Genomic DNA, 55,113 nt, shown 5'->3' on the forward strand with positions numbered 1-55,113 from the left:
TCTCGAGGAGGCCAGGTCCGACATTGTCGACCGGCTTTCCAGCATGATCCGGGCGTCGCGCGTCAGCCGCCAGCAGAGGGTGCGCGGCCAGATGGAGGGGGATTTCCTCGATGTGGATGCGAGCATATCCGCGCAGATCGCAAGGCGGGCCGGCGACTTGCCGGACAACCGCGTTTATGGCCGCCACGAACGCCGCGCCCGGGACATGTCGGTGCTGCTTCTGATCGACTGTTCCCGATCCACGACCGACCGGCTTCCGGATGGATCGTCGACGGTGCTGGAGATGGAGCGCCTCTCCACGGCCTTCCTTGCGCGGGCGATGACCGGGCTTGACGATCCCTTCGCCATTGCCGGCTTCGCCTCCAACGGGCGTGAGGACGTGCGCTATATGCGGGTGAAGGATTTCGGGCAGCCTTTCGATCGGCCGGCGCTCGGCCGCCTTGCCGGCCTGACGGGGGATTTCTCCACCCGTCTGGGGGCGGTGCTGCGCCACGCGGGCCGCGATCTTGCCCGGCAGAGAAGCTATCGGCGGCTGCTTCTCGTGGTCACGGACGGAGAACCGTCCGACATCGACGTCGACGATCCCGCCCATCTCGCGGGCGATGCCCGCATGGCCGTTCGGGAACTGCGCCGGGAGGGGCTCGACGTCTTCTGCATCACCCTCGGCTCGAACAGCGCATCCAGCGCGCCGCAGATCTTCGGCCGGCGCCAGACACTGTGCCTCGATTCGGTCAACCGCCTGCCGACGGTCCTGCCCGGCATTTACCTTTCCCTGAAGTCCTGAGCCCTTTTGCCGAAGCAATAGCCCGGATTTTCCCGAAGTCTCCATGCATGAAGGCGGGGAGATCTGCCGTCGGCCCCTCAGAAGGGCCATAACTGCTCCCGGTCCTGCGCCGCGGGCCAGGGCAGCAGAGGATCCGGGTCGGGACAGGTGGGGAGCAGGCGGCTGATGAAGCCGATCAGTTGCGGGCCCTTGATCACGATGCGTCCGTCTTCGCCGGGAGGCGCCGTCAGCCGGAACGGGCCGAAGCGAACCATGCAGCCGGATGAAAGCCTTGCGCGGATGTCGGCCGCCGCCTGTTCCCTGCTGGTTGGCGAAGTCCCTGTCGTCGAAAGTGAAGTCCGACCAGCCTTCGCGCTCGAACCACTGCTCGTAGGGCGGATTGGACTGGACAAGCTGGAATTCCCCGCCCGTTTCCGGGTCGAGCGTCAGCGTGTACCGGCGGTAAAGCTGCGCGAGCTTTCGCCAGTATGTGGCGGGCTCCCGGCTTTCCAGTTCGGCTATGGTTGCGATGGCGTTGTCCACCTCGCTCTTGTGCCCCTTTTCCATCCAGTCCCGTTCGGCCGCATCGCGGGCGACGACAAGCCGATGCGGCACCTCCGCTCCGCCATTCGCATGGGTGGCCTCCGCCCCCTCATAGGCATCGAGCGCAGCCAGATAGGCAAGCTGATACTGCTGATAGAGACGATAGGTCTCCGTCGGCCCGCCATCGAGGTGAAAGAGCAGCATTTCGGCTGCGTCCAGTGCCTTGCGCTCATCCGGCGACAGCCGGATGAGCGGCGTCTGCTTGCCATCGAGAACGGCCTTGTACACGTCGCTGATCGTTGCAGCCCCCGGGACGACCGTCCAGCTGCAAAGCAGCGTTCTGTTGAGCGCATTGGAGACATAATACTGCGTCGTCCGATCCTTGGGATCGAGGCCGGGGCGGATGTCCTGGCCGGGCAGGCAGAGGGAAAGCAATGCTCCGGTATCGCTGCCAACGACCCCGCGAAGGGAAAGGGCCGTGGCAAGCTTGTTGTAGATCTGGAGGTAGCGTTGTGCGTCGATGTCGGCCGACGCGCGACGACCCGGTACCTGCGGGAAGGGCATCAACGCCTCCACCGGTGTCTCAGTTCGGCCAGGGCAGCGTGCTGTCGGGATCAGGGCATTTCGGCAGCACTTCGCAGATCATGGCGATGATCTGCACGTCCGGCGCCTCGATGCCGTCGGCGGCGATCGTACCGCGCACGCTCTCGGAATGCTCCTCCATCGCAAACTGGCCGGAAATGGAGAATGGGCCGATGCCGACCGAGGCATTCGCTCGTATCTCGAGATTCATCCTCTCGACGAGCGTATCCTCGAAGCGGCCGCGGATCCGCAGATTGCGGGACAGGATGACGGCGGTGGGGATGACGGTCATGGCCCCCTGCGGCGGCTCTGCATCCGCGATCGATCCGCCGGACGAAAACTCGGTGCCGTAGAGCGGCGATGACGGCGCCCAGCGCCAGGCACGGCTCCAGAACAGCAGCGGGTTCATCCAGCGCCGGTCGAGCGACACGCGCATCAGCTCGCAGGAGAAGTCGAGTTCCGTCTCGTCCATCTTCACATAAACGCTGTCCTTCTCGTAGCTGCCTTCGCCGGAAATCCGGAAGATGCCGTAGGACAGGTCGAGATTGCCGGAGACCCCGATGGCATCGGAGCGAGACTGGTTGTCCATGTCCTTCTGGGAAAAGGTAAAGCTTGTCCAGCCTGCGTCCTTGAACCAGTCCCGGTAAGCGGGCGAATAACCGACCAGCTGGAACTCGCTCGACTGGCTGTTCTCCTGCGTTCCCGCGGCATAGCGCTGCTGCAGCTTTCTCCAGAAGAGGGCAGGCTCCATCGCCTCGTATTCGGCGATCACCGCAACCGCCGCTTCCACCGCCTCGCGGTGGCCGCGCGCGATCCAGTCGCCCTCTGCCTTATCCAAGCGACGATAGAGGCTCGACGGGACCGGCTTGGAGCGGTCGTTCCGGTAGGTCGCCTTCGCCGAATCAAGAGCATCGAGCGCATCCAGATATTTCAGATAGTATTCTTCATAGACCTCGGCATAGGCGTCATAGGTCTGGAGGCTGTCATCCAGCTTTTTCTTTTCCTCCGGGCTCAGATGCACCACCGGCGGCTGCTTGTTGTCGAGGATGCTGCGGTAGTTGCTGGAAACCGTGCCGGCCGCCTGTTTGAACACCCAGCTGAACTGCGGAACGACATCCAGCAGCACGGAAAGAGCGTAGCGATCGTCGACATCCTCGTCGGGATTGAGCGAAGCCGGCACATACTGGCCGGGATTGTAGATGGCCAGAAGATATTCCGGGTTCTGGCCGGGATAGCCGAGAGATGACCTGAGGGGCGGTCGGATGTCGGACGGATCCCCCCTCCCGGTATCCGGAACAGCGTGGACATCGCTGCTGGGGATAGACGTCACTCCCAGCGCGAGAGCGATCTTCGAATACAGCTTTATGAACAGCTTTGCGTTGAAATCTTCGCTCTCAGGCATTGGAAAGTCCTTCCGCTTGCTCTGTTGGTAAAGAAAGCGCCCTCTCCGGAACCATGGCTCCGGAGACGCATGGTCTCGAGGCAGGTCCTGCCCTCAGTTGCTGCCGATGCTGACGATGGATTTCGGGCCCGACTTGCTTTCGATCCGGCCCCTGAGGTTGGCGACGTCGCGGCTCGTCGTGTCCCAGTCGGCATCGAACGTCCAGGTGTCGTCCTTGCATTCTGCATTCTTGGCCGGAACGGCCTGCAATCCGGCCGTGATCTTGCCGATCGCGACATCATCCCCGAAAATGACCCAGAACGAATTCATGTTCGCCCCCGAACGCAATTAAAACGATAAAATATCCATGTGGACAATTTATCCTAGAGTAGCACCCCCGGGAAAATTGTAAACATGTAATTTAGGACTGACTTTATGATTTTCCGCGCAGGGCGGATCCCGCTGACCCGAAACTCACTGCGTCCCGGCAGCAAAAGGCGGTCCGAAATGCACCGGCGGTCGGGTCAGTCCGCGGCCGCCAGCATGGGCCGGAAGAGGTCGATGCACCGGTCGACACGATGGCGGACCTCCTCGTCGGAAAGGTCCTGTGGTGCCTCCAGCCCCAGTGCGGCGCGGCGCAGGGGCTCGCCGATCAGCCAGGCGAGCATGGCGCGCGCCACCGGTTCCAGCCGGGCGGGATCCGTCCCTCTTTTCGCCCGCAGGCAGTCGATCAGCGACCGGACGCCCCGCTCGATCCCATTCTCGTTGTAGGGAAGGGCGAGTTCAGCCCGCGCGACAGGATCCTCCACGATGATCCTGAAGAGTGAAACGGCATCCCCGGACAAGGCAACCCGGTGGATCCGCGCCAGCAGAACCGGAAGAGCCTGTCCGTCCGGCCCGCTTTCGAGCGGCTGCGGCGCAAAGCTGTCTGTCCAGGAGGATACGATCAATCCCACGAGTTCGTCCCGGTTGGAGACGAAGGAATAGACGGTTTTCTTGGCCATGGCGCCTGCCTTGGCCACCGCATCGATGGAAAAGCGGGCGTAGCCGCCCTTCAGCAGCACGTCGGTGGCTGCCGCGATCAGGTGCTTTTTCTGCGCCACCCGGTCCTGTGCAGGCCGCCCGCGCTTCCGTTCTTCCAACCGGCCTCTCCTTGACACATCCGCCCCAGGCCATTAGCACATGCATTTAGGAAACGATAGTCGTTTCCTAAATAGCAAGGAGCAGAGAAGCATGGAAACCGATCTGGAACTGGCCCTGCCGGCCGCATTGCTGCACCCGCAGCCGATCCGGCTGGAGATGGGCATCGAGCGCCTTCCGTCCGGCACGCTGGTGGTTGCCTGCAGAACCCTGATGCCGGGATGCAGCGGCCTGATGTTCGACTGGTGGTTCAAATACTTCGAGAACGAGGAACACCTTCTCTGGTGGCATCCGAACGATCACAAGAGCCATTTCGGATGGGACGCGGTCTGGCAGAAGGGCCGGAACTATATCGGCGCGACCATCCGCGCCGCCGAATCCCTGGGGGATGTTCCGCCGGTATCGGCAACCATCCGCTTTCTGGACCCGCATGCCTGTTTCGGAGATGCGGCACTGGACGATGCCATGGCGCGTGGCGAGGTTTCCGCGGCAGTTTATGCGGGCATCGGTTTTGGCGATACCGTCACGCTCGATCCGGATGGCGTTCCGGTAACCGGCCGCATGATGCATGTAACACGCGACACGCCGGACGGAATGGTGCTCCGCAGCCGCTTTGCCCTCGGCCTTGACGCGGCACGGACGGGGCATGCGGTTTCCGATGAGATTGGCCTCGGCCTCATGAGGCACTGCCACCAGGAATTCAGCTACCTGGCAAGGGCGCTCCCCTCCCTCTACCATGGCGACCGTTCCAATCCCCGGCCACGCGATACCTGGTAGGAGGAAATCGCCGCGCCTGCATCTGCCCATGCATGCGCCTTCACGCTCGCAACGGCCCGGGGTCGCGATCAGCGGGCCCTGATGCGACCTTCAATGCCTTCGAGTATGATGCCGAGGCCGAAGCTGAAGCTGGCGTCAAAGTCCCATTCGGGCGGAGGATCGCGCCTGTCGACAGGCCCATGGCCCCGCCCGGAAATCCTTTCCCGCCTCACCTTTTCCGTGGGAGCCAGCGCCGGGGTCGGATGGGATTGGAAGGCCGCCTGGCTTAGCGTATACCCGGTCAGCAGGAAGAAGGTGCGAACACTGTCCAGTTCGCTCATCCCCTGCGCCTGCAGCGCCTTCTTCGTCACGTCCATGGGAGCGTAGGCAGCCTCCGGTACAACCCCGTCGAGCTTGAGGAGGTCAGGAAGGCCAGGGTGTCGCAGGCACAGATGGCGCAACGCGCCGAAGCAGTAGCGGAGCTGCTCGCGCCAGTCCCCATGTCCACCGTCGAACTGCGTGCTCCTGATCAGCCGCTCGCCAACCGCCGCTATGAGATCGCGCTTGCTGCTGAAGTGATTGTAGAGCGCCATGGGCGTGACCCCGACGGCATCGGCAAGGGCCCTGATGCTCAAAGCGCCCGCGCCGTCGCGGTCGATCAGTCCGATGGCGGCATCGACCAGATTGTCACGAGAGAGATCCGGGCGCCGCGGGTTGTTCCCGGTCGTTGTCGTACGATCCATGCCGGTCCTACCTGGTCACCGTGAAGGTCAGGGCGAGAAAGCTCAGCATTGCGAAACCGGCGCGGGCCACATGAGACCACTCCCACACATTCCGCATCTGCCGCCAATCCCCCTCCGGTGCCGAAAACAGCCCGAAAAACAGGGCGGATGCGCCACCGAGCTCGGTTTGCCCCAGCCAGGCCGCGTTGACCGGATGCGTCACGAGCCAGTAGGTCGCGTGGCATGCGAGGAGCAAACCCAAGGCAGCGGCGACCGGCCAGAAATGCGCGGGAGGCGCCAGATAGAGCAGGATGGCCAGGACGAGCATGCCGCCGACCTCTCCGACAAGCCCCCCGATGGTGAAGCCCGGGTAATAGATGGCCTGAACGGCGCGATAGCTCGGTTCGTCGAGGCGCAACTTGCCCGGAAACTCGAGCGCATGGGCGAGCGAGAGGCCAAAAGTGACCGCGAGAAGCAGCAGGGCGACCATGCATAGCAAATGGAACATGAGCGGCGCACTCCCGATATAGCTGTTATATATACAGTGTATATCTATTCGGCATTTCGCGCAACGCGAAAGCTTGCCGGTCCGGCAGGCTGCCGATCGGGTTCATCCGCAGGGTTCAGATATCTGTCTGCGAGGCCACCCCGTCCGATGCCGGCCTCTCCGCTTACGGCACCATCGCCCGCCGGACATCACGCCCCGGGGCGTTCAATCATCGTCCTGTTCCCGCTCCCTTTTCGGGGAATGGCCGAACCGCCTGCGGTAGCACTTGGAGAAATGCGAGGCCGAGACGAAACCGCAGGCCTTGCCGATATCGACGATCGGCAGATCGGATTTCTGCAGCAGCATCTGCGCCTCCTCCAGCCGAACATGGAGATAGAAGCGCGCCGGCGCCTGTTGCCCCTCGAGTTCGAAAAGCCTCTCGACCTGCCTGCGGGACATGCCCAGTTGCCGTACCAGCACCGTCAGCGGCAGGGGCTGCACGATATTGGCCTTCATGATGGAAATCGCCGCCGCCAGCCGGGGATTGCTGATCTTGATCGAGGAGGTGTCCGGCCTGCGCTGCCGGTGACGGGCGGGGCGCACCTGTTCCACCACATGATGATTGCAGAGCTGCGAGGCGATCTCCGCGCCGAGATCCTGCCGCACCAGGCTCATCGCCAGATCGAGCGTGGCGGTCTGGCCGGCGCAGGTCGTTATGCGGTCGCCGACATCATAAAGACGGCAATCCACCTCCACCCTGGGATAGCGGGCGTCGAATTCCGGCAGATACTGCCAGTGCGCGGCACAGCGCGCTCCATTCAGGAAGCCTGTTTCAGCCAGAAGCAGCGTGCCGCGGCCTGCACCGATGAGCCGCGCGCCGGCGCGGTAGACCTCCTGCAGGTAGCGCTTCACCTTGACCGTGAGGATCTGGCTTGCCGGACGGTCTGACGAAAGGAACAGGATATCCGTCCGCTCGAAGGGACGCAGGCCATGCAGTTCCAGCCCGATATCCGTGCCGCATTCGAGGCTGATGCCCGCATCCGATTCCACGTGGCGGTCCTGAACCGAGACGAAACGCCAGCGGTAGACCTGGCGCTGCGCGAGGCGGTTGGCGTGTTCGAAGGCCTCTATGGCGGCGGAGACGGAGAAAAGGCAGAAGCCGGGAATGAGAAGGAAGGTAACGGCAACACCGGCCTGACCGGCGAGAACGGGGGGTTCGGCCGGCCTGGGGGTGGCGCTCTTTTCCTCAAGGCACAACCCGGCTCCCCTGCCGCGGAATTCAGAATGGCTGATAGCTGCGACTGTCATGGCGGTCCTCATCCATCCGAAGCCCGCCGGCCCTGAGGCGCGGAAGGGCTCACACCAAATTCTCTCAGGCACCCCGGGCACCACGCATCGGACGCCTCACCGTCAACTGGCGGGTCCGGCGCGCAAATGCAGGAAGGGATCGGAAGGCCCGGTTCGGTTTCGCTCGGGTCGTCGAGGCGCTGCCCCCCTGCCGGGAAACGCAAGCTCAAGCCCGATCCACCGATCCCCGGCGCCCCGCCTTTCCTCAGCTTTGCGGCCGGGTCTTCTTCGGGTCGTAGTGGGAAAGCGGCACGATGCGTGCGGGAAGGCGCTTCTGCTGTCCATCGAGCTTGCCCACCTCCAGTGCCGTTCCCGTTTCCGCATGGGCGACATCGACACGGGCGAGTGCGATGTTCTTGCCGAGGAGGGGCGAGCGGACGGAGGAGGTCACTTCGCCCACCTGCGCCCGTCCCACATGGAGGCTGTCGCCATGGCCCACGTCGACGCTGGACTCGATCTCGAGGCCGACAAACCTGCGGACCGGGTGTTCCTTGCGGCGGATGAGGGCCTCCCGGCCGATGAAATCATCCGTCTTCGTCTTGAGCGGCACGGTGAAGCCGATGCCCGCCTCGAAGGGATCGGTCTGATCGGAAAAATCATAGCCGGCGAAGATCAGCCCAGCCTCGATGCGCACCATGTCCAGCGCCGCAAGCCCCATGGGCTTCAGCCCCAGATCGCCGCCATGGGTCCAGACCGCGTCATAGACGGCAGTGCCGTCCTTGGGATGGCAGAAGATTTCGAAGCCGAGTTCGCCCGTGTAGCCGGTACGCGACACCACGACCGGGGCCCCGTCGGGGCCGCCGATGCGGCCGATGGTGAAGCGGAACCAGCCCAGCTCGTCGATGGACGGCTGGTGCGGCGCGGTCCAGATCATCCGTCTCATGATCTCGCGCGAATTCGGCCCCTGGACCGCGAGATTGTGCAGCTGGTCGGTGGAGGAGCGGACCATCACGTTGAGGCCGAGCTTTTCCGCCTGCTCGCGCATCCAGATTCCGCCGTAATCGTCACCGCCGATCCAGCGGAACTGGTCGCGGCCGAGGCGGAACAGGGTCCCGTCGTCGATCATGCCGCCGTGCTCGTAGCACATGGCGGAATAGACCACCTGTCCCTGTGAAAGCTTCTTCACGTCGCGGGTCAGCACCCACTGCATCAGCGCTTCCGCATCGGGGCCGGTCACCTCCCACTTGCGCAGCGGCGAGAGATCGAGCACCACCGCCTTCTCGCGGCAGGCCCAGTATTCCTCGATCGCACCATGGGCCGAATAGACCTGCGGCAGCCAGTATCCCTTGTATTCCACATGGTGCCGGGTCTTTTCCGCGATACGCTCGTGGAAGGCGGTTTCCTTGGTCATTTTCGGCTCCGAGGCGGGCGTGGGGCGATAGGCGACCGAGCGGGAGAATTTCTCCTGCCCGGAATAGGTCCGGACATGGATATCGCTGAGATACCAGCCATTGGCCGGCGAGGTATCGTCAGGACAGGCCGAATTGACACAGACGATGTCCGTCAGCGCCCGGAAGAGAACGTAATCCCCGGGCCGGCTCCAGGGCTCGTCGCTGACAAGCACCCCATGGGCGTCGATATTGGTGTTGAAGAAGAGGTTGACCGCCATCCAGCCCGGCCGCGGATCGACCCCGTGGTCCTTGAGCGCCCGGTTGAAATTGTCGGAGCAGTTCGCATGGCCGGGATAGCCGATGTCGTCGTAGTATTTCGAGGCGCAGGCCATGGCGAAGGCATCGTGCCGCCCGACGGTATCCTGCACCACCTCCACGAGGGGCACCCAGTCCTGATCGTAATACTTGGAGTGGAGGCCGGGCATGGAATAGGCGTGGCCCATCAGGGTCCGGCTCGTGGTCACATCGAGCGCATGCTGAATGCCCTTGTCGAGCTTGCGCGCATCGAAGCACTGGAAATCGGTGCACTGGCGCCCGTCGACATCGATGATCTGGATATAGTCCCCGGCCTTCACGAAATAGCTTTCGGCGGTGGCGGACCGCACGCGAAGGTCGAGAACCGGATCGGCCAGCGGATCGGGAAGGTCGAACTGACCCACCAGGCGCGGCGAGGCGCGCTTCAGCAGCACGGTGACGGGTGTCGCCGTATCCTGCGCGTCCGGGGTCATCGGCAGGCCGGGCGCTGCCACCAGCAGCCAGCCATCGTCGAGCGCGGTGAATGCGGCGGAATCACCAGCCCGGGAATCGGCGCCGAACAGGTGGATTGCGCCTGCTTTCGCAAGATCGATGCCACGGATCTGGAGGCCACGGCGAAGACGGCCGAGCCCCTCGCCCGCCGTTTCCCCGGCCGCCAGCATGGCTTTCAGGCCCGCCGCCGAGCCGTTGGGCGCCTGGCCGAGGATCGCCGCGTCGATGCGGCCATCGAGCCCTGCGGCGACCATCTCCACCGGCTGTCCGCCCTCGTCGTTGAGGATGGTCACACGGTCGCCGGTCTTGATCTGAAGCAGCGACGCACCCCCGCCCTGGACCACATGCCGCTCCTCGCCGTGATGGCGCGAATAGCTGCGCGGCGTCAGGATTCGGGAAGGGCGGGGTGGTCCCGCGATGACATCTGGATAGGCAAGAGCTACCATGTTCGCCTCGCTTCATAGCCGGATTTTTATCACAAGGAAAACTTGTTCATTCTCATTAAATACCGACTCCCCTGCCGGAGACAAGCGGCAAATGCGATGGAAGCACGAATTTGCGCCTCCACGAAGGCATCTCCCCTTGAATTCAAACAGAAATTTTCGCTATCGCGCTATTGCGCGTCGTCCGGGCGGGGACCGAGGCCATTGCGAAGGCTCTGGGTAAGGCCCCGCTCTGTCTTGGGGCTGACGCCGAAGGCCGCCTGGTAGTGGTGCACCATGCGGCTGACCGTGGGATAGCCGACGGAGGCGGCGATCTCGGCGATGGGATCGTTGGTATAGAGAACCCTCTGCCGCGCCTTTGCGAGCCGCAGCCGATGATAGTAGCGCAAGGGGCTCTGCCCCGTTTCCTGCTTGAACTGGCGATCGAAGTGGCGCCCGGAAAGACCGACGGCAGCAGCGATGTCGGGAATGCGCAGCGGATCCTCGATATGGCTTTCGAACAGACGGATCGCCTCGCGGATCTTGCCCGTCAGGCTGTCTTCCGTGGCGCCGAGGCGGGCGACGGGGACCTTTTGCGAGGCATCCGCATCGCGCACGAAGGGATGCTGGAACCAGCAGGCCACCTCGGTCATGCAGTCGCGCCCGAGGCGCTGCTCGATGAGCTTCAGCATGAGGTCGAAGACCGCTCCCGCGCCCGAGACGGTGTTGCGCCGCCGCTCCTGCACGATCACGGACTGGGAGGCGGCGACATCCGGGAATTCCGCGCGGAAGGCCGCCTCATAGCACCAGTGCACCGAGCAGGTGCGGTCGTCCATGAGACCGGAGCGCGCAAGCGGAAAGATGCCGCCCGAAAAGGCGCCGATGGTGATGCCGGTCCGGTCGAGCCAGCGCAGCCGGGCGCGCCCCCGGCGCGGATCGGAAAACTCCGCCGTGGGAGGAGACACGAGATAGAGATGGTCCAGACCGTCCGCGTCCTGAAAGATCATGTCCGGCTTGAAGCCGAGTTCGGCCGAACAGCGCACGGGCTCATCCGTCTCCGCCAGCAGCCGCCAGACAAAGGCCCGTTGCCCGGAAATTTCGTTGGCCGCCCGAAGGGGTTCGATGGCCGAGGTAAGGCAGGCCATCGGGAAACCCGGAAACATCAGGAATCCGAGACGGAGCGGACCTTCGGCTTGCATCAGTCTTCCGGCCACCATCCGGGCGAGGTGGGCGCGCCGTCGTCGTAACTCGACAGCCATTCGGCCATCGCATCCCGGTTTCGCAGGAAGCCCTTGTAGGCGGCGAGATCGGGGTGAATGTCGCGCACCACCCGGTGCAGGCGCCGGCCCCATTTCGGGACTGTCACCAGTTCCTCGAACTTTCCGAGATAGGCGCGGATGGAAAAGGCGATCGCATTGGAGCGCGGCAGCCGGAACAGTGCCTGCAACTCGACCCGGAGATGCATCATGTGGCCCATGTTCTCCTGGTTCAGCGTGGTGCGCATGTAGCCCCATTCCGGATAGGTTTCCGGCGCCGTATCGAGCAGCGGATTGACGGTCATCGTCCAGTTGAAGCGGCGCACCGGCGCACCATGCTGGAGCTTCAGCAGGAATTTCAGCGCGCGATCGAAAATGCCCTTCTCATGGGCAAGCGGCACCGGGGCATGCCATTCGTGGAAGTTCATGCCGATGTCGAAATCGAGAGACCAGTCCGCCTGGGTCGTCACCATGCCGGCATCCACCCACAGCGTGCCCTCGCGCTCGTCCTGCAGGGTGAAATCGCCCTGTGTCTGGCGGGTGATGTATTCCATCGGCCCGCAGGGCAGCGTGGTTTCGTCCAGAAAGGTAAAGCTGTGGTCGATGCCGAGCGGCCGGTTGATCCAGCGCCAACGGTCGCCATTCTTCGTCAGGCTGAACCATTGGGGATATTCGCGCGCCTTGGACTCCATGATGAGTTCGAGAAGATCCCATCCCGCCAGGGTCATGTGGGGCAGCGACTGACAGCGCAGCGGGTCCTTCGCCAGGATGCGGGCGCGGTCGCGCATCTCGCTGACATAGTGCTCGTCCACATCGAAGGTCTTCTCGAAGACAGATCCCTTCCGTCCCGGAACATGCGGCTCCATGTTGACCGAATACATGTAGTCGTCCCGGTCGAAGGGGAAGGGGAAGCGGCGGATTGCGGCCGGAGAATTGCGGTAGGTGAAGTCGTCGACGAAGGTCTCGTCGCGGAAGAACTCATCGAAGGCATATTCGACATCCAGGCTCATTCCGTTCCCTCCTATCGGTCAATCACCAGTGTCCGGCCTTCGAAGCGGCTGACACAGGGCATGATCTTCGTGTTGGTGGCCATGTCTTCCGGCGTGAGCCAGTGGTCGCGATGGTCGATCCGGCCATCGCAGCGCACGACATCCGTCTCGCACTGGCCGCAGGCACCACCCCGGCAGAGATAGGGAGCATCGACGCCCGCCGCTTCCATGGCCTCCAGCAGCGACTGGGTCGAGCCGACGGTGAGGGTCTTCCCCGACCGTTCGAGCGTCACGGCGAAGGGCGCACCGGTTGCCGGCGCGGTGAACTCCTCGAAATGCACCGCATGGGTGGCCCAACCCGCGGTGGCGGCGGCGGAGCGTACCCAGTTCAGCATGCCCTTCGGACCGCAGCAGTAGAGATGGGTGCCGAGCGGCTGCCGGGACAGAAGATCGGCAAGCGGCAGCGTGTCGCCCTGCTCGTCGAAATAGAGATGGACCCGATCACCGTGGGCGGCCTTGAGGCTGTCGCCATAGGCGCAGAGCGCCGGGTTGCGCGTCGCATAATGCAGCTCGAAGCGGCCGCCGAAGCGGGCGAGCTGGCGGGTCATCGCCAGGAAGGGCGTGATGCCGATGCCGCCGGCGATGAACAGGTGCTTGCGGGCGCGGTTGTCCAGCGGGAAGAGGTTCACCGGATGGCTGAGAACCATGTCCATGCCCGGCCTCACATGGCGGTGCATGTAAAGCGAACCGCCACGGCCTGCATCGTCCCTGCGCACGGAGATCTCGTAGCCGGTCCGGTCCTCGGGATCCGACATCAGCGAATAGGGATTGAGCCGGCGGGTGCCGTTGTCGTCCATCTCGACGACGGTGTGCGCGCCGCCGGAGAAGGCCGGCAGAAGGCCGCCGTCGCGGGCGACGAAACGGAAGCGGGTGATCAGGTCGTTCACCTTGACCACCTCGGCCACTCTTACATTCAGCTTCGGGCCGCCACTCATCTGAAACGCTCCACTGGAGGGGGAACCTGCCCCCTGTCTTCCGCATCGATATTGACGCCCTGGAAGGCGGCAAGGCGGCGCGAATAGTGATCGCGCACGAAAAGATGCAGTCCGCAATGGCTGCACTGGAAGGGATCGGTACGGACGTTCTCGGTCACGCCCTTGCAGTGCACGCACTGAACACGGCGCACCGTGGACCCCCGGTGTTCCTTCTGAATGTCGGAATGGGGAAAGCCGAGCGCCATGATGTCCCGTTCGGCCTGACCCATCAGGCCTTCGGTGCCGGTCAGATAGATCTGCGTGCCCATCTGGACGTCCTGCAGCACCCGCGCCAGGCGGAAGAGAAGCGTCGGGACAGACGCGGCCTTCTGTGCCTGCGCGGCCCCGAGCGCGGCAATCCGATCCCATTCGTCGGTTCCGTTCGGCCCGGCCGTGTAGAGGATGTGGCTTTTCGCCAGCATGGAGGCCGCATCCGCAGCCTTCGCGAAGAGAGCGATGACGGCGTCCGCGCCCTCCCCGTCCGCGACGATCAAGTGAAAGATACCAGCCCGGGGCTCTAGCTCTCCGTAAACCGGCCGGCTGCGGATCGAGGGTGGAAACTCCGTCTTCGTCATCGTCACGACACCTGTAGCATGCGGCAGACACCAGCGGTTTTCCGGGCCCTGGAAAGACCGGGCCCGGCATCGTCACGTCGGGCTCAGTCCTGAACGGTGCGCCGCTTCTTGTCGACGTCGTAGAAGGGCAGCGAATGGGTCCTGGCCTTGATGGCGCCGTGGGTGGCGCACTGGACCACCAGATCCGTGTCGTTGTTGGCGCAATCCACGGGAATGCGGGCAATCGCGATGTTGTGCTTGTTGAGCGGCGAATACATGGCCTGGGTGACGACGCCCACCTGCTTGCCGTCCCGCATCACGGGAGCGCCGTTGCCCGGCGGGTTGGTGCCTTCCATCTTCAGGCCCCAGATCTTGAAGCGCTCCCTGCCCTTCAGGCGGTAATGCTCTTCCGCGCCGCGGAACCCGACCTTGCCGGGCGAAACGGTGAAGTCGAGGCCGAGCTCCCACAGCGTGTCGCCGGGGCCTTCGTTCTCGAAGGGATACATTTCCGAATTGTCGAAGGGGAAGAACAGCAGGTAGCTCTCGGTGCGCAGCAGGTCGAGCGTGGTGAAGCGGCAGGGAATGATGCCCATGGACTTGCCCTCGTCGAGGATGCGGTCCCAGATCATCACGGCGTCCTGTCCGCGGCAGAAGATCTCGTAGCCGCGCTCGCCCGTGTAGCCGGTCCGGCTGATGGTGATCGGCTTGCCGAAGAGCGCCGCCGGCATGTGGCTGAAATAGGGGAGCTTGCGGATCCCGGGGATGTGCTTTTCGAGATAGTCGACCGCAAGCGGCCCCTGCAGCGAAAGGTCATGCAGGTTGTCGTCGAAGCGGATCGACACGTCGCGTCCGGTGGAAGCCATGGTGAGCTGCTCGTGGCCCTGCCCCGACCCATGCACGACGGTAAAGCTATTCGGCCCGAAGCGGTAGATGACGCAGTCGTCGATGAACTTGCCGGCATCGTTGAGCATGCAGGCATAGACCGCCTTGCCCGGCATCAGCTTTTCCATGTTGCGGGTCGTGGCCCGCTCGATCACGTGGCTGGCGGCGGGTCCCGAGATATGGACCTTCTTCAGGCCGGATACATCCATCAGCCCGGCCTTGGTGCGGATCGCCATGTATTCCGCGTCCGGATCGCCGTCATAGGACCAGGCGGTGCCCATGCCCGACCAGTCCTCCAGGTTGGAACCCAGCGCACGGTGGCGGTCGATCAAGGTTGAGAAACGCCAGGAATTCGTCATCTGCTTGCTCCCCTTCAGTGTCCTTGTTTTTCGAAAGTCTGAGATGTTTGAACGGGAAAATCAATACTGGAATGCAAGTTTTTTTCTTTGAAGGAAATTTCCGGGAAGGCGGGCGCTCGCCGCCCTCCCGGGGGTCTGCATCATGCGGGCAGCGTGAAGAACCAGTTGGCCCACAGCACCAGCGCGGCACCGGCAACCAGTGTCAGGTAGGGCAGCATCCCGGCCTTGCGCTCGCCCAGATCGCCGTCGGTCAGCCCGAGATCGTCATAGGCTTCCTTGGGGAACCGGCCCCCGTCGCGGAAGTAATGGCGGTACCAGAAGACCGGGATGATGAAGGCGGCAAAGACCAGGCCGGACCAGAGGGCGTTCTCGTAGCCCCAGACCTTGGCACCGGCCCCGAGGAACAGCGCATTGACGAAGGCAAGAACCGTATTCACGGCGATCAGCCAGGTGGGCGCCTTCCACGGGCGCTCCATGTGGGCGGAATCGATGCGATGGATCCAGCCGGCGTTGAGATTGAGGAAGTTGAACAGGATGTAGCCCACGTTCGAGATGGCGAGCACGTAGAAATAGCCCGCGGCATCGGAGGCCAGCGCCAGCAGGAAGACGTTGAAGGTGAAGTCCGTCCACATCGCCTTGGAGGGAACGCCCTTTTCGTTCACGCCCGAGAGGTATCGGAGCAGCCAGCCATCCTTGGATCCCTGGTAGAGCGTGCGGGACGAGCCTGCCAGCGCGGTCATGATCGCCATGAAGAGTGCCATGACCATCAGGATGACGAAGATCTGGGTGACGACCTTGCCGCCGCCGATCATGTTGCCGAGCGCTTCGCCCACGCCCGTTCCGTCGACGATGCCGGTTGCCAGCATGCCCTGCGTGCCCAGCACGCCCTGGAAGGAGAAGGGAATGAGGAAGAAGAACACGCAGCACAGCAGGCCGGAGTAGAAGATCGCCTTGAAGGTGTCCCGCTTGGGATCCTTCAGTTCGCTCGTGTAGCAGACCGCGGTCTCGAAGCCGTAGGTGGACCAGGCCGCGATGTAGAGGCCCCCGAGGAAGAGCGTCCAGCCACCGATGTTCCACGTGCCGTCCTGCCCGGAATAGGCTGCGGAGGGCGGCAGGAGGTTGGTGACGTTGGCGCTGTTGATCTCGCCCGTCACGATCGGCACCAGGCCGACCAGCAGGAGCGGTACCAGCACGATGATGGCAAGCCACTTCTGGGCGCTGGCGGTGGAGGCGATGCCGCCGTGCTGGATGCGCAGGATCAGCAGCATCAGAACCACGCCGATGACGAAGGTGGAGTTGAAATGCAGGGAGCCGAGCCCAGGGATCGGGATAGCCACGAGTTCCCAGGTGCGGAAGGCGGGCGTCAGCGCGGCGACGCCGTCGGCGGTGGCCACGGCCTTGATCGCATCGGGGACCGCCGTGCCGGCATTGGCGGCGATGTAATCGACGACCGCCTTGGTCTCGGCGGTGTAGTTCGAAAGGTTCGCCGTCACCCAGTCGAGCACCGGCTGGCTGTCGGCCGCCGGGATCGGGAAGAGCGCATTGAGGATGTAGCCCGCCGCAATGGCGCAGCCGAGCGAGAGCACCGGCGACCAGGCGAACCAGTTGCACCACACCGAAAGCGGCGCGATCAGCTTGGAATAGCGCAGCCAGGCGGTTGCGCCATAGACGCTGGTGCCGCCGGACTTGTTGCCGAACATGCCGGCCATTTCCGCATAGGTGAAGCTCTGGAGGAAGCCCATGATCATCGAGATGATCCAGACGAGGAAGGCAAGTTTCCCCGTCGTGCCCGCAATCCCTCCGATGGAGAAGAGGACGAGCGGCGGCACGCCTGCCGCGACCCAGAACGCACCTCTCCAGTCCAGCGCCCGGACCATCTGGCCCGACCCAGTTTCCTTCGACATTTCGATCTCCCCAGTAGAACCGACGATGCCCTGACGGTTTGTTCCCCTGTTGTGTCCACGCGTCGGTTGGTTCGGTTGATGATGGCCCTGCGGGCCGTGAGCTGTTCCCTGTGGACGTGTTGTTCCGTCCTTCTTGTCGACCGGTCGGCGGGCTTGTTTCTCCCTGTCCGTCCCGGCCGCCGATGTAATCACGCATGTGCTGATATTGCCAGCAAAGTTTTATTTTCGGGAATAAATATTTCTTCTTATTCCAAAGTCTGAGTGCGGAAGGCCGGAAGAAAAAGGCCCCTCCGGGGGTACCGGAGGGGCCGCGTGACCCGCCGCCTCAGTTCCTGAGGTAGCTTTCCATGGAGTCCTCGAGGGCGTCCTTCCATGGCGTATGGTGCACCGGCGCCATCGTGCCTGTTATGACCGACCGATAGGCGTTGTCGCGGAAGGCCATGATGTCGTGCTTCTTGTGCTCCTTCCACTCGAAGAAGGCTTCGCAGGCGCCGTCGACGTCGAAGGACGGATAGTCGGTTTCGGCGATCAATTCCTTCACGTAGTCGCCCTGGTAGTGGATGGCGTCATGGGCGTCCTGGCCGGCATCCTCGCCCGCCACGCGGTCTTCCACGTCCTTCAGCAGCACGGCCTTGTCGGCCGGGATCTGGATGCGGCCCATGATGGCGTCCCGCACCCACCAGGCCTGGGCGTCGAACATGTTGAAGGTGAACCACTGGTCCTGCATTCCGATGTAGAAGAGCTTCGGGTTGTGGACCCAGACGACGCCCTTGTAGAGATCGGCGGTGGCAAGCCGGTTGGCCGTCTTCAGGCGAAGGTCGTCCGGCAGGAACGGGAAGTGGTGCTTGTATCCCGTGCACAGGATGATGGCGTCCACCTTCTTCGAGGTACCGTCGGCGAAATAGGCGGTCGTCTCGTCCACCCGCTCGAGCTTGGGCACTTCCTTCCAGTTATCGGGCCACTTGAAGCCCATCGGCGCGTGGCGATAGGCCACCGTGATCGACTTGGCGCCATATTTCCAGCACTGGCTGCCGATGTCTTCGGCCGAATAGGAGGAGCCGAGAAGCAGGAGATCCTTGCCCGCGAATTCGCGCGCGTCCCGGAAATCATGGGCGTGAAGGACGCGGCCGTTGAACTTGTCGAATCCGGGATACTCCGGAACATTCGGCACGGAGAAATGGCCCGAGGCGACGATGACGTTGTCGAAGTCCTCGTCATACATCCGGTCCTGCTTGAGGTCGTGGACGGTGACCGTGAAATTGCCCTTGTCCTCGTTGTAGCGGACCATGCGGACCGTGGTCGAGAAGCGGATCCAGTCGCGCACGCCCGCCCGCTTCACGCGGCCCTCGATATAGTCGAACAGCACCGCGCGGGGCGGATAGGAAGCGATCTGTTTTCCGAAGTGCTCCTCGAAGGAATAGTCGGCAAACTCCAGGCCTTCCTTCGGTCCGTTGGACCAGAGATAGCGATACATCGAGCAGTGGACCGGCTCGCCGTTTTCATCCAGGCCCGTGCGCCATGTGTAGTTCCACAGGCCGCCCCAGTTCGACTGCTTTTCGAAGCAGACAATCTCGGGAATGTCGGCGCCCTTGGCCTTTGCCGACTGAAATGCACGCAGTTGCGCCAGTCCCGATGGCCCCGCACCGATCACTGCAACTCTCTTCTTCATCAATGCCTCCGGTTCGCTGTTCCCGCGGCAAATGGTTCGCCTTTGCCTTGAGGGGAATGCTAGAATCCGAGTTGCGTCTCTGTCAAATCTTTTTCCTGAGGTGAAACTTCATTCCGCGAATTGTTCGCTTGATGGCAGAGGCAGGGGCCGAAAGGGCGCGTGCAGGGACCCCGTCCGGCGGCGCTGCCCGGGCCTTCCCGGACGAACGCCAAAAATCCCCGGAACCGCCCTGCTTCCGCCATCTGGGCAGAGGTCAGGGCAGCACCGGGGTCAGCTTAAGTCCTGGGGGAGGACTTAAGGGCCTGCCGGACGTCGAAGCGAAGCCGCCGGGCCAAGCCAGCGCGTGGCGGGCGCCGGCGCGTGATCGCCTGCCGATGCAGGCAGGCCGGCTTCCGTTGACCGGAAGGCGGTCTCTCGCTCAGATATCCAGCGTGTTTTCCGTCTCCCAGCGGGAGAAATGCGAGGCGTAGCTGTTCCACTCCTGATGCTTGAGCTTCAGATAGGCGGCGGAGAATTCGTCGCCCATCATCGCCTTCAGCGTCGTGTCGCTGTCGTATTCCCTGAGGGCATCGAGCATGTTCAGCGGCAGCTTCGGCGCATTCTTCACCGTGTGGCCCATCTGGTACATGTCGATGTCGTGGCGCGGACCCGGATCGGCCCCGGTGCGGATGCCGTCGATTCCGGCGGCCAGGATGACGGCCTGCATCAGGTAGGGGTTGGCAGCCCCGTCCGGCAGGCGCAGCTCGAAGCGACCGGGACCGGGCACGCGCACCATGTGCGTGCGGTTGTTGCCGGTCCAGGTCACCGTATTCGGTGCCCAGGTCGCGCCCGACGTGGTGCGCGGCGCGTTGATGCGCTTGTAGCTGTTGACGGTCGGATTGCAGATCGCCGCAAGGGCGCTTGCATGTTTCATGATGCCGCCGAGGAAGGTGCGGCCCTGATCGGAAAGGCCCAGTTCCCGCGAGGGATCGGCAAAGGCATTCTTCGTGCCGTCCAGGTTCCAGACGGAAATATGGGCATGGCAGCCGGATCCGGTCAGCCCCCTGAACGGCTTCGGCATGAAGGTGGCGCGCAGCCCGTGCTTCTCGGCCACGGATTTCATCATGAACTTGAAGAAGCTGTGCTTGTCCGCCGTCTTCAGCACGTCGTCATATTTCCAGTTCATCTCGAACTGGCCGGTCGCGTCCTCGTGATCGTTCTGGTAGGCCTCCCAGCCGAGCTCCAGCATGTAGTCGCAGACTTCGGCGATCACGTCGTACTGGCGCATCACCGCCTGCTGGTCGTAGCAGGGCTTTTCCGCCGTATCGAAGACATCGGCCACCCGGTCGCCCTGCGGCGTGAGCAGGAAGAATTCCGGTTCGACGCCGGTTTTCATCCGCAACCCTTCCTTGGCGGCTTCATCGACCAGGCGGCGCAGCACGTTGCGCGGCGCCTGGGCCACGGGCTCGCCGTCCATCACGCAGTTGGAGGCGACCCATGCCACCTCCTTCTTCCACGGCAGCTGGATGACGGCCTCCGGGTCCGGCACCGCCATCATGTCGGGATGCGCGGGCGTCAGGTCCAGCCATGTGGCAAAGCCGGCGAAACCCGCTCCGTCGATCGCCATGTCGTTGATGGCCTGGGTAGGAACCAGCTTGGCGCGCTGGGCGCCGAAGAGGTCCGTGTAGGAGACCATGAAGTACTTGACGCCCTTTTCCTTGGCCCAGCCGGCCAGATTATTTGCCATTCTGTATCCCCCAGTGTGTCTGTAGGTTCGTCTCTGTGTTCCGCTCTTTTATTTTCTTGTGTGCCCGGGGGCGGCTCAGAAGCCGCCATTTCGTCCCGGTATCCAGTTGGTGCCCGCAAGAGGAACGCCGGCCATGGCGGCCGCCTCTATGGTCAGCGAGCAGAGATCCTCGGGTTCGAGGTTGTGCAGGTGGTTCTTGCCGCAGGCGCGCGCGATGGTCTGGGCTTCCAGCGTCATCACCTTGAGGTAGTTCTTCAGCCGCCGGCCGCCGAGGATCGGATCGAAGCGCTTGTAGAGCTCCGGATCCTGGGTGGTGATGCCGGCGGGATCGCGTCCCTCGTGCCAGTCGTCATAGGCATCGGCGGTCGTGCCGAGCTTCCGGTATTCCTCCTCGTGGACGGGATCGTTGTCGCCGAGCGCGATGAGGGCTGCCGTGCCGATGGCCACCGCATCGGCGCCGAGCGCCATTGCCTTGGCCACGTCGGCACCGGAGCGGATGCCGCCGGAGACGATGAGCTGCACCTTGCGGTGCATGCCGAGATCCTGCAGCGCCTTCACCGCCTGCGGGATGCAGGCCAGGATCGGCATGCCGACATGCTCGATGAACACGTCCTGCGTCGCCGCGGTGCCGCCCTGCATGCCGTCGAGGACCACCACGTCGGCGCCCGCCTTGACCGCAAGCGCGGTGTCGTAATAGGGGCGCGCGCCGCCGACCTTCACATAGATGGGCTTTTCCCAGTCGGTGATCTCGCGCAGCTCGTGGATCTTGATCTCCAGATCGTCCGGTCCCGTCCAGTCCGGATGGCGGCAGGCGGAGCGCTGGTCGATGCCCTTCGGCAGGTTGCGCATGTTGGCCACGCGGTCGGAAATCTTCTGGCCGAGAAGCATGCCGCCGCCGCCGGGTTTCGCGCCCTGGCCCACCACGATCTCGATCGCATCGCAGCGGCGGAGATCGTCCGGGTTCATGCCGTAGCGGCTCGGCAGATACTGGTAGACCAGCGTCTTCGAATGGCCGCGCTCCTCCTCGGTCATGCCGCCATCGCCCGTGGTGGTCGAGGTACCGGCCGCGGACGCCCCGCGTCCCAGCGCCTCCTTTGCCGGGCCGGAAAGGGCCCCGAAGCTCATGCCGGCGATGGTGATCGGAATGTCGAGATGGATCGGCTTCTTGGCAAAGCGTGTGCCGAGCCACACGTCGGTCGAGCATTTCTCGCGGTAGCCTTCCAGCGGATAGCGGCTGATCGAGGCCCCGAGAAACAGCAGGTCGTCGAAATGGGGCAGATGGCGCTTGGTGCCGCCGCCACGGATATCGTAGATGCCGGACGCGGCCGCACGGCGGATCTCGGCATTGACGGCGGGGGTGAAGGTGGCAGAGAAACGAGGCGGTGTTTTGGGAAAATCGGTCATGGTTGTGCCTCAGTACGCCGACGCATTGTCGATGTTGAAGTTGTAGAGCTTGCGGGCCGAGCCATAGCGGCGGAACTGTTCGGGCCGCGCCTTTGCGTCGGCCTCGCCGGCCTTGAGCAGCCGTTCCAGCAGTTCGAAATGCTCCGGCCGCATTTCCTTTTCGATGCAGTCCGCCCCGAGCGAGCGGACATTGCCCCGCACGAAGAGCCGCGCCTCGTAGAGGCTGTCGCCCAGCGCCTCGCCGGCATCGCCGAGAACCACGAGGTTGCCCGATTGGGCCATGAAGGCCGACATGTGGCCGATATTGCCATGGACGACGATATCGATGCCCTTCATGGAGATGCCGCATCGCGACGAGGCATTGCCCTTGATGACGAGCAGGCCGCCCCGCCCGGTTGCGCCGGCATACTGGCTGGCATCGCCATCGATGACGACCTTGCCGGACATCATGTTTTCCGCAACGCCGGGTCCGGCGGACCCCTTGATCAGGATGGTGGCCTGCTTGTTCATGCCCGCGCAGTAATAGCCGGTCGAACCGCGCACCGTGATTTCCACCTCGGCATCCACGCCGGCCGCGATCGCGTGGGCACCCTTGGGATTGATCACCTCCCAGCGGGTCATGTTGGTCTGACCCTTCAGGGCATGTAGCGAGGAGTTCAGGGCGCGAAGGCCCTCTTTCTCCAGGTCGAATGTCTGCATGATTTCAGCGCTCCCAGAAGTAGACGGTGGCCGGTTCCGGCTCCCACACCCGGGCACTCTCGATGCGCGGGAGATTGACGAGCGCCCGGTATTCGCTGCCGAAGGCGACATATTCGTCGGTCTCGGCCATCACTGCCGGCTTGCAGGCAATGGGATCGCGAACCACGCCGAAGCCGTTGTGGGTGCCGACGACGAAGGTGAAGAAACCGTCCAGATCCGTCAGCGTCGCCTCGAGTGCGGACCCCAGCGCCTCGCCGCGCTTCAGCTTGTGGCTGATGAAGGCCGCGGCGACTTCCGTGTCGTTCTCCGTCTCGAAGGTCATGCCCTCGCGACGAAGCATGCGGCGCACGCCATTGTGGTTGGACAGCGAACCGTTATGCACCAGGCACTGGTCGGAGCCGGTCGAGAAGGGATGCGCGCCCATCGTGGTGACGGCGGATTCGGTCGCCATGCGGGTATGACCGATGCCGTGGGTGCCGCCCATCTTCGACAGGCCGAAGCGGGCCGCCACATCCTTCGGCAGACCCACCTCCTTGAAGATCTCGATGTTCTCGCCCGATGACATCACCTTCACGCCGGGACGCAGGTGCGCCAGGGCTGCACGCGCCGCCTCGATCTGTTCGAGCGGCACTTCGATGACGGCATGGGTCGATTTCGCCATCAGGGCGACGGGCGCGCCGATGGCCTCCCTCAGGTCGCCGTCGAGTGCATCGAAGTCCCGGTCTGGCGTTGCGGACTGGACGGTGATCTTTCCGAGACCCTTGCCCGCCGGGGAATAGATGGCGATGCCGGCCGAATCCGGACCGCGATCCGTCATGGTGATCAGCATGTCCGTCAGCATCGCTCCGAGCTCGGGCTCCAGCCTCGGCTCCTTGAGGAACAATCCTACGATTCCGCACATGGTTTCGTCTCCTCTGTTTCAATTGGGAAGACGCTATCACCGCGCTTTTGCGTTTTCAACTCACAAGAAACAATTTTTCCTCGTCGGGAAATTTGGGGGCAAATGAGCTTTCTCGCAGGTTTTCCTTGACAGATTGTCGCAGGCAGATTTCCTTGGAGGTAAATTTTTTGCCGGAGAGGGCATCTCGGGGCCCATCCTTCTGCGGATAAATGGAGGCGGGGCCTTGGGAGGGGAACATGCCTGACATGACGCAACGCATTGAGGCGATGCACCGGCGCGACGTGACCATCGCCTGGGCATTCATCATCGGCCTCTGGTTTTCCATCGCCTTCGTGGCAATCGCCACCTGGAATCTCGCACCCTCGGCGGCAGCGCGCGTGCTGCTGCTTTCGGCCGGCGCGGTGGTTCTCGTGTTCAACACGGCGGCCATTGCCGCCATGCTCCGGCATTACCGGGAGGACCGGGATTTCATCTACGGCCTCGACCTGCGGTTTCTCGACGAAGCGCGGGGGAAATGACCATGGCCCACTACAAACCGCCCGTTCAGGGCAAGCTCAGCCAGCTCGTGGACGTGATCGTGCTGGTCGCGCTGACTGTCGGTGCGCTGTTCGTGCCGCTTTGGCTGCACATGGCCGGTTCGTCGAAGACCGTGCCTGCTCCGGTCGCCAGCCCCACCTGGGAAGCGCTCGGGCAGAATGCCGCCCAGGCGAAGCAGTACGAGGCGCTCGGCTACACGCCGGAGAGCGCCCATGACCTCATTCTCTCCCGCTTCGACTATTCCTTCACCTTCGGCGCGCTGGTGACGATGATCGTGGTGATCATCGCCTACTACGTGCTGATGCTGAAGTTTTCGGAGGCGGAATATCGGGACGTCATTGCCGAAAAGTTCGGCGAGAAGTGAGGATCGGGCGATGCAGACCTGGAATTACATCGAATACCTGGCCTGGGGTCTCTCGATCCTGCTCGGCCTCTACATGGTGGTCGACTGGGTTCGGACCGACACCACCTATCCGGAAGATGTCCTGACCTCCTCCCGCGAGGGCGAGCTGGAGGCCATGACCGAAGAAACCTTCAAGGGGTGAGGGCATCATGGCAAACTTCGACATCACATCGAACGTAAGGGACGGCATGGGGCCGCATGGCACCAAGGTCGGCCTGCTGCGCGTGCTCGGGCCCGCCCATGTGTGGGCCCTTGGCGTCGGCATCGTGCTCGTCGGCGAGTACATGGGCTGGAACTTCGCCGTCGGCAAGGGCGGGGCCTATGCCGCGCTTCTGGCCTGCTGGTTCGCCGGCATCCTCTATACCTGCGTCGCCATGATCGATTCGGAGGTGACCTCGACGGTCGCCGCCGCAGGCGGTCAGTATACGCAGGCCAAGCACATCGTCGGCCCGCTCATGGCCTTCAATGTCGGCCTCTACCTCGTCTTTGCCTATACGATGCTGGAGGCCGCGAATGCCATCACGGCCGGCTATCTCGTCTCCGTCGTCTCCAACATGACCGGCTATGCCGGGACGCTCGACCAGCGGCCCTTCATCGTGCTGGTCATCATGTTCCTCGCCTGGCTGAACTATCGCGGGGTGCTGGCGACGCTGACCTTCAACCTCGTGATTACCGCCGTGGCCTTTGCCGCGATCATCGTCCTGTTCCTGTCCACCTCGGGCATTCTCGGCGGCGGCATCATGCAGCATGCGGCACTCTTCGAGGGTCACGAACTGCCCTACGGATGGATCGGCGTTCTGGCCGCGATGCATTTCGGCCTGTGGTACTATCTCGGGATCGAGGGCACCACCCAGGCGGCGGAAGAGGTCCGCTCGCCGGCGCGCGCCCTGCCCTTCGGCACGCTTGCCGGGATCATGACGCTGCTGATCGCGGCAACGCTGACCTGGTATGTGTGCTCGGGCGTGCTGCCGTGGGAATTCCTCGGCGACGGCGTGTCCGGCTCGGTGGCGCCGCTGTTCGACACGGCGCGGCTGTCCGGGTCGGATGCCCTTGTCTGGCTGCTCGGCATCGGCACGCTCTTTGCCACGCTCGCCTCGGCCAATGGCTGCATCAACGATGCGTCCCGCGCCTGGTTCGCCATGGGCCGCGACAAGTACTTGCCCGCATGGTTCGGGGCGGTGCATCCGAAGTACCGGACGCCCTACCGCTCCATCCTGTTCCTGGTGCCGATCGCGCTCATCTTCGCGCTCGGCGCGCCGCTCGACCAGGTCATCACCTTCTCGATCCTGTCGGGGCTGCTGGAATACACCTTCATGCCGCTCAACATCATCCTCTTCCGGAAGAAGTGGCCGATGGGCGTGATCAAGCGGGGTTACGAGCATCCTTTCCATCCGCTGCCGGCCATCACGCTGCTCGCCCTGTGTGCCATCACCTTCTTCGCGGTGTTCCTGGGCTACGGGACGCAGCTGGTGGCCATGATCGGCTTCTACATCGTGGTCAGCCTCTGGTTCCACTTCCGCCGCTATCGCTTCGTCGATCGCGGTGCGCAGTTCACCATGCCCTGGCCGCGCCCGCAGGGCTATTAAGGAAACCCGGGCCTGCCGTGCCCTTCGCGGCAGGCCCTTTTTTTTAACGAAAGTGGCGCATGGACATCCTGCCGTACCTTGCCGTTCCAGCCGGTGCGGGTCTGCTCTTGCTGGCCGCGCGGACATGGTCGGCCTCCGTCCGGCGCAAGGACGCGCGGGCGGCCTATTTCCGCGATGCTGCCAGCCTCTTCGACACCGCGACGAGCCGCATCGAACCCTCGGGCTTTGCCAGGATGACGGGCCGCAGGGGGTCCGATGCCTTCGATCTCCAGGCGCTTGCCGACAGCCTCACCTTCCGCAAGCTGCCGGCGCTCTGGGTAATGGTCACCCTGCCGGCGCCCATGCCCGTCAGGGCGACGCTCGACATCATGGCAAGGCCGGGGGGCCTGGAGACCTTCTCGCATTTCCATAGCCTGCCACACACGCTGCCCGCCCTTCCCGGATTGCCGGAGGGCACCGTCATCCGCAGCGACGATGGCCGAAACGTGCCGGCCGAAGACCGGATCGTGCCTCATCTCGGGCTTTTCTCGGACCCGCGGGTGAAGGAACTGGTGATTTCCCCGAAAGGTCTGCGGGTGGTGATTCTGGCCGAAGAAGCGGAACGGGGCCGCTACCTGATCTTCCGCGACGCGGAACTGGGCGCCGTGCCGCTGCCGCGGGACCGCCTCCAGCCGGTGATCGAAACCCTGCGCGCCCTTCGCGACAGCCTGAAGGAGGCCGCATGACCAAACCGCCGAACCCGCATCTGGTGCTGGCGCTGGCCACGCTCCTGCCCGGCATGGGGCAGGTCGCGAACCGCCAGCCGGTGCGCGGGCTGATCTTCGTCTTCTTCGTGGTCCTGCTCGGCGCCTTCACCCTGAAGACGGCCGGACCGGAAATCTCCTTCGTCGGCAAGATCTCGGGCGGCCTGTTCGTCTGGGCGATGGCGATGCTCGACGCCTACAGGACGGCGAGGCTGCGCCGCACCCTCCATGACGAGGCCGCCGCCCGAGCGGCGACCGGCGCGGCGGCTAGCCCTGCGGATAGGAAATGACGGAAAGATAGCGCGCTGGCAGCTTCACCAGATTTTCCGGCCCGTGCGGTGCGTCCGCATCGAAGAACAGGCTGTCCCCCGGCTTCAGGCTGTAGATCCGGTCCCCGTGCCGGTAATCCACTTCGCCCTCCAGCATGTAGAGCAGCTCCAGACCCTCGTGCTGGAAAGCCGGGAATGTATCGCTCTCCGTGGTCAGCGTGATGAGATAGGGTTCGACGGTCACACCCGACGAATTCGAGCCGATATGGCCGAGCAGGTTGTACTGATGTCCGGCGCGGGTGCCGCGACGCTCGATCTCGATATGCTCGCCCGCCTTCACATGCTGCGCCTCGCGCCGCTCCTCATAGCTGCGGAAGAAGGCCGTGACGGGCACGGAAAAGGCATGCGAGAGCACCTGCAGGGTGGTGAGCGAAGGCGAGGTATTGCCGTTCTCGATCTTGGACAGCATCCCGATGGACAGGCCGGTGGCATTGGCGACATCCGCCACCGTCATGCCCAGCTGGCGGCGGAAATTGCGCACCTCGCGCCCGATGGCCGCCTCCAGATTGCGCTCGCTGATTTCGCGGACTCGGTGCGGATCCTGGTCGAAGGCGGGCTTCACCCGCGGAAGAATGGGCTGTTCGGCATTCGACATGGTTGCATTCCTGATAAAACCTAATCGTTTTTCCTATCGGGAAACACAACCTGCCGCAAGTCCGGCCTCAAAGGAGCGACCGTGCCGTGACCTCCAGCGCATGAAGCAGGCTGGCCGCGGAAGAGCGCGGGCCGTAGAGGGTGACTGCCCCCTTGCCGTGGCGGATCAGGTAGCAGCCGATATGCTCGATGACCGTGCGGGTTGCGAAGCCATCGGGCGACCGGGCAAAATCCACATTGGACAGCCGTTCGAAGAGCGGCTGGAGATCCGGCGCGCCGAGGTCGAAACGGACCCAGGCATCGGTCTGTTCGGTAATCGATGCCGCACCGGCGAAGATCGGCTTCAGCGCCGCCTCGATATCCTCATGGGTTTCGAAGGCGGCCTCGACGAACCACATGCCGGGCGCGACCCAGAAGGCGGAGAAGGGCGTCCCGGCCTGAAAGCGCGCGGGATCCGGCAAGGGCAGTCCGGCTTTTCCTGCCGCGGCTGCCACATCGCCATCGCGGCCGTTGCGGATGGCGAGCGAGGCCAGCGCCACGTCGAAGCGTTCGGATATCGCCACGGGACCGATCGCAAGGGATTTCGGGGCCGCGTGGCCGAGTGCGGTGAGGGCGTGCAAGGGTTCAGCCACGGAGTCTCTCCCCTTCCGGATCAAAGAAATGCGGCGACACGATCTCCACCTCGGTTTCCGTGCCGGCGAGCAGGTTCACCGCCCGCATGCGGCGACCGATCTTCTGGTCGCCTGCCTTGAGATAACCGAGCGCGATATCGCAGCCGAGATGGGGCGAATGGACCTTCGAGGTCAGCCATCCACCGTCATTGGCAATCACGGGAGCCGCGCCGATCTCCAGAAAATGGCTGCCCGCCGTGAGCGTCGCGGTGGGATCGACCGGCTTCACGCCGACAAGCCTGTAGCCGTCGGGATCGTTCATGCCCTCGCGCTGGGAGAGCACCATGCCGATCGAGTCCTTCTTCTTCGAGACCATCTTGCCGAGGCCCATGTTGAGGGCGGTCGACTGGCCGTTGAGTTCGTTGCCGGCCACGTGGCCCTTTTCCACGCGCATCACGCCGAGCGCCTCGGTGCCGTAGACGACCGCGTCGAATTCGCGCCCCTCCTCCACCAGACGCCGGATGAGCGCGTCGCCATAGCGGGTCGGCACCGCGATTTCATAGGCGAGCTCGCCGGAAAAGCTGATGCGGAAAAGGCGGGCGCGCAGGCCGCCGATGGTGATGCTGCCGGCTGCCATGTAGGGGAAGGCGGCATCGGAAATGTCCTGGTCCACCACCTTCTGCAGCAGGCGGCGGGCGTTCGGCCCGGCGACGGAGAACTGGGCCCAGGCTTCCGTCGTCGAGATCAGCTGCACATCCATCTCCGGCCAGAGCACCTGGCGGCAATATTCCAGATGGCGGAAGACCGTGACGGCATTGGCCGTCGTGGTGGTCATCACATATTCGTTCTCGCCCATGCGCGCGGTCGTGCCGTCGTCGAAGACCATGCCGTCCTCGCGCAGCATCAGCCCGTAGCGGCAGCGCCCGACGGCCAGCGTCGAGAAGGTGTTGCAATAGACCCGGTCGAGAAAGGCGCCGGCATCCGTGCCCTGGATATCGATCTTGCCGAGCGTGGTGACGTCGCAGATGCCGACGGATTTGCGCGTGGCCAGCACCTCCCGGTCGACGCTCTGGCGCCAGTGGGTTTCGCCGGGCTTCGGCAGCCACTGGGTCCGCAGCCACATGCCGACCTCGACGAAGACGGCCCCCTGTTCTTCCGCCCATTTGTGCGAGGGCGTCAGCCGGAAGGGCTTGAACTCCTTGCCGCGGGAGCGGCCCGCAAGCGCTCCCATCGCAACCGGGGTGTAGGGCGGGCGGTAGACGGTCGTTCCGGTTTCGGGAATGGTCTGGCCGGTCAGCCCGGCCATGATCGCAAGACCCAGCACATTGCCGGTCTTGCCCTGATCGGTTGCCATGCCAAGGGTGGTGTAGCGCTTCATGTGCTCGACGGAGGTGAAGTTCTCCTTGTGCGCGAGCTTGATGTCCTTGACCGTCACGTCGTTCTGCGGATCGATCCAGGCGCGGCCCTTGCCGGAATTCACATACCATTTCGGCGTGATGGAGACGGGGGCGTCCTCCGCGTCCGGCACCGTGCCGGCGCTTGCCCGGATGCCCAGGTCCCCGAGCGCGGCCATCGCGGCCTGCTGGCCGCTCGTCAGGGCACCATGGGTGGACATCACACCTGCAGCGGCTCCGGCGGCCGAAAGGCCGGGCGGACCGCCCTCGCCCGGCACGAAGGCCTGAATGCCTTCGTTCCAGACCGGCCTTGCGCGGTGATGGGAGGCGATGTTCACGTTCGGGTTCCAGCCCCCGGAGACGCCGAGCGCGGTAACGGGCACCGTTTCCGTCCGGCCGCCGGCATGGCGGATGGTGATCGACCGAAGCCCGAGGCGGCCGTCGGCATCGATGACGTCCGCGCCCTTGAGATGGCGGATCCCGGGCAGCAGCGCGCCTTCGCTGCGGGCATCGATCACCGCCACCACGTCCACGCCCTTCGCCTGAAGGTCGGTCGCGGTGCGCAGGCCGTCGTCATTGTTGGTGAAGATGGCGCAGCTTTCGCCCACCCGCACCGCGTAACGGTTGGCATAGGTGCGCATGGCGCCCGCCAGCATGATGCCGGGGCGATCGTTGTTCTCGAAGGCGATCGGCCGCTCGGTTGCGCCGCCGGCCAGAAGCGCCCGCCGGGCATAGATCCGCCAGAGCGTCTGGCGCGGCTTGCCCTCGGGCGGCACCGGAAGATGATCGGAAACCCGCTCCACGGCACCGTAGATGCCGTGGTCGAAGGCCCCGATGACCGTCGTGCGCAGCATGATCCGGACATTGGGCATGGCGGAGAGCTCCGCCGCCGCTTCCGCGGCCCACTCCGCTCCCGGTTTTCCCCCGACGGTCAGCGTTTCCGCATTCAGCCGCCCGCCGGGCCGGAAATCCTCGTCCGCCAGAATGACGCGCGCGCCCGCACGGCCTGCCGCAAGCGCGGCCATCAGGCCCGCCGGTCCGGCGCCGATGACGATGAGGTCGCAGTGCAGGAAACCCTTGTCGTAGCTGTCGGGATCCTCCTGGCGCGACAGGCTTCCGAGCCCCGCCGCCCGGCGGATGATCGGCTCGTAGACCTTTTCCCAGAAGGAGGCGGGCCACATGAAGGTCTTGTAGTAGAAGCCGGCGGTGAAGAAGGTGTTCAGCCGGTCGTTGATCGCCAGCGCATCGAAGGCGAGCGAAGGCCAGCGGTTCTGGCTCCGGGCCTCCAGCCCGTCGAAGAGTTCGGCCACGGTGGCGCGGGTGTTCGGCTCCTGCCGGGCACCGGCGCGCAGCTCCACAAGCGCGTTCGGCTCTTCCGAGCCGGCGGAAAGCGGCCCGCGCGGGCGGTGGTACTTGAAGCTGCGGCCCATCAGCCGGACGCCATTGGCCAGCAGCGCCGAGGCAAGCGTATCGCCGGGGTGCCCGGCATAGGCAACGCCGTCGAAGGTGAAGCGGAGCGTTCTGGAGCGGTCGATCTGGCCGCCGGAAATGCGGTTCTGCTGGGTCATTTCGTTCTCCCCGCCGCCTTCGCCACGTCGCGGGCCAGTTCCACGCGGACGATCTCGTGCGTCACCGTGTTGCGCGTGACCACCAGCCAGGAGCGGTCACCCTGCTCGTGATACCAGAGCTCGCGATGCTCTCCGGCGGGGTTGTCGCGGTTGTAGAGATAGTCGTGAAAGGCCTCGATGCCTGCGGTGAGGCCATCGGGACGGTTCATCAGGCTCGCATCGCCCAGATAGACGAATTCCTGGGAGTCCCGCGGTCCGAGGATCGGATGATGGATGATCATGATGTCCCCTCAATGCAGGTTCGGCGTGGCGCCCTGGCCCTTTTCGTCGATCATCAGTCCTTTCAGGAACCGGTCGAAGCGATAGGCGCGGGCCGTGACATGCGGTTCGTCGCGGGCAAGCAGATGGGCAAAGCACCAGCCGGAGGCGGGCGTCGCCTTGAAGCCGCCATAGCACCAGCCGCCGTTGAAATAGAGCCCGTCCACAGGGGTCCGGTCGATGATGGGCGAACCGTCCATGGACATGTCCATGATGCCGCCCCAGGTGCGCAGGAGCCGCGCCCGCCCGATCGCCGGCATCAGCGCCATGCCGCCCTCGGCCACGTCCTCGATGACGGGGAGGTTGCCGCGCTGGGCATAGGAATTGTAGCCGTCGATGTCCCCGCCGAAGACGAGGCCGCCCTTGTCCGACTGGCTGACATAGAAATGGCCGGCGCCGAAGGTCATCACGCCATCGATGAAGGGCTTCAGCCCTTCCGAGACGAAGGCCTGCAGCACATGGCTTTCGATCGGCAGGCGCATGCCCGCATGCGCCATCACCTTCGAGGAAGAACCCGCAACCGCAACACCCACCTTGCCCGCGCCGATGAAGCCGCGTGTGGTTTCGACGCCGACAATCCTGCCGTTCTCGATGCGCATGCCGGTGACCTCGCAGTTCTGGATGAGGTCGACGCCGCGCATGTCGGCGCCGCGCGCATAGCCCCAGGCCACCGCATCATGCCGCACCGTGCCGCCGCGACGTTGCATCAGCGCGCCCTTGATGGGAAAACGGGCATTGTCGAAATTGAGCCAGGGATACATGGCGCGGACCTGCTCGCGGTCGAGCAGTTCGGCATCCGCGCCGTTCATGATCATGGCATTGCCGCGGCGGGTGAAGGCATCGCGCTGCGCATCCGTATGGATGAGGTTGATGATCCCGCGCTGGGAAACCATGGCATTGTAGTTGAAGTCCTGCTCCAGACCTTCCCAGAGCTTGAGGGAAAACTCGTAGAAGGGCTCGTTTCCGTCCAGCAGGTAGTTCGAGCGGATGATGGTGGTGTTGCGTCCCACATTGCCGCCGCCCAGATAGCCCTTTTCGAGCACCGCGATGCGGCTCTTGCCGAATTCCTTCGCCAGGTAATAGGCGGTGGCCAATCCATGCCCGCCGCCGCCGACGATGACAAAATCATAATGGGACTGCGGTGCGGGATCCCGCCAGACCGGCTTCCAGCCGCGATGCCCCGTCAAGGCTTCGACGACGACCCTCAAGCCCGAATATCGCATGCTCGACACCCCTCTTCCGATTGCTGCCAGCCTAGCACCGGGGCCACGGATATCGTCACGGTTTTGGCCATAAGCTGATCGTTTTCAGCCATGGCTGCAGAGACGGGGTTCGGGGACGGGGGAAGCGGGAGCGGCGGAACCGGCCCCTTGCCGGTCAGCGGCCGGCCATCTCCGCCGGCGGCCGGAGAAAGTCCTTTTCCATCTCGAACTGTCCGATGGGGGTTTTCTCGAAACCGGTGCGCGCCATGAAGCCGGGGGCAAGATCCTCCGGAACATTGGCGCCAACGACCAGATCGTCCTTGGCGAAACGGGCAGATACCGCGCCAACCAGGGCCTTGCCCCAGCCGCGCCCGCGCATGGCCGGCTCGACGAACAGGGCGCGCAGCTGGACAATCCCGGCCCTCGGACCGGGTTCGACGATGGCAAAGGCCTTGTCATCAAGCGAAAGCCCTAGCGCGGGGGAAGCGATCGCGGCCAGGGTTTCCGGCGCGATCAGCCAGGGCAGCCCCGGCTCTTCCACCCTTGCCATGCGCCAGGCGATCGAAAAGGGATCAGTCTTGATGAGGGCGGAGGCGGACGGGCCTCTGACCGCATCCGCGGGCTTCCGATAACCGACGAGGCGACGGCGGCGCTGGAAGCCGAGCCGGGAATAGAGCCGCAGGGCGGGTTCGTTGATGTCGATCACCTCCAGCAGCATCCGGCGGTCTCCCAGCCTGTGCAGGTCATCGATGATTTCTCCGAGGGCGAGGCTGCCGACCCCGCAATTGCGGTGGGAGGGCACGATGCCCATTGCCGCCACCCGCGCCGTCCAGCCCCTGCGGGCAATGAGAACGATGGCGACCGGGCGTCCCCTGTCGGTCATCACCCGGCTTGCCTGGAGGTCGAGGTTCTCGCGCCGGAAACGGCCGTCGAACAGGTCCGCATCCATGGCGAGGGGCACGATGTAGCCCTCGAAGCAGGCGGTCAGGATCTCCGCCAAAGCACGGGTCGAATAGGCGGTCGCGGGATGGCTTTCAATCTGGTCTGGCCGAGGCATGGTGCTGCATATCCGGGGTTGGAGGAAGGGGGAGGATGCAGGCAAGGGCGGCTTCGGGGCAATCCGGGCGCTTTGGGGTAAGGGCGCCCTGGGAAAGCCGGTCGCCGATCCGCCCTTGCCGAGACCGGCAGCGAGGCCGGCCTGCGGGAATCATTATCAGGGACCTGATACTGAGGTCAAGAGCGGGGAGAAGGCCGGAGTGCCCCCGACCGGGGCGGGCGGGGTTACGACCTTGGCGTTGCGTTCCGGTCCTTCGCCCGCAGAGCCTCCAGCAGCAGGTCCTGCATCAGGCGCTGCAGCTCGTCCGTTGCCCTTCGCACCCTGGCCATGGCCTCCCGCACCTCGTCCTCGCGGACCGGAGTGGCACCGGCGCTGGCGCTGAGATCGCGCCGCGCCTCCCGCAGGGCACGGAGCGCCCTTGCGGTCTCCACCCGGTTTTCCTTCAGAAGCCGCCGGAATTCCCGTCGCACATCCTCGGAATAGCCGCCCAGCGGACGATCGGCGAGCATGGACCGGACCGGCTCGTCGCGCTGGACCTTGAGCACGTAGCCCAGCAGGAAGAAGTTTCCTGCCAGCGACAGACCCAGAAGCACCGCGAGGATGAGCCTTGCAGGGGAGAGGTTTCTCATGGCTTGTCTCCTTCGGCTTCCGCCTCGGCGATGGTATCGGCAAGCTCGGCCGGCGGCGCACCGACGGCAAGCGCGAGAAGGAACGCATCCGATCGGTCCGTCCTGACCCCGGCGGCGAAATATCCGCCGGCGGAGCAGACGGCCAGCGCAAGCGCAAGGCCCGCCGCCGCCTGTCGGGGCGACCCGGTGCGCAGGTCCGGCAGGAGCCCGAAAACGCGCCGCTCCGGATGCCGGCCGATCCGGCTCAGCACCTTGCGGGCGAGATGGCTTTCGTCCGTCGGCCGAAGGCTCGCCTCCAGCACAAACCGGTCCAGCATGGCATCCTCTCCCCGCTCCGTGCCGCTCACCCGGCCGAGGAAGATAAGGCCCTCCGCGCGGAAGGGGGCCGGCCAGGCCTCGACATCCTCCCCGAACCGGGATTTCAGCCGTTCGAATTCGCCCCGCGTCATATCCATTTCCTTTCATTTCCGCCCTGTGGCGCGCGGGTGCCGGAGATCCCCGCCCTCAGGGACCGCCTTGCCCGGACGAGCAGCTGCTCCACGGCGCCCGGACTTGTCTTCATGACCTCGGCGATGGCCGGAACATCGAGATCGGCCACCGCGCGCAGAAGGATTGCCATGCGCTGCCGCTCCGGCAGCGCGTCGAGGCCGGCGCGCACCAGCGTCAGCTCCTGCCGCGCGCCAACCAGAATGTCGGCTTCCGGATCCCCGGAAGGAAGCCGCTCGTCCATGCCTTCGAGCCCGACGAAGACCCGCAGGCGGCGCCACCGCCGGACATCGATGCAGCGGTTGGCGGCGATGCGATAGAGCCATGTGGTGGCCTTCCCCTTTCGCGGATCGAACCCGCCGGCATGTTTCCACACCGACAGGAACACGTCCTGGACGATATCCTCCGCCTCGTCGCTGCGGCCGAGATAGCGCCCGGCGAACAGCCTCAGACCCCTGCCGTGCCGGTCGATCAGCCGGCCGAGGGCAAGCGGGTCGCCGGCAGCGATCCGCGCGACGAGCGCCTCGTCGACCTGATCCTGGGGCGGGATTTCGCCCGAAGGCGTTTCTTGCGCTTCCACGCCGGATCATCTCCGGTGCCAGCGAAAGCCGATGCCCACATCGCCGCCTGGACCGGCATGGAGGCCGAAGGACCGCACGCTCCCGACGCCGCGGGCCGTCACCACGCTGCCCGAACGGGTGCGCCCTTCCGGCCCGGTCGCGGTGTAGGTCCGGCGGCATCGGTCGACGACGCCATCGTGGCACCGGGACTGCGCGGTATAGGTGGCCCCGTTCTTTCCGACCCGCGTCGTCTCGCCGAAGTAGAACCTCCCGTCCCGGGTGACGCTGCGGGTGATCTCGCCGCCCCGCAGCGTATCGCGGCTCCATTCCGCCGCCGCCGAGGGCAGGGGCGCGATGAGGAGGAAAAGTCCCGTTGCTGCCAGCATTGCCTTGAAACCGTTCATGTTTCCGATCTCCCTGTGGTGGTGACCTGTTGCCTCGTCCATGGTTCCTGCCTAGCGATCGGCCATCGCCGCGCGCACGGCCTTCAGCTCCGCGCCCGAAAGCGAGCCGTCGCCATCGCGGTCGGCCAGATCGAAAAGGAAGGTGCGGGCCCGGAACTCCTCCGACGAGACCTTCGCGTCGCCATCGGCATCGAGGCGGCGCATGTCCTTGCGAATGCGTGCCTGGAGCACCACCGCCCGGTCCATGATCGCATCCTGGATCCGTTCCGTTTCCTCCCGGTCGATGGTCCCGTCGCCGTTGAGATCCATGCGGGCAAAGAGGCGTGCACGCGCGTGGACGGCTTCCTCCCGGGAAACGGCCCCGTCCCCGTTCTCGTCGAGCCGGTCGGCAAGCAGCGGCGATGCCTGCGCATGTGCAGGCATCGCAAGGAGGAGCGAAGCACCCAGGAGGGCGGTCCGCGGAAGGAATGCAGGGATTGAACGGGTCATGTTCGTCTTCCTCTGTTTGTCTCTGTGAGCGCTGCCGGGTGGCAGCAACGGGATGATTTACGGGGAAGAGCGCTCCCTCCTACGCAAGCCCGGCCACACGAGCCGGGTCGAAGCCCCAAACGGCGGCGATCCGTTCCGCGCCGGCGCCGGAATGCGCGGTTGCGTAGGAGCAGCCCATCTCACCCGTAGATCCTGCCGTTGACAACACCCGGCATATCAAGGGGAAGACCATGAACGTGAAACTGCTTGCCTGTCTGGCAGCGATCGCCGCCACCGGCAGCGCCTGCGCCGCGGACGGACAGAAGGCCCGCCAGGCATTCCGGCAAATGGACCGCAATGGCGACAGGACGCTCCAGTTCACCGAGATCGAGGCCGCCAGGGCAGCCTTGTTCGACCGGCTGGACGCCAATCGCAACGGCATCCTGGAAAAGGCCGAGGCGGAAGCCGCCCTTCTGCGCATGCGCGAAGAGAAAGGGCTTCACCGGATGGCGGGAGAGGGTTTGACCACTGAGGCCGGCGTGATGGATGCGGATGGCGACGGCCGCCTCACCCGGTCCGAATTCTCCCGCTTCATCCCCGACCGCGTGCGGCGCGCCGACAGCAACGGCGACGCCGCGCTTTCCCTGTCCGAACTGCGGGCGGCACGCCGCCGCTAGCCTCGGCACCGCTCCCACCAAGAGGAACCTTCCGATGATGACGATGAAACCTGCCCGCTGGGCCTTCCTGAGCCTCCTCCTTCTTGCCCAGGCGATACCCGCCTCGGCCGGTCCCCTGCCCGTCCCGAAAAGCACGGCGGACATCGCCGGCCCGCTGATGGCGGTCACGCACTGGCGCGGCTTCTACCGGGTGAGGGGCGTCTACTTCTACAACGGCTATCGCGGGATCGTGGTGGCGCGTCCGGGGTATCGCTTCTACCGCGGATACTGGTTTCCCCCGGCAGCCTTCGCAGCAGGTGTGGCCGTCGGAAGAAGCACGCTGCCGGATGTGCCGGGACGCCTGAATGCGCACATGCGGTGGTGCTTCGAGCACTACCGCTCCTATCGCGCCTCCGACAACAGCTATCAGCCCCACATCGGCCCCCGCCAGCAGTGCCGCTCCCCCTTCGCGTGAGATTGCGCCCGCAACGGGTTCGGGCACCGGCCGCCTGCCCGCAGGCGCCCCTGCCCGCCCCGAAACGTCCCGCCCGTCCCGATCGCCGGGCGGGGCAAAGGCCGCCGCGCGGCCTGCGCAAACCGAACGGATGGCTCGCGAGCGCACGGCCGAACGCGGGCCCGCGCAGTCCGCCAGGGAATGAAGAAAGGAAACCGTCTACAGGGGAGAACAAATGGCGGAGAAGGAGGGATTTGAACCCCCGATACCCTTGCAGGTATGCCGCATTTCGAGTGCGGTGCATTCAACCACTCTGCCACTTCTCCGCAATCATGGTTGGCGCCGTGTCGACGCGGGGTGCTACATAGCGGCGAAAATCGTCGCTTGCAAGGGCTTATCTCTCTGCTTTTCCTTCTTTTGCCTTGACAGATCGCGGCGCGGCACGTAATTGCCCACCCCATGCGTGATGGGATAGTCCCGTTCTGCACCCCTTCGCAATCTTTCCTTGCAGGGTTTCACCGGTGGCACCTTTCGGGGTACCGCCACATCCACGGACTGGCAAAAAGACGGCCGCGGCGACAGCCGAAGAGCCGGAACGGACATGAAAGGATAAAAAATGTTCGCAGTCATCAAAACCGGCGGCAAGCAGTACCGCGTGGCAGCAAACGACGTGCTGACCATCGAGAAGCTCGAGGCAGATGCCGGTGCATCGGTAGAATTCAATGAAGTCCTGGTCGTTGGCGAAGGCGCCGACGCAGCGATCGGCGCGCCCTTCGTGGCCGGCGCCAAGGTCGTTGCCGAAGTCGTCGAGCACAACCGCGGCAAGAAGGTCATCGCCTTCAAGAAGCGCCGTCGCCAGAACTCCAAGCGTTCGCGCGGCCATCGCCAGCATCACACCGTTGTCCGCATCACGGACATCGTTGCCGGCAAGTAAGCAGCATCGCACCAGAGCACATTAAAGGAGACATCCCATGGCACACAAAAAAGCTGGCGGTTCTTCGCGCAACGGTCGCGATTCTGAATCCAAGCGCCTTGGCGTGAAGAAGTTCGGCGGCGAAGCCGTCATCGCAGGCAACATCATCGTTCGCCAGCGCGGCACCCAGTGGCATCCGGGCCAGAACGTCGGCCTCGGCAAGGACCATACGATTTTTGCGCTTACGGCCGGTAACGTGAACTACCGTACGAAGGCCAATGGCCGCGTGTACGTGTCCGTAATGCCGAAAGCGGAAGCTGCGGAATAATAGCCGGAAGCACCTTCAAGCAGCCGGCGTCTCATCGACCCGGCTGACCCTCGCAAGGTCAAGTCCATCCGAAAAGGGAGATGAGGCGCCAGCCCCATCTCCCTTTTTTCTTGCCCAACGGAGGACTGAACCATGCAAGCCGAATTGTTGAGAGAGGGACCATCCCGGTCCCCGGAAGAGCGGTTGAGGCCTGAAAGGTCGAGGACCGATTGCCCCGTCCTGCTGTCGGAGCGGCTCGTTCTGCGCGCCCCCCACACGGACGACATCGACGCCCTTGCCCATCTCGCCAATAACGCCAATGTCGCCACCATGGTCTCTCGCATGCCGCATCCCTACACGACAGACGATGCCGCCGATTTCGTGCGACGCGCGAAAGCGGGCGTGATCGGCAAATGCGTCTATGCCATCACGCTTGCCGAAAACGGCCACTTCCTCGGCTGCTGTGGCATCGAGCCGGTGGACGAGCGTACCGTCGAGATCGGCTACTGGCTGGGCGAACCCCACTGGAACCGCGGCTACATGACCGAGGCCGCCCAGGTGCTCATCGACATGGTGTTCCGCACCCGCGTCGACGTGCAGCAGATCGATGCGCGCTGCCGGGTGACCAATGTCGGCTCGCGCCGGGTCATCCAGAAGTGCGGCTTCCAGTTCCAGGGCACCGGCATGGTGCCCTGCCAGGCGCTCGGCGCCATGGTGCCGGTCGAATGGTTCCGCCTCGACCGCAAGACCTGGATGTCGCTGCGGTCCTGGGGAGGTCAGCGATGATCGCCCCCAGAACCTTCCAGGATTGCCGGGGCGGCTTCGCGCTGCCCTGGCTCACCGAAATCCGCACGGCGCGGCTTCATCTGAGGTCGCCCGTGCTCGAGGATGCGGAGGCGATTGCCGACGGGCTCGGCCGCTTTGCGGTCGCGCGGATGCTGCCGTCGCTGCCCTTTCCCTACGACCGGCAGGATGCGCTGGAATGGCTGCTGCCCCGTGCTTCGGGGGTTCAGTCCGGCTGGGCCTTTGCCATTGCCCGCGAAAACGGGCCGCTGATGGGCATCGTCTCCATCGAGCGGAGCGGGGATCGCTGGGTGCTCGGCTACTGGCTCTCGCCGCCCTACTGGGGCCAGCGCCTGGCGAGCGAGGCGGTCGAGGCGGTCGTCGACGCCTTCTTCGCGCATGCGCCGGGCGAAAGCCTCCATGCCAGCGTGCTCAGCGACAATCCGGCCTCCTTCTCGCTCCAGTCGCGGATGGGTTTCCGGATAACGGGGTGCCGGGAGGTCTATTGCCAGGCCCGCGGCGCGATGAAGACGCTGATCGAAACCGTCCTCGACGCGGACGATGTCCGCAGGACGGCATGACAGGCGGCGCCGGCGGCTCGGGCAGTCACGAAAGCTCCACCCAGAGCGGAAAGTTATCCGAGCCGCGGGCGGCGGTGTCGATGCGGGCATCGGCAAGCCGGGGAAGAAGCGATGGGCTGACGAGCGCATAGTCGAGAAGCAGGCGTTCGCCCGCCCCGCCCGGCCCCTCCCAGCTGTAGCTGCCGGCGGCGCGCTTCTTCAGATGCGCCAGCGCATCGACCGGATGGGTGCGGCGCGGCACGCGGCCGTAGAAGGGGTCCGGCCTGCCGAAGAGCGCCTGGTATTCCGGGCTTTCCGGCTGCAGGTTGAAATCGCCGAGCGCGACGTAATCCTCCGGGGCCGGGGTATCGCCCATGCCGAATTCGTCGGCGCCGGTCACCGCCACGCCCTCCTGCGGCGTGTCGGCCAGAAGGCGCTGCAGCACCGCGATCTGGCCGAGGCGCTCCTCGGGGGAGATGTGGTCGAGATGGACGGAATAGACCCGCAGCGGCCCCTCGGGCGTCGCGATCACCGCCTCCAGCGCCGAGCGCTGCAGGTTGAGGCGGTCATAGGTGCGGCTGCGCGGCAGCAACAGCCCGCGCACGGAGAGGATCGGATGGCGCGAGAGGATCATGTTGCCGAACTGCAGGCGGTGGGCCACCACCCGGCCCTCGCGGCGCTCCATGTTGAGCAGCAGGTCGACGGGGGCGTGAAAGCAGGAGAAGTGCTCGGGAAAGCGCGCCTCGAGCCCGGCCACCAGATCGGCATAGCCGTTGCGGGCAAAGTTGCGCGTCACCTCCTGCAGCGCGATGATGTCGGCCCCGGCAAGGCTTGCGGCGATGCGGTCGAGGTCGTATTTCTGGTCGAGGCCGATGCCGTACTGGATATTATAACTGACGAGTTTCACGATAGTCTTTGACCTCCGAAGACACCGGCTATATCGAGTAGCCTCCTTAGCATGACTGACGAAGCGAACGAACGGCGATCCCATGAAATTTCTCGACGAAGCCAAGGTCTATATCCGCTCCGGCGACGGTGGCGCGGGCGCGGTCTCGTTCCGGCGTGAGAAGTTCATCGAATTCGGCGGGCCGGACGGCGGCGATGGCGGCCGGGGCGGCGATGTCTGGGTGGAGGCGGTCAACGGCCTCAACACCCTCATCGACTTCCGCTTCCAGCAGCACTTCAAGGGCAAGACCGGCGTGCACGGCATGGGCCGCAACCGCACCGGCGCCAATGGCGAGGACGTCACACTGAAGGTGCCCGTCGGCACGCAGATTTTCGAGGAAGACGGCGAGACGCTGATCTGCGACCTGACGAAGGAAGGCCAGCGCTTCCGCCTTGCCAAGGGCGGAAACGGCGGCTTCGGCAACGCCCATTTCAAGTCCTCGACCAATCAGGCGCCGAACTGGGCCAATCCGGGCCTCGAGGGCGAGGAAAAGACCATCTGGCTGCGGCTGAAGCTGATTGCCGATGCGGGTCTCGTCGGCCTGCCGAATGCCGGCAAGTCCACCTTCCTTGCCGCCGTCACCCGCGCGCGGCCGAAGATCGCCAACTACCCCTTCACCACGCTGCATCCCAATCTCGGCGTCGCCACCATCGACGGACGCGAATTCGTGCTCGCCGACATTCCCGGTCTCATCGAAGGCGCGCATGAGGGCATCGGCATCGGCGACCGATTCCTCGGCCATGTGGAGCGCACCCGCGTGCTGCTGCATCTCGTCTCCTCCCAGGAGGAAAAGGTGGGCAAGGCCTACAAGACGGTCAAGCACGAGCTGGAGGCCTATGGCGGCAACCTCATCGGCAAGCCCGAAATCGTCGCGCTGTCGCAAATCGACGTGCTCGACGAGAAGGAATTGAAGAAGAAGGCGAAGGAGCTGGAAAAGGCCTGCGGCCAGAAGGTCTACCTGCTGTCGGCGGCCACCGGCGCTGGCATGACGGAGGCGCTGCGCGCGCTTCGCGACGTGATCGTCGAGGCCGGCCGCGACGAGGACCTCGCCCTTCCCGACCGGCAGAATCCCGGCGCCGCGCGTGAAGAAGGCGACGAACGAGAGGACTGACAGATGACCGCAAGCCGCAAAGCGCTCGGCAGCCACCGGCGGATCGTGATCAAGATCGGCTCGGCCCTGCTGGTGGATCGCCAGACCGGCCTGAAGTCCGATTGGCTGGCAGCCATGTGCGACGACATCGCCGCGCTGAAGGCGCGTGGCATCGAGGTGCTGGTGGTGTCGTCGGGGGCCATTGCGCTCGGGCGGTCGGTGCTGAAGCTTCCGCCGGGCGCGCTGAAGCTCGACGAGAGCCAGGCCGCCGCGGCCGTGGGGCAGATCGCCCTTGCCCGCGCCTGGTCCGAAAGCCTCTCCCGTCACGGCATCGTCGCCGGCCAGATCCTGCTGACGCTCGGCGATACGGAAGAGCGCCGCCGCTATCTCAACGCGCGCGAGACGCTGAACCAGCTGATGAAGATGGACGCGGTGCCGATCATCAACGAGAACGACACGGTGGCGACCACCGAAATCCGCTATGGCGACAACGACCGGCTTGCGGCCCGCGTGGCGACCATGGCGGGCGCCGACCTGCTGGTGCTGCTCTCCGACATCGACGGCCTCTATACCGCCCCCCCGCATCTCGATCCGCAGGCGCAGTTCCTCGAGGTGATCCCGGCGATCACGCCCGAGATCGAGGCGATGGCGGGCGGCGCGGCCTCCGAGCTTTCGCGCGGCGGCATGCGCACCAAGATCGATGCGGGCAAGATCGCGACCAGCGCCGGATGCGCCATGATCATCGCATCGGGCAAGCCCGTTCATCCGATCCGCGCCATCGAGGAAGGGGCGCGCTCGTCCTGGTTCGCGCCTTCGGGCACGCCGGTCACGGCGCGCAAGACCTGGATCGCGGGCCAGCTCGCCCCTGCCGGCGAGGTGGTGGTGGACGAAGGCGCCGAAAAGGCGCTGACGGCGGGCAAGAGCCTGCTGCCGGCCGGTATCCGCGCGGTGCGCGGCACCTTCGAGCGGGGCGATACCGTCTCCGTCATCGGCCAGGCGGGAGCGGAAATCGCCCGCGGCCTTGCCGGCTACGATGCCGAGGAGGCACGGCTGATCGCGGGGCGCAAGAGCGGCGAGATCGAGGCCCTGCTCGGCTATGCCGGGCGCGCGGCCATGATCCATCGCGACGATCTGGTGATGACCGGCGCAAAGGCAGGCGCAGCGTCGAAGGGGACGCGGGAGGTGATGCGTGCTTGACAGGACCGTGACGGAAGCCGGCATCGAGGAACTGATGCACGGCATGGGCGCCCGCGCCCGCGCCGCAAGCCATGCCCTCTCGATTGCGCCGACGGAAGCCAAGAACCGGGCGCTTCTCGCCATGGCAGAGGCCATCGAGGCGCGGCGGGAGGAGATCCTCGCCGCCAATGCGGAGGATCTCGCCCGCGCCGAAACATCCGGCCTTGCGGCCTCCTTCATCGACCGGCTGACGCTTTCGGACAAGAGCGTGAAGGCGATTGCAGACGGCATCCGCGCGATTGCGGCGCTGAAGGACCCCGTCGGCGAGGTGATCGCCGAATGGGACCGGCCGAACGGGCTCCATATCGAGCGCGTGCGCACGCCGCTCGGCGTCATCGGCGTCATCTATGAAAGCCGCCCGAACGTGACGGCGGATGCGGGGGCGCTCTGCCTCAAGGCTGGCAATGCCGTGATCCTGCGCGGCGGGTCGGATTCGCTCCGCTCGTCGCAGGCGATCCATGCCTGCCTCGTGGAAGGGCTGAAGACGGCCGGCCTTCCGGAAGCCGCGATCCAGCTGGTGCCGGTCGCCGACCGCGCCGCCGTCGGCTTCATGCTGTCGGGGCTCGACAATTCCATCGACGTGATCGTCCCCCGCGGGGGAAAGAGCCTCGTCGCGCGCGTGCAGGCGGAGGCCCGCGTGCCCGTCTTTGCCCATCTGGAAGGCCTGTGCCATGTCTATGTGGACGGCTCGGCCGATCTCGAGATGGCGAAGAAGGTGGTGCTCAACTCGAAGATGCGGCGCACCGGCATCTGCGGTGCGGCCGAAACGCTGCTGGTCGACAGTGCCGGCATCGGCACCCTGCTGACGCCGCTCGTCGAGATGCTTCTTGCCGAAGGCTGCGAGGTTCGCGCCTCGGCAACCGTCCTCAAGGTCATTCCCGGCCTGAAGCCCGCAACCGACGCGGACTGGCGCACGGAATATCTCGACGCGATCATCTCCGTCGCCATCGTCGACGGCGTGGGCGGGGCGATCGAGCACATCAACACCTATTCCTCCCATCACACCGAGGCGATCGTCGCCGAAGATCCGAAGGCGGTGGAACGCTTCTTCAACGAGATCGACAGCGCCATCCTGCTGCACAATGCCTCCACCCAGTTCGCCGATGGCGGCGAGTTCGGCATGGGGGCGGAGATCGGGATAGCAACCGGCAAGATGCATGCGCGCGGCCCCGTGGGCGTCGAGCAGCTGACCTCCTTCAAGTACCGGGTGCGCGGCACCGGACAGACCCGTCCCTGATGGAAGGCGGCGCGGAGCGCCCGGCCCGGCGCTACCTCTCGGTGCCCCGCACGGAAAGGGGAATGACCGTCGGCCTGTTCGGCGGCTCCTTCAATCCGCCCCATGCCGGCCATCTGCTGGTGTCGGAGATCGCCCTGCGCACGCTGGGGCTCGACCGGCTCTGGTGGATGGTGACACCGGGCAACCCGCTGAAGAGCCGGCGCGAGCTGAAGCCGCTCGCCGACCGGATTGCCGAAAGCGAGCGGCTCGCGCGCGATCCCCGCATCGTCGTCACCGCCTTCGAGAAAAGCTTCGGCGAAGCCTATACCGCCCGCGTGCTCGCACGGCTGAAGGCGATACGGCCCGGGGTGCGCTTCGTCTGGATCATGGGGGCGGACAACCTGAAGAGCTTCCACCACTGGCAGGACTGGCAGCGCATCGCCCGCACCTATCCGATCGCCGTCATCGACAGGCCCGGCTCGACGCTGTCCTACCTGTCCTCGAAGATGGCGCAGCGCTTCGACGAGGCCCGCGTCGACGAGAGCGATGCCCGCGCGCTGGCCCGGATGAGGCCGCCTGCCTGGACCTTCATCCACGGCCCGCGCTCCTCGCTGAGCTCCACCGCGATCCGCGCCGCCGGCAGTGCCCGATAGGCCCGCAAGCTCCGGTCCTGCCTCGGCCTTTATGGTACAGGGGGTCCGGTTTGTTACCGCCGGTTTACCGCGCCTGTCTTTGAAAGACCCCATGCCCTTGAAAAGGCAGAGGGTTAATGCCACTTTTACCAAAGCGCCCTCGTGCGTTCTTGTGCACGAGACGCTTCTCGAAAGGACTGGCTCCCTGCTGGAGCCGACATCGTGCCAGGTTGGTCGTCAAGGAAAGGAAAGACTCTGACAACGGTACACACCAAGGGGAAAGCCGACGGCACCTCCCCGAAAAGCCCGGAACGTGGCGCCGATGCTGCCGCCCGCGCTTTGGAACTGGTCCTCGCAAGCCTCGAGGACTCGAAAGCAGAAGACATCGTCACCATCAACATTGCCGGAAAGTCCGCGCTGGGCGACTACATGGTCGTGGCCTCCGGGCGCTCGAGCCGGCATGTCTCGGCGATCTGCGACCACCTCATCTCCGACATGAAGGATGAGGGTCTGGGCGGAGCCCGCGTCGAAGGCCTCGAGGCCGGCGACTGGGTGCTGATTGACACCGGTGACATCATCATCCATGTGTTTCGGCCTGAAATCCGGGAATTCTACAATCTCGAAAAGATGTGGGGCGCTCCGGATCTCGAGGAAGAAACACGGCACTGATCCGGCCCGCCACCGCGGGCCATGGCTGCCATGGCCGGGAACGGGTAGGGGATGCGCATCACGCTCTTTGCGGTCGGGCGGCTGAAGGCCGGCCCGGAAAAGGACCTCGCGGGCCGGTATCTGGAGCGTTTCTCCAAGACGGGTCCCGCTTCGGGCCTGGAGCTGAAGCGCGTGATCGAGGTCCCCGAAAGCCGCGCTTCCGGCGCGGATACCCGCAAGCGCGAGGAAGCGGCCGAACTTGAAAGGGCGCTGCCGGAAGGGGCGCTTCTTGTCCTTCTCGACGAGCGCGGCAAGGCGCTCGACAGCGAAGCCTTCGCCGCCCAGGTCGGCCAGTGGCGCGACCAGGGCAAGCGCGATCTCGTGATCGCCATCGGCGGTGCGGACGGGCTCGATCCCGCGCTCCACGCCCGCGCCGATCTCGTCCTCAATCTCGGCCGTCTCACCTGGCCGCACCAGATCGTGCGCATCCTGATTGCCGAGCAGCTCTACCGCGCCGTCACCATCCTGTCCGGACATCCCTATCACCGCGCCTGAGGCCGGGGATCGCGCCTGCCCGTCATCTTCGGGCAAGGCTTCAGCCTTTTCATGGCATTTTGCCGCAAATCAGCTTATCTCCGGTGCCATGCTGTTCCCATGCCGATCCGTCGCGAACGCCCCATTCCTACCGAGGCCCTCCGGGGAGGGGCAGGCGGCTGCCTGCCGGTCGGGTCCGTGACCATGCCGGGGGGAGGGATGCAGACGGGGAAAAGACGGGGTGCCGCCCTTGCGGCGCTCGTCATCGCATCGCTCCTGTCTTCGCCTGCCCGCCTTCCCGCCGAACCGCTTGCCGGGTCCGTTCCGGCCGCTGCCGCCGAGCCCGCCGAGGAGACCCTGCGCGCCCAGCAGCTGAAGACGCGCCAGGAGCTCGAGGCCGTCGCGCGCTCGATGAAGCTCTCCGACGAGAAGGTGAAGAGCCTGCAGGACAACATCAATGCCCTGCAGCAGACCAGCGCGACGTTGCGCAGCAAGGTGATCGAATCGGCCGGGCGCCGGCGCGAGATCGAAGCCCGCATCGCCGCCGGCGAGCGGCGGCTTGCCGAACTCGAGGTGCGCCAGACCACGATCCGCGGATCGCTGCACGAGCGCCGTGCGCTTCTGGCCGAGGTTCTCGCCGCCCTGCAGCGCATGGGCCGCAATCCGCCGCCCGCCCTGCTCGTCACGCCCGAGGATGCGCTCGCCTCCGTGCGCAGTGCCATCCTGCTCGGGGCGGTGGTGCCCGGCATGCGCCGGCAGACCGACCAGCTGATGGCGGATCTGGCCGATCTCGCCCGGGTAAGGGCCGATATCGAGACGGAGAAGTCGACGCTCAACGGCGACATGGCGAACCGGCTCGAGGAAGAGCGGCGCATGGACCTGCTGATTGCCCGCAACGAGGCGCTCTCGCAGGAAAATGCCGCCACCATCGAGGAGGAACGCCGCAAGGCCGAGGCGCTGGCCGCCCGCGCCAGAAGCATGGACGAGCTGATCGCCTCGCTGGAAAAGGACATTGCCTCCGCGCGCGAGGCGGCCGAAGCCGCACGCCTGGCGGAGGAAAAGCGCAAGTCCATGACCGAGGCCGAACGGCAGAAGGCGCGCGAGACGGCGCTTGCCAATCCCGACCAGAACCGCATCGCGCCGGCCATTCCCTTCGGCGACCTGAAGGGACAGCTGGTGCTGCCGGTAAACGGCGAGACGCTGCGCCGCTTCGGCGACGACGACGGAACCGGCCATGGCGCCAAGGGCATCACCGTTGCGACCGCCCCCGGCGCCCTCGTCACCGCACCCGCCGATGCCCATGTGGTCTTCGCCGGCCAGTTCCGCAGCTACGGCCAGATGATCATTCTCAACACCGGCGACGGCTACCATCTGGTGCTGACCGGCATGGATGCCATAAAAACGGCACAAGGAAAGTTCGTATTCGCAGGCGAACCACTTGCCGTGATGGGCGAAAAAAGAGTGGCCAGTGCAGCGGCATTGGCGCTGGAAACGGATCGCCCAACCCTTTACATTGAATTTCGGAAGGACGGAAAACCGGTTGATTCTCAACCCTGGTGGACCGCCAAGCTTAGCGGAAAGGCAAACAATGATACGTAGGGCTTCCCTGGTAGTCGTCGGCGCATTGCTGGGCGCGACCGCCATGAGCGTGATTTACTCGGCCGGGGTGCCGGCGGAAGCAGCCGGCGCATCCACCTACCGGGAACTGTCGATCTTCGGCGACGTCTTCGAGCGGGTGCGCGCGCAATATGTGACGCCGCCGCAGGAAGACAAGCTGGTCGAGAATGCCATCAACGGCATGCTCTCCTCGCTCGACCCCCATTCCAGCTACATGAACGCCAAGGATGCCGAAGACATGCGCGCCCAGACCAAGGGCGAGTTCGGCGGTCTCGGCATCGAAGTCACCATGGACAACGACCTGGTGAAGGTCATCACCCCGATCGACGATACGCCTGCGGCCCGCGCGGGCGTGCGCGCCGGCGACTACATCTCCGAGATCGACGGCCAGTCGGTGCGGGGCATGAAGCTGGAAGACGCGGTCGACAAGATGCGCGGTGCGGTCAACACCCCCATCAAGCTGTCGCTCATCCGCAAGGGCGAGGCCAAGCCGATCGTTCTGACCATCGTGCGCGACATCATCCCCGTGCGGGCGGTGAAGTTCCGCGTCGAGGGCGACGTGGGCTACCTGCGCATCATCTCCTTCTCCGAAAAGACCTATGACGATCTGGAAAAGGCGATCGAGACCATCAAGAAGCAGGTGCCGGCCGACAAGCTGAAGGGCTATGTTCTCGACCTGCGCCTGAACCCGGGCGGTCTTCTGGACCAGGCGATCAATGTCAGCGACGCCTTCATGGAGCAGGGCGAGGTGGTTTCCACCCGCGGCCGCAACCCGGAGGAAACCCGCCGCTTCAGCGCCGGTCCCGGCGATCTCGGCGACGGCAAGCCCGTCATCGTGCTGATCAACGGCGGCTCGGCTTCCGCGTCGGAAATCGTTGCCGGCGCGCTGCAGGACCAGCACCGGGCGACCATCCTCGGCACCCGGTCCTTCGGCAAGGGCTCCGTGCAGACGATCATCCCGCTCGGCGACAACGGCCTGCTGCGGCTGACGACGGCGCTCTATTACACGCCCTCGGGCAAGTCGATCCAGGGCACCGGCATCACGCCCGACATCAAGGTCGAGCAGCCGCTGCCGGAGGACCTGAAGGACAAGCTGACGACGGCGGGCGAATCCAGCCTGCCCGGCCACATCAAGGGCCAGAACGAGACCGACGAAGGCTCGGGCTCCTCGGCCTATGTCCCGCCGGAGCCGAAGGACGACGTCCAGCTCAACTTCGCGCTCGATCTCCTGCGCGGCAAGAAGACGGACCCGAAATTCCCCGCCGAGACCAAGAAGGCGGAAGTGGCCCAGTAAGCGGACGAGAACCGGCGCCGGCCCTTGAGGGACGGCGCCACCGGCCCATCGGGCCACGGCGGCCTCCGCCGGAATCAATGCGGGAAGGGCTCTTCCCTGAACGTTCCCTTCGAGGGACGGGGACAGGACTTGGGAACCGATCTGAACACACCTCTCGGACAGAATGGCAAGCCCGGCGGCGGCGGCGGCCGCGTCGGGCGTGCGCTCCTGCGCGTGACCGGCGTTCTGGCGCTGGTGGGCGCGGTGGGTCTCTCCGCCTATGGCCTGCGGCCGCGTGACGAGGGCCTGAAGCAGGCGTCCTCGCCCGAGGTCACCGGCACCACGCCCGCACCGGCGAAGCAGGCGGCCATTGCCGAAGCGCCGGCGGTGCCCGTCGCCGCGGAAACGGCCGATCCCCTGAGCGGCATGCCGAAGAGCAGCCCGCGCTCCGGCGCAAACGTCGTGCGCACCCTGACCGACGACGGCGTGCTGGTGACGAAATATTCCCCCGGCCAGCGCAATCAGCCGGGCGCCGTCCTCCTCGACGCGACCAGCGTCGGGCAGGATCCGCGCATGGCCGCGCTTCCCGCCGAGGACCTGATCGAGAACACCGCCTTCGGGCCGCTGCCGGTGACGAGCCCGGACGGGCTTCGCCCGGTCGACCGCTATGCGCGGCCCTGGTCCGGTGCCCACGGCACCCGCATCGCCATCGTGGTCGGCGGGCTCGGCCTCAGCCAGACCGGCACCCAGAACGCCATCCGGCAATTGCCGGAGGAGGTGACGCTGGCCTTCGCCTCCTCCGGCAACAGCCTGACGCGCTGGATGCAGGAGGCCCGCCGCTCCGGCCACGAGATCCTGCTTCAGGTGCCTTTCGAGCCGTTCGATTATCCGGATAACGATCCCGGTGCGGATACGCTGCTCACCTCGCTCTCGGCGGAGAAGAATCTCGCCAGCCTGCACAAGGCCATGGGGAAGATCACCAATTACACCGGCGTGATGAACTATCTCGGCGGCCGTTTCCTCTCCGACCAGAAGGCGATGGACCCCGTGATGAAGGACATCGCCGCGCGCGGCCTGCTGTTCCTCGACGACGGCACGGCGGCGCGCTCGCTGAGCGGGCACTACGCCAAGGCGCTGAACATGCCGGCCGCCTTTGCCGACGTGCAGCTCGACCAGGAGGTGGACGAGCAGGCGATCCTGACAAGGCTCGACGAGCTGGAGCGCATCGCAAGGCGCAACGGCTCGGCCATCGGCGTTGCCTCCGCCTTCGACGAGAGCGTGGCGGCGATTGCCCAGTGGAGCGAGCAGGCCACCATGCGCGGCATCGAGATCGTCGGCGTGTCGGCGCTCGCCACGGAAAACACGGTCGCAACGGCCGGAAACTGAGCCATCCTTTGGGAAGACGAAGATGACGAAGACCTTGAGGGCGGAAGACCTGCCCTACCGCCCCTGCGTGGGCATCATGGTGCTGAACCGCGAGGGCCTGGTCTGGGCCGGGCGGCGCATTCCCGAAGGCAATTCCGAATATGACGGCTCGCCGGCCCTCTGGCAGATGCCGCAGGGCGGCATCGACGAGGGCGAGGACCCGCTGGAGGCGGCCTATCGGGAGCTGTACGAGGAAACCGGCATCCGCACCGTCTCGCTTCTCGCCAGCGCCCGCGACTGGATCAACTACGATCTCCCCGCCCACCTGATCGGCATCGGCCTGAAGGGCAGGTATCGCGGCCAGACCCAGCGCTGGTTCGCCTTCCGCTTCGAGGGCGACGAGAGCGAGATCGCGATCAACCCGCCGCCCGGCGGCCATAGCGCCGAATTCGACGCCTGGGCCTGGAAGCCGATGCAGGCGCTGCCGGACCTCATCGTCGCCTTCAAGCGCGACGTCTACCGGCAGGTGGTCGCCGAATTCGAGCATCTCGCCGGTCTTCCGGCGGCATCGGGCTCCTGAAGGACGCGCACGCCCCGCCTCAATGGAAGTTGCGCCCCTTCGGCATGACGCGGCGCACATCCGCGGCAAGCTCCGGCATTTCCTGGAAAAGGGCGCGGGCCTGGCTTGCCGGATGCTTCTTCAGGCGCTGCTCCTCCACCGGCCGCTTCACCTCGTCGGCGCGTGCCAGCGTGTCGAAGGCGGCCTCGCCCCGGGCCAGCGCCGCCAGCATCGGCGTGCGGTCGACGAGGGAGGCGGCGACCACATGGATCACCCCGTCCGCCTTCTGCAGCCGCCCGCGCACCTCCACCAGCCGCGATCCCAGCACCACGGGGCGATAGACCGAGAAGACCTTGGGCCAGACGATGATGTTGGCACTGGCCGTCTCGTCCTCCAGCGTCATGAAGATCACGCCCTTGGCCGAGCCCGGCCGCTGGCGCACCAGAACGAGCCCCGCCACCGAGACCATGCGCCCCTGCGGCAGCCGCTCCAGCGCGCTTGCGGGCAGCACCCGGTCCCGCTCGAGCTCCGCCCTGACGAACTGCACCGGATGGGCGTCGAGGGAGAGCGACAGGCTGCGGTAATCCTGCACCACCGCCTCGCCGGCGGACAGGGCGGGTACGGCGACCTTCGGCTCCGGCTGCAGCTCCGCGTCGCCCCGGCCGAAGAGCCCCTCGAAGAGCGGCAGATGTTCGGCCGCGCTCTTCTCGTCCAGCGCCCGGACCTCCCAGAGCGCCGTGCGCCGGTCGATGCCGAGCGAGCGGAAGGCATCCGCATCGGCCAGCTTCTCGATCGCCGCGCGGGGTATGCCGGTGCGCAGCCACAGGTCCCGCACGGAGCGGTAACCCCCGTCCCGGGCGGCAATCAGCTCTTCCATGTGCTCCTGGCTCAGCCCCTTGATCTGCCGGAAACCGAGCCGGACGGCCCTTTCCGTCCTGATCACGCCGGCCATCTCCCGGTGCCGCCAGGCGATTCGGCGGGGATCGAAGCGGGTTTCCTCCAGCGTCGCATCGAAGAAGGAATGGTTCACGTCGACGGGCCGCACCTCCACCCCGTGGTCGCGCGCGTCCCGCACGATCTGCGCCGGGGCATAGAAGCCCATCGGCTGGGAGTTCAGCAACGCCGCGCAGAAGACGTCAGGATACCAGGCCTTCATCCAGCAGGAGGCATAGACCAGCAGCGCGAAGGAGGCGGCATGGCTTTCGGGAAAGCCGTATTCGCCGAAACCCTCGATCTGGCGGAAGCAGCGATCGGCGAAGTCCGCGTCATAGCCGCGCTTCACCATGCCCTCGACCATCTTCATGCGGAAGGAATGGATGGTGCCGACCCGGCGGAAGGTGGCCATGGCGCGGCGCAGCTTGTCGGCCTCCGTCGGCGTGAAGCCGGCGGCGACGATGGCGATCTTCATGGCCTGTTCCTGGAAGAGGGGCACGCCGAGCGTGCGGCCGAGAACGGCGCGCAGCTCCTCCTTCGGATAGGTCACCTGCTCCCTGTTCTGCCGCCGGCGCAGGTAGGGATGCACCATGTCGCCCTGGATGGGGCCGGGGCGCACGATCGCCACCTCGATCACCAGATCGTAGAAGCAGCGCGGCTTCAGCCGCGGCAGCATGCTCATCTGCGCCCGGCTTTCGATCTGGAAGACGCCGATCGTGTCGGCCCGGACGATCATGTCGTAGACATTGTCCTGCTCCTTGGGGATCGTCGCCAGCGAAAGCCGCCGGTCGTAATGGAGCGCGAGCATGTCGAGCCCGCGCCTGAGGCAGGAGAGCATGCCGAGCGCCAGGATGTCGATCTTGAGGATCCCCAGCTGGTCGAGGTCGTCCTTGTCCCACTCCACCATGGTGCGCCCTTCCATGGCGGTGTTCATGATCGGCACCACCTCATCGAGCCGGGACCGGGTGATGACGAAGCCGCCCACATGCTGGCCGAGATGGCGGGGAAAGCCCATCAGCAGGGAGGCATAGCCGAGCACGCGCTGGGTGAGGGGATCGGCGACATCGAGGCCGGCGGCCTTCGCCTCCCGGTCGGAGAGATCGTTGTTCGACCAGCCCCAGATCGAGCCGGACAGCGCCGACTGCACGTCTTCCGACAGGCCGAAGGCCTTGGCGACCTCCCGCCCCGCCATGCGCGCGCGGTAGGTGGTGACGGTGGCGGCAAGGCCCGCATGGGCACGGCCATATTTCCGGTAGATGTACTGGATCACGTCCTCGCGCCGCTCATGCTCGAAATCCACGTCGATATCGGGTGGCTCGCGCCGTTCCGGCGAGATGAAGCGCTCGAAGAGCAGGTCGGTCATTGCCGGGTCCACCTCGGTGATCCCGAGGCAGAAGCAGACGGTGGAATTGGCCGCCGAGCCGCGCCCCTGGCAGAGGATGCCCTGCGAGCGCGCATAGCGCACGATGTCGTAGACGGTGAGGAAATAGGGCTCGTATTGCAGCTCCCGGATCATCGCGAGCTCGTGGTCGATCTGGCCGAGCACCTTTTCCGGCACGCCGCGCGGATAGCGCCGCCTTGCCCCCTCGCGGGCGAGGCGGGAAAGCGTCTCGGGCAGGCTTTCGCCGGGCTGGCTCTCGTCCGGATATTCGTGCTTCAGCTCGTCCAGCGTGAAGGTGAGGCGCCGGGAGAGGGCGAGCGTGTTCGTCACCGCCTCCGGGCAGAGGCGGAAGAGCCGCGTCATCTCGCGGGCATCCTTGAGGTGCCGCTCGTCGTTCGGGCGCAGCAGGAATCCGGCTTCCTGCACCGGCACGTGGTGGCGGATGGCGGTGAGCACGTCGGCCAGCGGACGCCGCTCCGCCTCGTGGCAGAGCGGCTGGTTGGTGGCGATCAGCGGCACGCCCGCGGCCTTCGCGGCCGTGATGGCAGCCTGCCAGATGCGCCGGTCGCAGCCGTCATAGCGGGGCGTGAGGCCGAGATGGGCCCAGCCGCCGAAGAGATCCCGGAAGCGGAGGAGAAAGGCCGGGAAACCCGGCGCCTCGATCTCCTCCGGCACCGGCAGCAGGATGAGCGCCATCTGCCGCGCATGGCTTTTCAGGTCCTCCTCGAAAAGCGTGCAGCGCCCCTTCTCGGATCTCAGATTGCCCTGGCTGAGCAGCCGGCAGAGCCCCGCCCAGCCTTCCCGGTCGGCGGGATAGGCCAGCATGTCGGGCGTGTCGTCGGCAAAGCAAAGCCGGGCGCCGGGGTGGTAGCGCAGGCCTTCCTCCTTCGCCATGGCATGGGCGCGCACCACGCCCGCCACGGTGTTGCGGTCGGCAAGGCCGAGGCCCGACAGGCCGAGGCCGAGCGCCTGACGCGCCATTTCCTCCGGATGGGAGGCCCCCTCCAGGAAGGAGAAATTGCTGGAAGCACCGAATTCGACGAAGGGCAGGGCATCCATGGCCGCGGCTCCTCAGGCAAAGAGCCCGTGCATGAACCAGCGCGGCTGGGCCGGTTCGCGGTCGTAGAGGCCTTGGCGGTAGAGCCAGTAGCGCCGTCCGTCCTCGTCCTCGATCCGGTAATAGTCGCGCGTCGGCGCCTCCTCTCCGTCGATCCACCATTCCGCCCCGATGCGCTCCGGCCCCTCCGCCTTGACGACCCGGTGGACGGCCCGCCGCCAGCGGAACTGCACCGGCGGCCCGTCCGGCACCTCGGCCACCGCTTCCACCGGTTCGGGATAGCGGAAGAGCCGGATGGGCCGCACCGGACGGAAGGGAGAGGCGGAGGCGGGCGGGCCCGCCTCCGCCGCCAGCCCCTCGCGGGCCGGCACCAGGGCGGAGGCGCGCTCCGGCAGATGGCTTTCGA

Annotated in this window: 57 protein-coding genes, 1 tRNA gene and 2 pseudogenes (2 of these 60 only partly in view); 25 read left to right on the forward strand and 35 right to left on the reverse strand. The window is 65.4% G+C overall.

From position 1 onward, the window contains the following. A protein-coding gene (locus tag GGR23_RS12930; protein WP_183366692.1) for a nitric oxide reductase activation protein NorD crosses the window boundary here: on the forward strand, positions 1-784 show its 3' end. Its footprint begins 1,427 nt before the window's first position; 784 of the gene's 2,211 nt are visible here — the last part of the coding sequence; the start codon falls outside the window, past its left edge; it ends in the stop codon at positions 782-784. Between the two features lie 77 nt (positions 785-861). Here GGR23_RS12930 and GGR23_RS12935 read toward each other — a convergent pair whose 3' ends face one another. Further along, positions 862-1,038, reverse strand: a complete 177-nt coding sequence (locus tag GGR23_RS12935; RefSeq protein WP_183366693.1) for a hypothetical protein — start codon at positions 1,036-1,038, stop codon at positions 862-864. Between GGR23_RS12935 and GGR23_RS12940 the strand changes: the two genes are divergently transcribed. Continuing rightward, on the forward strand, positions 1,037-1,960 hold the full coding sequence (locus tag GGR23_RS12940; protein ID WP_183366694.1) for a hypothetical protein: 924 nt from the start codon (positions 1,037-1,039) through the stop codon (positions 1,958-1,960). The genes GGR23_RS12935 and GGR23_RS12940 overlap by 2 nt on opposite strands. Here the strand turns inward: GGR23_RS12940 and GGR23_RS12945 are convergent. The 3 genes from GGR23_RS12945 to GGR23_RS12955 all read right to left on the reverse strand — a co-directional run bounded on the left by GGR23_RS12945 (position 1,890) and on the right by GGR23_RS12955 (position 4,411). Then, positions 1,890-3,290 (reverse strand): hypothetical protein, encoded by a 1,401-nt coding sequence (locus tag GGR23_RS12945; RefSeq protein WP_183366695.1) that lies wholly within the window; start codon positions 3,288-3,290, stop codon positions 1,890-1,892. The genes GGR23_RS12940 and GGR23_RS12945 overlap by 71 nt on opposite strands. Before the next feature lie 93 nt (positions 3,291-3,383). Continuing rightward, a complete protein-coding gene (locus GGR23_RS12950; RefSeq protein ID WP_183366696.1) occupies positions 3,384-3,599 on the reverse strand; it encodes a hypothetical protein in 216 nt (71 codons plus the stop codon). Positions 3,600-3,793: 194 nt separating this feature from the next. After that, positions 3,794-4,411, reverse strand: a complete 618-nt coding sequence (locus tag GGR23_RS12955; RefSeq protein WP_183366697.1) for a TetR/AcrR family transcriptional regulator — start codon at positions 4,409-4,411, stop codon at positions 3,794-3,796. A 91-nt stretch (positions 4,412-4,502) separates the two neighbouring features. Here GGR23_RS12955 and GGR23_RS12960 point away from each other — a divergent pair, with 91 nt between their 5' ends. Next, positions 4,503-5,186 (forward strand): DAPG hydrolase family protein, encoded by a 684-nt coding sequence (locus GGR23_RS12960; protein WP_183366698.1) that lies wholly within the window; start codon positions 4,503-4,505, stop codon positions 5,184-5,186. Positions 5,187-5,254: 68 nt separating this feature from the next. Here the strand turns inward: GGR23_RS12960 and GGR23_RS12965 are convergent, their stop codons facing one another. The 16 genes and pseudogenes from GGR23_RS12965 to GGR23_RS13035 form a co-directional block, all read right to left on the reverse strand. Continuing rightward, entirely contained in the window at positions 5,255-5,908 is a 654-nt protein-coding gene (locus tag GGR23_RS12965; RefSeq protein WP_183366699.1) for a TetR/AcrR family transcriptional regulator, read from the reverse strand. Between the two features lie 7 nt (positions 5,909-5,915). Further along, entirely contained in the window at positions 5,916-6,395 is a 480-nt protein-coding gene (locus GGR23_RS12970) for a DUF1772 domain-containing protein (RefSeq protein ID WP_183366700.1), read from the reverse strand. Positions 6,396-6,599: 204 nt separating this feature from the next. Continuing rightward, the gene (locus GGR23_RS12975) at positions 6,600-7,682 is read right to left on the reverse strand and encodes a GlxA family transcriptional regulator (RefSeq protein ID WP_183366701.1); all 1,083 of its coding nucleotides are present in this window, start codon (positions 7,680-7,682) and stop codon (positions 6,600-6,602) included. Positions 7,683-7,926: 244 nt separating this feature from the next. Further along, positions 7,927-10,305 carry a trimethylamine N-oxide demethylase gene (locus GGR23_RS12980; protein ID WP_183366702.1) on the reverse strand — a complete coding sequence of 793 codons (2,379 nt, stop codon included), beginning with the start codon at positions 10,303-10,305 and terminating at the stop codon, positions 7,927-7,929. 167 nt (positions 10,306-10,472) lie between these two features. After that, the gene (locus GGR23_RS12985) at positions 10,473-11,480 is read right to left on the reverse strand and encodes a GlxA family transcriptional regulator (protein ID WP_183366703.1); all 1,008 of its coding nucleotides are present in this window, start codon (positions 11,478-11,480) and stop codon (positions 10,473-10,475) included. Continuing rightward, positions 11,480-12,547, reverse strand: a complete 1,068-nt coding sequence (locus GGR23_RS12990; RefSeq protein WP_183366704.1) for a heme-dependent oxidative N-demethylase family protein — start codon at positions 12,545-12,547, stop codon at positions 11,480-11,482. Before GGR23_RS12990 ends, GGR23_RS12985 begins: the two co-directional genes overlap by 1 nt. A gap of 11 nt (positions 12,548-12,558) precedes the next feature. Continuing rightward, on the reverse strand, positions 12,559-13,521 hold the full coding sequence (locus tag GGR23_RS12995) for a PDR/VanB family oxidoreductase (protein WP_183366705.1): 963 nt from the start codon (positions 13,519-13,521) through the stop codon (positions 12,559-12,561). After that, a complete protein-coding gene (locus GGR23_RS13000) occupies positions 13,518-14,135 on the reverse strand; it encodes a dimethylamine monooxygenase subunit DmmA family protein (protein WP_183366706.1) in 618 nt (205 codons plus the stop codon). Before GGR23_RS13000 ends, GGR23_RS12995 begins: the two co-directional genes overlap by 4 nt. Before the next feature lie 83 nt (positions 14,136-14,218). Continuing rightward, entirely contained in the window at positions 14,219-15,355 is a 1,137-nt protein-coding gene (locus GGR23_RS13005) for an aminomethyl transferase family protein (RefSeq protein WP_183366707.1), read from the reverse strand. Between the two features lie 140 nt (positions 15,356-15,495). Then, complete coding sequence (locus tag GGR23_RS13010) at positions 15,496-17,259, reverse strand: trimethylamine N-oxide permease (protein ID WP_183366708.1); 1,764 nt, start codon at positions 17,257-17,259, stop codon at positions 15,496-15,498. A 325-nt stretch (positions 17,260-17,584) separates the two neighbouring features. Continuing rightward, positions 17,585-17,836 (reverse strand): annotated as a pseudogene (locus GGR23_RS23620) (NAD(P)/FAD-dependent oxidoreductase); the annotation flags it as partial. Positions 17,837-17,851: 15 nt separating this feature from the next. Beyond that, positions 17,852-18,928: pseudogene (locus GGR23_RS13015) on the reverse strand (NAD(P)-binding domain-containing protein); the annotation flags it as partial. A 418-nt stretch (positions 18,929-19,346) separates the two neighbouring features. Further along, positions 19,347-20,654: a type III glutamate--ammonia ligase gene (glnT, locus tag GGR23_RS13020; protein ID WP_183366710.1), complete on the reverse strand. Its 1,308-nt coding sequence runs from the start codon at positions 20,652-20,654 to the stop codon at positions 19,347-19,349. A 75-nt stretch (positions 20,655-20,729) separates the two neighbouring features. Further along, the gene (locus GGR23_RS13025; RefSeq protein WP_183366711.1) at positions 20,730-22,058 is read right to left on the reverse strand and encodes an FMN-binding glutamate synthase family protein; all 1,329 of its coding nucleotides are present in this window, start codon (positions 22,056-22,058) and stop codon (positions 20,730-20,732) included. 9 nt (positions 22,059-22,067) lie between these two features. Beyond that, on the reverse strand, positions 22,068-22,757 hold the full coding sequence (locus GGR23_RS13030) for a GltB/FmdC/FwdC-like GXGXG domain-containing protein (RefSeq protein WP_183366712.1): 690 nt from the start codon (positions 22,755-22,757) through the stop codon (positions 22,068-22,070). Between the two features lie 4 nt (positions 22,758-22,761). Continuing rightward, entirely contained in the window at positions 22,762-23,658 is an 897-nt protein-coding gene (locus GGR23_RS13035; protein ID WP_183366713.1) for a class II glutamine amidotransferase, read from the reverse strand. A gap of 245 nt (positions 23,659-23,903) precedes the next feature. Between GGR23_RS13035 and GGR23_RS13040 the strand changes: the two genes are divergently transcribed. The 6 genes from GGR23_RS13040 to GGR23_RS13065 are packed head-to-tail and all read left to right on the forward strand — an operon-like array spanning position 23,904 to position 27,217. After that, the gene (locus tag GGR23_RS13040) at positions 23,904-24,176 is read left to right on the forward strand and encodes a hypothetical protein (protein ID WP_246365349.1); all 273 of its coding nucleotides are present in this window, start codon (positions 23,904-23,906) and stop codon (positions 24,174-24,176) included. A 2-nt stretch (positions 24,177-24,178) separates the two neighbouring features. Then, positions 24,179-24,559, forward strand: a complete 381-nt coding sequence (locus GGR23_RS13045; RefSeq protein WP_183366714.1) for a hypothetical protein — start codon at positions 24,179-24,181, stop codon at positions 24,557-24,559. A 10-nt stretch (positions 24,560-24,569) separates the two neighbouring features. Continuing rightward, a complete protein-coding gene (locus GGR23_RS13050; protein WP_183366715.1) occupies positions 24,570-24,740 on the forward strand; it encodes a hypothetical protein in 171 nt (56 codons plus the stop codon). 46 nt (positions 24,741-24,786) lie between these two features. Beyond that, positions 24,787-26,184: an APC family permease gene (locus GGR23_RS13055; RefSeq protein WP_183366773.1), complete on the forward strand. Its 1,398-nt coding sequence runs from the start codon at positions 24,787-24,789 to the stop codon at positions 26,182-26,184. Positions 26,185-26,243: 59 nt separating this feature from the next. Continuing rightward, complete coding sequence (locus tag GGR23_RS13060; protein ID WP_183366716.1) at positions 26,244-26,909, forward strand: hypothetical protein; 666 nt, start codon at positions 26,244-26,246, stop codon at positions 26,907-26,909. Beyond that, on the forward strand, positions 26,906-27,217 hold the full coding sequence (locus tag GGR23_RS13065) for a hypothetical protein (protein WP_246365352.1): 312 nt from the start codon (positions 26,906-26,908) through the stop codon (positions 27,215-27,217). Before GGR23_RS13060 ends, GGR23_RS13065 begins: the two co-directional genes overlap by 4 nt. Here the strand turns inward: GGR23_RS13065 and GGR23_RS13070 are convergent. From GGR23_RS13070 to GGR23_RS13120, 11 genes are all read right to left on the reverse strand, one after another. Continuing rightward, positions 27,195-27,851 (reverse strand): helix-turn-helix domain-containing protein, encoded by a 657-nt coding sequence (locus GGR23_RS13070; protein WP_183366717.1) that lies wholly within the window; start codon positions 27,849-27,851, stop codon positions 27,195-27,197. The two genes, GGR23_RS13065 and GGR23_RS13070, sit on opposite strands and share 23 nt — an antisense overlap. A 67-nt stretch (positions 27,852-27,918) precedes the next feature. Next, positions 27,919-28,482 carry a sarcosine oxidase subunit gamma gene (locus GGR23_RS13075; RefSeq protein WP_183366718.1) on the reverse strand — a complete coding sequence of 188 codons (564 nt, stop codon included), beginning with the start codon at positions 28,480-28,482 and terminating at the stop codon, positions 27,919-27,921. Continuing rightward, positions 28,475-31,423, reverse strand: a complete 2,949-nt coding sequence (locus tag GGR23_RS13080) for a sarcosine oxidase subunit alpha family protein (protein ID WP_183366719.1) — start codon at positions 31,421-31,423, stop codon at positions 28,475-28,477. The genes GGR23_RS13075 and GGR23_RS13080 overlap by 8 nt, the downstream gene beginning before the upstream one ends. Further along, positions 31,420-31,704 (reverse strand): sarcosine oxidase subunit delta, encoded by a 285-nt coding sequence (locus GGR23_RS13085; RefSeq protein ID WP_183366720.1) that lies wholly within the window; start codon positions 31,702-31,704, stop codon positions 31,420-31,422. The genes GGR23_RS13080 and GGR23_RS13085 overlap by 4 nt, the downstream gene beginning before the upstream one ends. 9 nt (positions 31,705-31,713) lie before the next feature. After that, a complete protein-coding gene (locus GGR23_RS13090) occupies positions 31,714-32,964 on the reverse strand; it encodes a sarcosine oxidase subunit beta family protein (protein WP_183366721.1) in 1,251 nt (416 codons plus the stop codon). Between the two features lie 154 nt (positions 32,965-33,118). Then, complete coding sequence (locus GGR23_RS13095) at positions 33,119-34,000, reverse strand: GNAT family N-acetyltransferase (protein WP_183366722.1); 882 nt, start codon at positions 33,998-34,000, stop codon at positions 33,119-33,121. Positions 34,001-34,224: 224 nt separating this feature from the next. Beyond that, positions 34,225-34,629, reverse strand: coding sequence for a periplasmic heavy metal sensor (locus tag GGR23_RS13100; RefSeq protein WP_183366723.1), 405 nt, complete (start codon positions 34,627-34,629; stop codon positions 34,225-34,227). Then, positions 34,626-35,078, reverse strand: coding sequence for a hypothetical protein (locus tag GGR23_RS13105; protein ID WP_183366774.1), 453 nt, complete (start codon positions 35,076-35,078; stop codon positions 34,626-34,628). Before GGR23_RS13105 ends, GGR23_RS13100 begins: the two co-directional genes overlap by 4 nt. After that, the gene (locus GGR23_RS13110) at positions 35,075-35,695 is read right to left on the reverse strand and encodes a sigma-70 family RNA polymerase sigma factor (protein WP_183366724.1); all 621 of its coding nucleotides are present in this window, start codon (positions 35,693-35,695) and stop codon (positions 35,075-35,077) included. Before GGR23_RS13110 ends, GGR23_RS13105 begins: the two co-directional genes overlap by 4 nt. Before the next feature lie 6 nt (positions 35,696-35,701). Further along, the gene (locus GGR23_RS13115) at positions 35,702-36,079 is read right to left on the reverse strand and encodes a hypothetical protein (protein ID WP_183366725.1); all 378 of its coding nucleotides are present in this window, start codon (positions 36,077-36,079) and stop codon (positions 35,702-35,704) included. 51 nt (positions 36,080-36,130) lie between these two features. Next, positions 36,131-36,568 (reverse strand): EF-hand domain-containing protein, encoded by a 438-nt coding sequence (locus GGR23_RS13120; RefSeq protein WP_183366726.1) that lies wholly within the window; start codon positions 36,566-36,568, stop codon positions 36,131-36,133. 230 nt (positions 36,569-36,798) lie between these two features. On the opposite strand from GGR23_RS13120, the gene GGR23_RS13125 reads away from it, so the two are divergent. Beyond that, positions 36,799-37,224, forward strand: coding sequence for an EF-hand domain-containing protein (locus GGR23_RS13125; RefSeq protein ID WP_183366727.1), 426 nt, complete (start codon positions 36,799-36,801; stop codon positions 37,222-37,224). 34 nt (positions 37,225-37,258) lie between these two features. After that, the gene (locus tag GGR23_RS13130; protein WP_246365355.1) at positions 37,259-37,678 is read left to right on the forward strand and encodes a BA14K family protein; all 420 of its coding nucleotides are present in this window, start codon (positions 37,259-37,261) and stop codon (positions 37,676-37,678) included. Positions 37,679-37,893: 215 nt separating this feature from the next. Here the strand turns inward: GGR23_RS13130 and GGR23_RS13135 are convergent. Then, positions 37,894-37,983, reverse strand: a tRNA-Ser gene (locus GGR23_RS13135). A 290-nt stretch (positions 37,984-38,273) separates the two neighbouring features. Here GGR23_RS13135 and rplU point away from each other — a divergent pair. The 4 genes from rplU (at position 38,274) to GGR23_RS13155 (ending at position 40,241) form a co-directional block, all read left to right on the forward strand. Then, a complete protein-coding gene (rplU, locus tag GGR23_RS13140; protein WP_183366728.1) occupies positions 38,274-38,591 on the forward strand; it encodes a 50S ribosomal protein L21 in 318 nt (105 codons plus the stop codon). 37 nt (positions 38,592-38,628) lie between these two features. Beyond that, a complete protein-coding gene (gene rpmA, locus GGR23_RS13145) occupies positions 38,629-38,898 on the forward strand; it encodes a 50S ribosomal protein L27 (RefSeq protein ID WP_046796786.1) in 270 nt (89 codons plus the stop codon). A 132-nt stretch (positions 38,899-39,030) separates the two neighbouring features. Further along, positions 39,031-39,663: a GNAT family N-acetyltransferase gene (locus tag GGR23_RS13150; protein WP_183366729.1), complete on the forward strand. Its 633-nt coding sequence runs from the start codon at positions 39,031-39,033 to the stop codon at positions 39,661-39,663. Further along, complete coding sequence (locus tag GGR23_RS13155; RefSeq protein WP_183366730.1) at positions 39,660-40,241, forward strand: GNAT family N-acetyltransferase; 582 nt, start codon at positions 39,660-39,662, stop codon at positions 40,239-40,241. The genes GGR23_RS13150 and GGR23_RS13155 overlap by 4 nt, the downstream gene beginning before the upstream one ends. A 25-nt stretch (positions 40,242-40,266) precedes the next feature. Here the strand turns inward: GGR23_RS13155 and GGR23_RS13160 are convergent, their stop codons facing one another. Further along, a complete protein-coding gene (locus GGR23_RS13160; RefSeq protein ID WP_183366731.1) occupies positions 40,267-41,127 on the reverse strand; it encodes an endonuclease/exonuclease/phosphatase family protein in 861 nt (286 codons plus the stop codon). Between the two features lie 82 nt (positions 41,128-41,209). On the opposite strand from GGR23_RS13160, the gene obgE reads away from it, so the two are divergent. The 10 genes from obgE to GGR23_RS13210 all read left to right on the forward strand — a co-directional run bounded on the left by obgE (position 41,210) and on the right by GGR23_RS13210 (position 51,357). Then, the gene (gene obgE / locus GGR23_RS13165; RefSeq protein WP_183366732.1) at positions 41,210-42,277 is read left to right on the forward strand and encodes a GTPase ObgE; all 1,068 of its coding nucleotides are present in this window, start codon (positions 41,210-41,212) and stop codon (positions 42,275-42,277) included. Positions 42,278-42,280: 3 nt separating this feature from the next. Beyond that, positions 42,281-43,453 carry a glutamate 5-kinase gene (proB, locus tag GGR23_RS13170; protein WP_183366733.1) on the forward strand — a complete coding sequence of 391 codons (1,173 nt, stop codon included), beginning with the start codon at positions 42,281-42,283 and terminating at the stop codon, positions 43,451-43,453. A gap of 34 nt (positions 43,454-43,487) precedes the next feature. Beyond that, entirely contained in the window at positions 43,488-44,729 is a 1,242-nt protein-coding gene (locus tag GGR23_RS13175) for a glutamate-5-semialdehyde dehydrogenase (RefSeq protein ID WP_183366776.1), read from the forward strand. Then, entirely contained in the window at positions 44,729-45,361 is a 633-nt protein-coding gene (locus GGR23_RS13180; RefSeq protein ID WP_183366734.1) for a nicotinate-nucleotide adenylyltransferase, read from the forward strand. The genes GGR23_RS13175 and GGR23_RS13180 overlap by 1 nt, the downstream gene beginning before the upstream one ends. A gap of 201 nt (positions 45,362-45,562) precedes the next feature. Continuing rightward, positions 45,563-46,009, forward strand: a complete 447-nt coding sequence (gene rsfS, locus GGR23_RS13185; protein WP_183366735.1) for a ribosome silencing factor — start codon at positions 45,563-45,565, stop codon at positions 46,007-46,009. Positions 46,010-46,060: 51 nt separating this feature from the next. Then, positions 46,061-46,543, forward strand: coding sequence for a 23S rRNA (pseudouridine(1915)-N(3))-methyltransferase RlmH (gene rlmH, locus GGR23_RS13190; RefSeq protein ID WP_183366736.1), 483 nt, complete (start codon positions 46,061-46,063; stop codon positions 46,541-46,543). A 198-nt stretch (positions 46,544-46,741) separates the two neighbouring features. Continuing rightward, positions 46,742-48,121 carry a murein hydrolase activator EnvC family protein gene (locus GGR23_RS13195; RefSeq protein ID WP_183366737.1) on the forward strand — a complete coding sequence of 460 codons (1,380 nt, stop codon included), beginning with the start codon at positions 46,742-46,744 and terminating at the stop codon, positions 48,119-48,121. Next, positions 48,111-49,433 (forward strand): S41 family peptidase, encoded by a 1,323-nt coding sequence (locus GGR23_RS13200; RefSeq protein WP_183366738.1) that lies wholly within the window; start codon positions 48,111-48,113, stop codon positions 49,431-49,433. Before GGR23_RS13195 ends, GGR23_RS13200 begins: the two co-directional genes overlap by 11 nt. Positions 49,434-49,562: 129 nt before the next feature. Beyond that, positions 49,563-50,798: a divergent polysaccharide deacetylase family protein gene (locus GGR23_RS13205; protein WP_183366739.1), complete on the forward strand. Its 1,236-nt coding sequence runs from the start codon at positions 49,563-49,565 to the stop codon at positions 50,796-50,798. A 22-nt stretch (positions 50,799-50,820) separates the two neighbouring features. After that, the gene (locus GGR23_RS13210) at positions 50,821-51,357 is read left to right on the forward strand and encodes an RNA pyrophosphohydrolase (protein ID WP_183366740.1); all 537 of its coding nucleotides are present in this window, start codon (positions 50,821-50,823) and stop codon (positions 51,355-51,357) included. A gap of 19 nt (positions 51,358-51,376) precedes the next feature. On the opposite strand, the gene GGR23_RS13215 is transcribed toward GGR23_RS13210, so the two are convergent. Together GGR23_RS13215 and GGR23_RS13220 are read right to left on the reverse strand one after the other, a co-directional pair. Further along, positions 51,377-54,709 carry an error-prone DNA polymerase gene (locus GGR23_RS13215; RefSeq protein ID WP_183366741.1) on the reverse strand — a complete coding sequence of 1,111 codons (3,333 nt, stop codon included), beginning with the start codon at positions 54,707-54,709 and terminating at the stop codon, positions 51,377-51,379. 12 nt (positions 54,710-54,721) lie between these two features. Next, positions 54,722-55,113: the 3' portion of a Y-family DNA polymerase gene (locus GGR23_RS13220; RefSeq protein ID WP_246365403.1), read on the reverse strand. Its footprint extends 1,195 nt past the window's final position; 392 of the gene's 1,587 nt are visible here — the last part of the coding sequence; its start codon lies beyond the right edge, outside the window — the gene reads right to left on this strand; its stop codon occupies positions 54,722-54,724.

The sequence above is a fragment of the Gellertiella hungarica genome, from assembly GCF_014197145.1.
In the GTDB taxonomy this organism is placed as follows: Bacteria; Pseudomonadota; Alphaproteobacteria; order Rhizobiales; family Rhizobiaceae; genus Gellertiella; species Gellertiella hungarica.

Excerpts from the sequence above, each read along its gene's own strand:
- GGR23_RS12940 (WP_183366694.1), top strand. The coding sequence starts at position 1,037 with ATGCAGCCGGATGAAAGCCTTGCGCGGATGTCGGCCGCCGCCTGTTCC.
- GGR23_RS12935 (WP_183366693.1), bottom strand. The coding sequence starts at position 1,038 with ATGGTTCGCTTCGGCCCGTTCCGGCTGACGGCGCCTCCCGGCGAAGAC.
- GGR23_RS12945 (WP_183366695.1), bottom strand. The coding sequence starts at position 3,290 with ATGCCTGAGAGCGAAGATTTCAACGCAAAGCTGTTCATAAAGCTGTAT.
- GGR23_RS12950 (WP_183366696.1), bottom strand. The coding sequence starts at position 3,599 with ATGAATTCGTTCTGGGTCATTTTCGGGGATGATGTCGCGATCGGCAAG.
- GGR23_RS12960 (WP_183366698.1), top strand. The coding sequence starts at position 4,503 with ATGGAAACCGATCTGGAACTGGCCCTGCCGGCCGCATTGCTGCACCCG.
- GGR23_RS12965 (WP_183366699.1), bottom strand. The coding sequence starts at position 5,908 with ATGGATCGTACGACAACGACCGGGAACAACCCGCGGCGCCCGGATCTC.
- GGR23_RS12970 (WP_183366700.1), bottom strand. The coding sequence starts at position 6,395 with ATGTTCCATTTGCTATGCATGGTCGCCCTGCTGCTTCTCGCGGTCACT.
- GGR23_RS12975 (WP_183366701.1), bottom strand. The coding sequence starts at position 7,682 with ATGACAGTCGCAGCTATCAGCCATTCTGAATTCCGCGGCAGGGGAGCC.
- GGR23_RS12980 (WP_183366702.1), bottom strand. The coding sequence starts at position 10,305 with ATGGTAGCTCTTGCCTATCCAGATGTCATCGCGGGACCACCCCGCCCT.
- GGR23_RS12985 (WP_183366703.1), bottom strand. The coding sequence starts at position 11,480 with ATGCAAGCCGAAGGTCCGCTCCGTCTCGGATTCCTGATGTTTCCGGGT.
- GGR23_RS12990 (WP_183366704.1), bottom strand. The coding sequence starts at position 12,547 with ATGAGCCTGGATGTCGAATATGCCTTCGATGAGTTCTTCCGCGACGAG.
- GGR23_RS12995 (WP_183366705.1), bottom strand. The coding sequence starts at position 13,521 with ATGAGTGGCGGCCCGAAGCTGAATGTAAGAGTGGCCGAGGTGGTCAAG.
- GGR23_RS13000 (WP_183366706.1), bottom strand. The coding sequence starts at position 14,135 with ATGACGAAGACGGAGTTTCCACCCTCGATCCGCAGCCGGCCGGTTTAC.
- GGR23_RS13005 (WP_183366707.1), bottom strand. The coding sequence starts at position 15,355 with ATGACGAATTCCTGGCGTTTCTCAACCTTGATCGACCGCCACCGTGCG.
- GGR23_RS13010 (WP_183366708.1), bottom strand. The coding sequence starts at position 17,259 with ATGTCGAAGGAAACTGGGTCGGGCCAGATGGTCCGGGCGCTGGACTGG.
- glnT (WP_183366710.1), bottom strand. The coding sequence starts at position 20,654 with ATGGCAAATAATCTGGCCGGCTGGGCCAAGGAAAAGGGCGTCAAGTAC.
- GGR23_RS13025 (WP_183366711.1), bottom strand. The coding sequence starts at position 22,058 with ATGACCGATTTTCCCAAAACACCGCCTCGTTTCTCTGCCACCTTCACC.
- GGR23_RS13030 (WP_183366712.1), bottom strand. The coding sequence starts at position 22,757 with ATGCAGACATTCGACCTGGAGAAAGAGGGCCTTCGCGCCCTGAACTCC.
- GGR23_RS13035 (WP_183366713.1), bottom strand. The coding sequence starts at position 23,658 with ATGTGCGGAATCGTAGGATTGTTCCTCAAGGAGCCGAGGCTGGAGCCC.
- GGR23_RS13040 (WP_246365349.1), top strand. The coding sequence starts at position 23,904 with ATGACGCAACGCATTGAGGCGATGCACCGGCGCGACGTGACCATCGCC.
- GGR23_RS13045 (WP_183366714.1), top strand. The coding sequence starts at position 24,179 with ATGGCCCACTACAAACCGCCCGTTCAGGGCAAGCTCAGCCAGCTCGTG.
- GGR23_RS13050 (WP_183366715.1), top strand. The coding sequence starts at position 24,570 with ATGCAGACCTGGAATTACATCGAATACCTGGCCTGGGGTCTCTCGATC.
- GGR23_RS13055 (WP_183366773.1), top strand. The coding sequence starts at position 24,787 with ATGGGGCCGCATGGCACCAAGGTCGGCCTGCTGCGCGTGCTCGGGCCC.
- GGR23_RS13060 (WP_183366716.1), top strand. The coding sequence starts at position 26,244 with ATGGACATCCTGCCGTACCTTGCCGTTCCAGCCGGTGCGGGTCTGCTC.
- GGR23_RS13065 (WP_246365352.1), top strand. The coding sequence starts at position 26,906 with ATGACCAAACCGCCGAACCCGCATCTGGTGCTGGCGCTGGCCACGCTC.
- GGR23_RS13070 (WP_183366717.1), bottom strand. The coding sequence starts at position 27,851 with ATGTCGAATGCCGAACAGCCCATTCTTCCGCGGGTGAAGCCCGCCTTC.
- GGR23_RS13080 (WP_183366719.1), bottom strand. The coding sequence starts at position 31,423 with ATGACCCAGCAGAACCGCATTTCCGGCGGCCAGATCGACCGCTCCAGA.
- GGR23_RS13085 (WP_183366720.1), bottom strand. The coding sequence starts at position 31,704 with ATGATCATCCATCATCCGATCCTCGGACCGCGGGACTCCCAGGAATTC.
- GGR23_RS13090 (WP_183366721.1), bottom strand. The coding sequence starts at position 32,964 with ATGCGATATTCGGGCTTGAGGGTCGTCGTCGAAGCCTTGACGGGGCAT.
- GGR23_RS13095 (WP_183366722.1), bottom strand. The coding sequence starts at position 34,000 with ATGCCTCGGCCAGACCAGATTGAAAGCCATCCCGCGACCGCCTATTCG.
- GGR23_RS13100 (WP_183366723.1), bottom strand. The coding sequence starts at position 34,629 with ATGAGAAACCTCTCCCCTGCAAGGCTCATCCTCGCGGTGCTTCTGGGT.
- GGR23_RS13105 (WP_183366774.1), bottom strand. The coding sequence starts at position 35,078 with ATGACGCGGGGCGAATTCGAACGGCTGAAATCCCGGTTCGGGGAGGAT.
- GGR23_RS13115 (WP_183366725.1), bottom strand. The coding sequence starts at position 36,079 with ATGAACGGTTTCAAGGCAATGCTGGCAGCAACGGGACTTTTCCTCCTC.
- GGR23_RS13120 (WP_183366726.1), bottom strand. The coding sequence starts at position 36,568 with ATGACCCGTTCAATCCCTGCATTCCTTCCGCGGACCGCCCTCCTGGGT.
- GGR23_RS13125 (WP_183366727.1), top strand. The coding sequence starts at position 36,799 with ATGAACGTGAAACTGCTTGCCTGTCTGGCAGCGATCGCCGCCACCGGC.
- GGR23_RS13130 (WP_246365355.1), top strand. The coding sequence starts at position 37,259 with ATGATGACGATGAAACCTGCCCGCTGGGCCTTCCTGAGCCTCCTCCTT.
- rplU (WP_183366728.1), top strand. The coding sequence starts at position 38,274 with ATGTTCGCAGTCATCAAAACCGGCGGCAAGCAGTACCGCGTGGCAGCA.
- rpmA (WP_046796786.1), top strand. The coding sequence starts at position 38,629 with ATGGCACACAAAAAAGCTGGCGGTTCTTCGCGCAACGGTCGCGATTCT.
- GGR23_RS13150 (WP_183366729.1), top strand. The coding sequence starts at position 39,031 with ATGCAAGCCGAATTGTTGAGAGAGGGACCATCCCGGTCCCCGGAAGAG.
- GGR23_RS13155 (WP_183366730.1), top strand. The coding sequence starts at position 39,660 with ATGATCGCCCCCAGAACCTTCCAGGATTGCCGGGGCGGCTTCGCGCTG.
- obgE (WP_183366732.1), top strand. The coding sequence starts at position 41,210 with ATGAAATTTCTCGACGAAGCCAAGGTCTATATCCGCTCCGGCGACGGT.
- proB (WP_183366733.1), top strand. The coding sequence starts at position 42,281 with ATGACCGCAAGCCGCAAAGCGCTCGGCAGCCACCGGCGGATCGTGATC.
- GGR23_RS13175 (WP_183366776.1), top strand. The coding sequence starts at position 43,488 with ATGCACGGCATGGGCGCCCGCGCCCGCGCCGCAAGCCATGCCCTCTCG.
- GGR23_RS13180 (WP_183366734.1), top strand. The coding sequence starts at position 44,729 with ATGGAAGGCGGCGCGGAGCGCCCGGCCCGGCGCTACCTCTCGGTGCCC.
- rlmH (WP_183366736.1), top strand. The coding sequence starts at position 46,061 with ATGCGCATCACGCTCTTTGCGGTCGGGCGGCTGAAGGCCGGCCCGGAA.
- GGR23_RS13195 (WP_183366737.1), top strand. The coding sequence starts at position 46,742 with ATGCAGACGGGGAAAAGACGGGGTGCCGCCCTTGCGGCGCTCGTCATC.
- GGR23_RS13200 (WP_183366738.1), top strand. The coding sequence starts at position 48,111 with ATGATACGTAGGGCTTCCCTGGTAGTCGTCGGCGCATTGCTGGGCGCG.
- GGR23_RS13210 (WP_183366740.1), top strand. The coding sequence starts at position 50,821 with ATGACGAAGACCTTGAGGGCGGAAGACCTGCCCTACCGCCCCTGCGTG.
- GGR23_RS13215 (WP_183366741.1), bottom strand. The coding sequence starts at position 54,709 with ATGGATGCCCTGCCCTTCGTCGAATTCGGTGCTTCCAGCAATTTCTCC.